General features: G+C 51.5%; 46 protein-coding genes (1 of these 46 cut by a window edge). 27 read left to right on the forward strand and 19 right to left on the reverse strand.

Translation table 11 applies throughout. The features are described from left to right. Positions 1 to 172 precede the first annotated feature (172 nt). Both NT073_RS30075 and NT073_RS30080 read left to right on the forward strand, forming a co-directional pair. The gene (locus tag NT073_RS30075) at positions 173 to 1,393 is read left to right on the forward strand and encodes a lytic transglycosylase domain-containing protein (RefSeq protein ID WP_297382156.1); all 1,221 of its coding nucleotides are present in this window, start codon (positions 173 to 175) and stop codon (positions 1,391 to 1,393) included. A 129-nt stretch (positions 1,394 to 1,522) separates the two neighbouring features. Further along, positions 1,523 to 2,764 (forward strand): lytic transglycosylase domain-containing protein, encoded by a 1,242-nt coding sequence (locus tag NT073_RS30080; protein ID WP_297381580.1) that lies wholly within the window; start codon positions 1,523 to 1,525, stop codon positions 2,762 to 2,764. Positions 2,765 to 2,767: 3 nt separating this feature from the next. Here the strand turns inward: NT073_RS30080 and NT073_RS30085 are convergent, their stop codons facing one another. The 7 genes from NT073_RS30085 to NT073_RS30115 form a co-directional block, all read right to left on the reverse strand. Then, positions 2,768 to 3,805: a DUF4249 domain-containing protein gene (locus NT073_RS30085; RefSeq protein ID WP_297381582.1), complete on the reverse strand. Its 1,038-nt coding sequence runs from the start codon at positions 3,803 to 3,805 to the stop codon at positions 2,768 to 2,770. A gap of 2 nt (positions 3,806 to 3,807) precedes the next feature. After that, on the reverse strand, positions 3,808 to 6,168 hold the full coding sequence (locus NT073_RS30090; protein WP_297381584.1) for a TonB-dependent receptor plug domain-containing protein: 2,361 nt from the start codon (positions 6,166 to 6,168) through the stop codon (positions 3,808 to 3,810). 216 nt (positions 6,169 to 6,384) lie between these two features. Beyond that, entirely contained in the window at positions 6,385 to 7,701 is a 1,317-nt protein-coding gene (locus tag NT073_RS30095; RefSeq protein WP_297381586.1) for a deoxyribodipyrimidine photo-lyase, read from the reverse strand. Positions 7,702 to 7,823: 122 nt separating this feature from the next. Beyond that, positions 7,824 to 8,171: a hypothetical protein gene (locus NT073_RS30100; RefSeq protein WP_297381588.1), complete on the reverse strand. Its 348-nt coding sequence runs from the start codon at positions 8,169 to 8,171 to the stop codon at positions 7,824 to 7,826. 590 nt (positions 8,172 to 8,761) lie between these two features. Further along, complete coding sequence (locus tag NT073_RS30105) at positions 8,762 to 8,914, reverse strand: hypothetical protein (protein ID WP_297381590.1); 153 nt, start codon at positions 8,912 to 8,914, stop codon at positions 8,762 to 8,764. Positions 8,915 to 8,943: 29 nt separating this feature from the next. Next, positions 8,944 to 9,120 carry a hypothetical protein gene (locus tag NT073_RS30110; RefSeq protein WP_297381592.1) on the reverse strand — a complete coding sequence of 59 codons (177 nt, stop codon included), beginning with the start codon at positions 9,118 to 9,120 and terminating at the stop codon, positions 8,944 to 8,946. 220 nt (positions 9,121 to 9,340) lie between these two features. After that, positions 9,341 to 10,048, reverse strand: coding sequence for a GNAT family N-acetyltransferase (locus NT073_RS30115; RefSeq protein WP_297381593.1), 708 nt, complete (start codon positions 10,046 to 10,048; stop codon positions 9,341 to 9,343). Between the two features lie 369 nt (positions 10,049 to 10,417). Between NT073_RS30115 and NT073_RS30120 the strand changes: the two genes are divergently transcribed. The 3 genes from NT073_RS30120 to NT073_RS30130 all read left to right on the forward strand — a co-directional run bounded on the left by NT073_RS30120 (position 10,418) and on the right by NT073_RS30130 (position 14,686). Next, complete coding sequence (locus NT073_RS30120) at positions 10,418 to 11,761, forward strand: MFS transporter (protein ID WP_297381594.1); 1,344 nt, start codon at positions 10,418 to 10,420, stop codon at positions 11,759 to 11,761. A 77-nt stretch (positions 11,762 to 11,838) separates the two neighbouring features. After that, positions 11,839 to 12,636 carry an ion transporter gene (locus NT073_RS30125; RefSeq protein WP_297381596.1) on the forward strand — a complete coding sequence of 266 codons (798 nt, stop codon included), beginning with the start codon at positions 11,839 to 11,841 and terminating at the stop codon, positions 12,634 to 12,636. A 55-nt stretch (positions 12,637 to 12,691) separates the two neighbouring features. Further along, positions 12,692 to 14,686 carry a DNA polymerase III subunit gamma/tau gene (locus NT073_RS30130; RefSeq protein ID WP_297381597.1) on the forward strand — a complete coding sequence of 665 codons (1,995 nt, stop codon included), beginning with the start codon at positions 12,692 to 12,694 and terminating at the stop codon, positions 14,684 to 14,686. Positions 14,687 to 14,746: 60 nt separating this feature from the next. Here NT073_RS30130 and NT073_RS30135 read toward each other — a convergent pair whose 3' ends face one another. The 3 genes from NT073_RS30135 to NT073_RS30145 form a co-directional block, all read right to left on the reverse strand. After that, on the reverse strand, positions 14,747 to 16,423 hold the full coding sequence (locus NT073_RS30135) for a RagB/SusD family nutrient uptake outer membrane protein (protein ID WP_297381599.1): 1,677 nt from the start codon (positions 16,421 to 16,423) through the stop codon (positions 14,747 to 14,749). Between the two features lie 57 nt (positions 16,424 to 16,480). Then, entirely contained in the window at positions 16,481 to 19,411 is a 2,931-nt protein-coding gene (locus NT073_RS30140) for a TonB-dependent receptor (RefSeq protein ID WP_297381601.1), read from the reverse strand. Between the two features lie 434 nt (positions 19,412 to 19,845). Continuing rightward, entirely contained in the window at positions 19,846 to 20,964 is a 1,119-nt protein-coding gene (locus NT073_RS30145; protein ID WP_297381602.1) for a hypothetical protein, read from the reverse strand. Positions 20,965 to 21,062: 98 nt separating this feature from the next. On the opposite strand from NT073_RS30145, the gene NT073_RS30150 reads away from it, so the two are divergent. The 11 genes from NT073_RS30150 to NT073_RS30200 all read left to right on the forward strand — a co-directional run bounded on the left by NT073_RS30150 (position 21,063) and on the right by NT073_RS30200 (position 30,481). Next, complete coding sequence (locus NT073_RS30150; RefSeq protein ID WP_297381603.1) at positions 21,063 to 22,304, forward strand: pitrilysin family protein; 1,242 nt, start codon at positions 21,063 to 21,065, stop codon at positions 22,302 to 22,304. A 17-nt stretch (positions 22,305 to 22,321) separates the two neighbouring features. Continuing rightward, positions 22,322 to 22,675 (forward strand): nucleotidyltransferase domain-containing protein, encoded by a 354-nt coding sequence (locus tag NT073_RS30155; protein WP_297381604.1) that lies wholly within the window; start codon positions 22,322 to 22,324, stop codon positions 22,673 to 22,675. Further along, positions 22,672 to 23,055, forward strand: a complete 384-nt coding sequence (locus tag NT073_RS30160; protein ID WP_297381606.1) for a HEPN domain-containing protein — start codon at positions 22,672 to 22,674, stop codon at positions 23,053 to 23,055. Before NT073_RS30155 ends, NT073_RS30160 begins: the two co-directional genes overlap by 4 nt. Beyond that, on the forward strand, positions 23,052 to 23,531 hold the full coding sequence (gene ispF / locus NT073_RS30165; RefSeq protein ID WP_297381608.1) for a 2-C-methyl-D-erythritol 2,4-cyclodiphosphate synthase: 480 nt from the start codon (positions 23,052 to 23,054) through the stop codon (positions 23,529 to 23,531). Before NT073_RS30160 ends, ispF begins: the two co-directional genes overlap by 4 nt. A gap of 24 nt (positions 23,532 to 23,555) precedes the next feature. Next, positions 23,556 to 24,680 carry an amidohydrolase family protein gene (locus NT073_RS30170; protein WP_297381610.1) on the forward strand — a complete coding sequence of 375 codons (1,125 nt, stop codon included), beginning with the start codon at positions 23,556 to 23,558 and terminating at the stop codon, positions 24,678 to 24,680. A 106-nt stretch (positions 24,681 to 24,786) separates the two neighbouring features. Beyond that, complete coding sequence (locus NT073_RS30175) at positions 24,787 to 25,887, forward strand: dipeptide epimerase (RefSeq protein ID WP_297381611.1); 1,101 nt, start codon at positions 24,787 to 24,789, stop codon at positions 25,885 to 25,887. 7 nt (positions 25,888 to 25,894) lie between these two features. Beyond that, the gene (locus NT073_RS30180; protein WP_297381613.1) at positions 25,895 to 26,455 is read left to right on the forward strand and encodes a GNAT family N-acetyltransferase; all 561 of its coding nucleotides are present in this window, start codon (positions 25,895 to 25,897) and stop codon (positions 26,453 to 26,455) included. Between the two features lie 220 nt (positions 26,456 to 26,675). After that, positions 26,676 to 27,824 carry a serine hydrolase domain-containing protein gene (locus NT073_RS30185; RefSeq protein ID WP_297381615.1) on the forward strand — a complete coding sequence of 383 codons (1,149 nt, stop codon included), beginning with the start codon at positions 26,676 to 26,678 and terminating at the stop codon, positions 27,822 to 27,824. A gap of 51 nt (positions 27,825 to 27,875) precedes the next feature. Then, on the forward strand, positions 27,876 to 28,517 hold the full coding sequence (locus NT073_RS30190; protein ID WP_297381617.1) for a cysteine hydrolase: 642 nt from the start codon (positions 27,876 to 27,878) through the stop codon (positions 28,515 to 28,517). A gap of 110 nt (positions 28,518 to 28,627) precedes the next feature. Then, the gene (locus NT073_RS30195; protein ID WP_297381619.1) at positions 28,628 to 29,659 is read left to right on the forward strand and encodes an aminopeptidase; all 1,032 of its coding nucleotides are present in this window, start codon (positions 28,628 to 28,630) and stop codon (positions 29,657 to 29,659) included. A 30-nt stretch (positions 29,660 to 29,689) separates the two neighbouring features. Beyond that, on the forward strand, positions 29,690 to 30,481 hold the full coding sequence (locus NT073_RS30200) for a DUF3108 domain-containing protein (RefSeq protein WP_297381621.1): 792 nt from the start codon (positions 29,690 to 29,692) through the stop codon (positions 30,479 to 30,481). Positions 30,482 to 30,604: 123 nt separating this feature from the next. Here the strand turns inward: NT073_RS30200 and NT073_RS30205 are convergent, their stop codons facing one another. From NT073_RS30205 to NT073_RS30215, 3 genes are all read right to left on the reverse strand, one after another. Next, positions 30,605 to 30,766 (reverse strand): hypothetical protein, encoded by a 162-nt coding sequence (locus NT073_RS30205; RefSeq protein WP_297381622.1) that lies wholly within the window; start codon positions 30,764 to 30,766, stop codon positions 30,605 to 30,607. Between the two features lie 36 nt (positions 30,767 to 30,802). Continuing rightward, a complete protein-coding gene (locus NT073_RS30210) occupies positions 30,803 to 31,015 on the reverse strand; it encodes a hypothetical protein (RefSeq protein ID WP_297381624.1) in 213 nt (70 codons plus the stop codon). A gap of 63 nt (positions 31,016 to 31,078) precedes the next feature. Further along, positions 31,079 to 32,041 (reverse strand): choice-of-anchor Q domain-containing protein, encoded by a 963-nt coding sequence (locus NT073_RS30215; protein ID WP_297381626.1) that lies wholly within the window; start codon positions 32,039 to 32,041, stop codon positions 31,079 to 31,081. A 224-nt stretch (positions 32,042 to 32,265) separates the two neighbouring features. On the opposite strand from NT073_RS30215, the gene NT073_RS30220 reads away from it, so the two are divergent. Together NT073_RS30220 and NT073_RS30225 are read left to right on the forward strand one after the other, a co-directional pair. Further along, positions 32,266 to 32,826: a hypothetical protein gene (locus tag NT073_RS30220; protein WP_297381628.1), complete on the forward strand. Its 561-nt coding sequence runs from the start codon at positions 32,266 to 32,268 to the stop codon at positions 32,824 to 32,826. A gap of 95 nt (positions 32,827 to 32,921) precedes the next feature. After that, a complete protein-coding gene (locus tag NT073_RS30225) occupies positions 32,922 to 33,788 on the forward strand; it encodes a DUF5694 domain-containing protein (protein ID WP_297381630.1) in 867 nt (288 codons plus the stop codon). Between the two features lie 26 nt (positions 33,789 to 33,814). Here the strand turns inward: NT073_RS30225 and NT073_RS30230 are convergent, their stop codons facing one another. After that, complete coding sequence (locus NT073_RS30230) at positions 33,815 to 34,807, reverse strand: GNAT family N-acetyltransferase (protein WP_297381632.1); 993 nt, start codon at positions 34,805 to 34,807, stop codon at positions 33,815 to 33,817. Between the two features lie 74 nt (positions 34,808 to 34,881). Then, on the reverse strand, positions 34,882 to 36,291 hold the full coding sequence (dnaA, locus tag NT073_RS30235; RefSeq protein ID WP_297382158.1) for a chromosomal replication initiator protein DnaA: 1,410 nt from the start codon (positions 36,289 to 36,291) through the stop codon (positions 34,882 to 34,884). Positions 36,292 to 36,645: 354 nt separating this feature from the next. Between dnaA and NT073_RS30240 the strand changes: the two genes are divergently transcribed. The 3 genes from NT073_RS30240 (at position 36,646) to NT073_RS30250 (ending at position 42,477) form a co-directional block, all read left to right on the forward strand. Further along, positions 36,646 to 37,941 (forward strand): methylmalonyl-CoA mutase family protein, encoded by a 1,296-nt coding sequence (locus NT073_RS30240; protein ID WP_297381634.1) that lies wholly within the window; start codon positions 36,646 to 36,648, stop codon positions 37,939 to 37,941. Positions 37,942 to 37,962: 21 nt separating this feature from the next. Further along, entirely contained in the window at positions 37,963 to 40,137 is a 2,175-nt protein-coding gene (gene scpA, locus NT073_RS30245) for a methylmalonyl-CoA mutase (protein ID WP_297381636.1), read from the forward strand. A 108-nt stretch (positions 40,138 to 40,245) separates the two neighbouring features. Beyond that, on the forward strand, positions 40,246 to 42,477 hold the full coding sequence (locus NT073_RS30250; protein ID WP_297381637.1) for a S41 family peptidase: 2,232 nt from the start codon (positions 40,246 to 40,248) through the stop codon (positions 42,475 to 42,477). Positions 42,478 to 42,521: 44 nt separating this feature from the next. On the opposite strand, the gene NT073_RS30255 is transcribed toward NT073_RS30250, so the two are convergent. Further along, on the reverse strand, positions 42,522 to 43,535 hold the full coding sequence (locus NT073_RS30255) for a LacI family DNA-binding transcriptional regulator (protein WP_297381638.1): 1,014 nt from the start codon (positions 43,533 to 43,535) through the stop codon (positions 42,522 to 42,524). Positions 43,536 to 43,782: 247 nt separating this feature from the next. On the opposite strand from NT073_RS30255, the gene NT073_RS30260 reads away from it, so the two are divergent. The 4 genes from NT073_RS30260 (at position 43,783) to NT073_RS30275 (ending at position 51,025) form a co-directional block, all read left to right on the forward strand. Continuing rightward, positions 43,783 to 45,156 carry a Gfo/Idh/MocA family oxidoreductase gene (locus NT073_RS30260; protein WP_297381640.1) on the forward strand — a complete coding sequence of 458 codons (1,374 nt, stop codon included), beginning with the start codon at positions 43,783 to 43,785 and terminating at the stop codon, positions 45,154 to 45,156. A 48-nt stretch (positions 45,157 to 45,204) separates the two neighbouring features. Continuing rightward, positions 45,205 to 48,183: a TonB-dependent receptor gene (locus NT073_RS30265; protein ID WP_297381642.1), complete on the forward strand. Its 2,979-nt coding sequence runs from the start codon at positions 45,205 to 45,207 to the stop codon at positions 48,181 to 48,183. 12 nt (positions 48,184 to 48,195) lie between these two features. Beyond that, a complete protein-coding gene (locus tag NT073_RS30270) occupies positions 48,196 to 49,647 on the forward strand; it encodes a RagB/SusD family nutrient uptake outer membrane protein (RefSeq protein WP_297381643.1) in 1,452 nt (483 codons plus the stop codon). 73 nt (positions 49,648 to 49,720) lie between these two features. After that, positions 49,721 to 51,025, forward strand: coding sequence for a DUF3472 domain-containing protein (locus NT073_RS30275; RefSeq protein ID WP_297381645.1), 1,305 nt, complete (start codon positions 49,721 to 49,723; stop codon positions 51,023 to 51,025). A gap of 74 nt (positions 51,026 to 51,099) precedes the next feature. On the opposite strand, the gene NT073_RS30280 is transcribed toward NT073_RS30275, so the two are convergent. Next, positions 51,100 to 53,121 carry a tetratricopeptide repeat protein gene (locus NT073_RS30280; RefSeq protein ID WP_297381646.1) on the reverse strand — a complete coding sequence of 674 codons (2,022 nt, stop codon included), beginning with the start codon at positions 53,119 to 53,121 and terminating at the stop codon, positions 51,100 to 51,102. Between the two features lie 125 nt (positions 53,122 to 53,246). On the opposite strand from NT073_RS30280, the gene NT073_RS30285 reads away from it, so the two are divergent. Beyond that, positions 53,247 to 54,116 carry a DNA/RNA non-specific endonuclease gene (locus NT073_RS30285; RefSeq protein ID WP_297381647.1) on the forward strand — a complete coding sequence of 290 codons (870 nt, stop codon included), beginning with the start codon at positions 53,247 to 53,249 and terminating at the stop codon, positions 54,114 to 54,116. 99 nt (positions 54,117 to 54,215) lie between these two features. Here NT073_RS30285 and NT073_RS30290 read toward each other — a convergent pair whose 3' ends face one another. Continuing rightward, complete coding sequence (locus tag NT073_RS30290; protein WP_297381648.1) at positions 54,216 to 55,301, reverse strand: fatty acid desaturase; 1,086 nt, start codon at positions 55,299 to 55,301, stop codon at positions 54,216 to 54,218. A 159-nt stretch (positions 55,302 to 55,460) separates the two neighbouring features. Then, complete coding sequence (gene gnd / locus NT073_RS30295; RefSeq protein ID WP_297381649.1) at positions 55,461 to 56,357, reverse strand: phosphogluconate dehydrogenase (NAD(+)-dependent, decarboxylating); 897 nt, start codon at positions 56,355 to 56,357, stop codon at positions 55,461 to 55,463. Positions 56,358 to 56,665: 308 nt separating this feature from the next. Here gnd and NT073_RS30300 point away from each other — a divergent pair, with 308 nt between their 5' ends. After that, positions 56,666 to 57,671, forward strand: the 5' portion of a protein-coding gene (locus tag NT073_RS30300; RefSeq protein WP_297381650.1) for a tetratricopeptide repeat protein. Its footprint extends 371 nt past the window's final position; only the first 1,006 of its 1,377 coding nucleotides appear in the window; the start codon lies at positions 56,666 to 56,668; its stop codon lies off the right edge, out of view.

Genomic DNA, 57,671 nt, shown 5'->3' on the forward strand with positions numbered 1-57,671 from the left:
ACAAAATTGTACCAAAAAAGGTGGCTCGATAACCGATATTAAATCTACCCTTGGCATAATTATTGATTGTTACCAAAATAATTCAATTGGTATAATATGTAAAGGGATCACGTTACAAGTGATCATTTAATCGGTAAAGATTCGAATCTGCTAAACTTGTACATGACCGTTGATAAACTTATTAGCTTCACTTGTACTGGCGACTGTACTGGTCCTGGCAAGTGTTTCATCACCTTATACGCTCAATACCCTGCCTAGCCCAGCTACCCCGACAATCGACCCGGTTCTTAAAACAATGCTGCCGCCCGTCTATTTCTGCGGTGAGTCAGTACCTGTTCATGAAGAAGTGGTAGCTCGTCGGCTAGTCTCAGCATTGGTGCGCAACACGTCGCAGAACCAGGCCTTTTTACGCATACGCCAGCGGGCCGCGGTTTTCTTCCCGGTTATTGAGCCAATCCTGCTGTCGCACAGTATTCCCTTGGATTTCAAATACCTACCGCTCGTTGAGAGCGCACTACAAGGGTTTGCGGTGTCGCCGAAAGGGGCTGCGGGGTATTGGCAATTTATGCCCGCCACCGCCCGCGAACTGGGATTGAACATAGAACGTGGTGTCGACGAACGACAGCATCTGATAAAATCAACGCATGCCGCCTGCCGGTATTTGCGGTATCTGCACAATCGACTAGGCTCCTGGACACTAGCCGCAGCCGCTTACAATAATGGTATAGGTGCTCTTTTGAGCAATATCCGTCGACAGCAGCAGCGCGATTACTACTACCTGCACTTGAATGCCGAAACGGGCAAATACCTGTACCGCATTCTGGCGTTTAAAGAACTGTTTACCAACTATCGCTCCTACCAGCACCTTATTCCGGAGCGAATGATGGCCAACTTAACCAGTCCGCTGAATACACTAACCGACGACGCAGCAGCGGAGGATGAAATACTGATTCCCGAAGTTATTCTGAATGAAGCAACACAGGAAGCAATTAATACGCCCATCAACGATCCGCTGAGACCGGCAAAAGGGCAATCTATGGATATTCCCCTACCCAATGCCGCCGATGTGTTTCGGGGTGGCATCAAGGCCAAGCTGGTTGAGCCATCTGGTTTAGAACGTGGTCAGATATGGGTGTTTCACCTCACGCGAGATGGAATAGCGGGTGGTCATGACGTTGAGGAAGGCGATATTTTGTATGCTGTTATTGAAGACATCGACACCAAAACCAACAAGGTTTACCTTCGCTCTGACAAACTCTATTCAACCAGCGAGCGACAAACCTATTCACTTGCTTTATCGGCCGTAGATGCCTCTACCGGGCGCATTGGCATTAACCTGTCTGATCTTAGTCAGCTAAAGTCAGGCTGGATATTAACCTGGAAGTCGCTTTAGCACCCTGGAAAGCCCGCCGGTTTTCTAACAACCGGTAGCTCATAGTCTTGTCTCCGACGAACTAAACGACAGTGGCGCACCGTTATTTAGGCGTTCAACAACTGGTCGTTTGTTTTGACACTATCCACTATGCGCATTGTTGTACTGATGTTAAGTGGTTTACTACTGAACATCCCTATCTCGGCGCAAAAAAAGGCGAGTACGGCAAAGAACAGGCCCAATCTTTCTTCTGCTCATAAACGTTCCTTAAGCGGACCGGGGCGTCTTCACTTCTGCGGTGAAGTCGTACCAACTGAACAGGGTAACGTTTCGGCCAAGCTGGCCTTCGCTATGGCGAGTAGTTCGGGATATGCCCGTCGGCTGAATGCACTAAAGACCCGTTCGGCTCCTTTCTTCTCCGTTATCGAGCCTATTCTTGAGCGGTACGGTATCCCTGACGATTTTAAGTACCTGCCCCTGATCGAGAGTGCCTGGCAGGCAAATGCCGTATCCTCGGCCGGAGCGGTTGGTTACTGGCAGTTTATGGACGATACGGCACAGGATATGGGGCTATCGATAGCCCCCGGCCACGATGAACGCACAAACCTCCTTAAATCAACCGAAGCCGCCTGTAAGTACATCAATTTCCTGTACCGAAAATTAGGTTCATGGACGCTTGTGGCTGCGGCCTATAATGGGGGCGTGGGCATGGTTCAACGGAAGATCACCAAAGTAGGCCATCGCGATTATTACACCATGGCGATGAATCCCGAAACCGGCTATTATCTCTACCGGATTCTGGCCATGAAACAGCTATTTACGAATCCGTCCTATGGGATCGACGCCGTGGGCCTGATGCTGGCATCGGGAGGTAACGCCTACGAACAGGAGCGCGAACAGGCCCGGCGAATGGGCTGGCTTCAGGACCAGGAACCGGCAGTGAGCGGGATTCCGGTTGAGTCACTGTCGGGTCCGGATGCTTTGCTAAACGATCAGATACCAACGGGCCGTCACGAAGTGGTCGTCATGGACAGTTTGTTAAGCAAACTGCTTAAAAACACGCCGAGTAGTCCGTCTGCCGTTGTGGGCGATGTAGCTGCGCGTCTGGTACAGGCGGGTCAGGTAAAAGTAGGCCAAAGCTGGTCATTTGCGCTCACCGAAACGGTCCAGATTGACGAAAGTACCCTTAAGGCGGGCGATATGCTTTACGCTATTATCGATGATATTGATACCTACGGCAATCTTTTCTTCCGGGCGACCAAAGCCATCTCGGCACAAACCAAAACGACCATTCCGCTTACACTCATTGCGCTGAACCCGGCAACCGGTTTGGCCGGTATTCCGCGCCCCAAAGTGGTGAAGCCCGGCTGGGTAGTGCAGTGGAAACTCTAAGGATCACCAGCCAGTTGGCTCCAATAAGGGGGTATTTCGACCGTATGTATCCCTACAATCGCCGGGCGGAATTATCTGACTACTGATAAAACTGGTTAGTGCAGGATAAAAAGAAACCCTTGGATATTCCTGTAGACGGAGCCGACGGCGGGTAATAGACGTAACGGCAAAATACCCTCTTGCCAAATCGGTTGGATCGCTGGCATTCACGAGGTTGCCCGTAACGGGTGCCGGTAAGGGATCAAAAATACTTCCGGTACGGGCGTTCTGCTGCTGATAAAGTTTCCAGAACTGGTAATTCGCTTGCGTAATGGCGTACTGCTGCATCTCAACCAGTTGGGGAGCTACCGTATAAATCGGTATCTGTAAGACAAACCGATTCCGCAATGGATTACCGTTGATAGCTTCATCACTGAATATATTCACCACATTGGTAGATACCATTGTCCAGCAGCGATTGTTGCATAAGTTAGGGCTTCCCAAGCTGCAGGGTACGCCTATTGACAGCCGGTTTGTATAGCCATAGGCCGTCCAGCGGTAATAATTTTGCTCATTGCCTGGATCACTCATATTGGCTCCATAGGCAAACGCGTAAGGAATGGCCAGATTTCCGGTTTTAACCAGTCTGGCCGAGATACTATCAAGTTGTGGTACGGCGGGCATCCGTTCCTCTTTGGTCATGTAGCGTCTGCCGTCGGTCAATGTCACCGTTAGGCTATACGCCCGGCCAACCTGCCCGCGAAAGGTGGCATCGGTTGTTTGGTACATGCCCGAACCAGTTGACATAAAGCGAGCGGAACGGCCCTGATCATCGCCAAGTGTAACCTGGGCACCGGTTACGTATTGATCATTAACATTTTGCCCACCCTCGCCACCATAGTTACCGGTATACGTCAGCCGGACGATATATGGGGGCGCTTCGTTGGTAATCTGACCTTCTACCACCAAACGCGGGGTTTCCGTCCGGATGGGCAGTTGAACCTGATCGATGCAGGCCGCCAGAACAGTCAGAAGAAGTAGAGAACTGATAAACTGACGCATGGCTAAAAGAAGAAGTTGTAAGCGATGGATGGGATCATCGTACCAAATACCGAAAGACGGTACGATTCGGTTCGCTGGTTAAACCGGGTGAAATAAATGGAGTACGGATTCTTGTGTGCGTACAGGTTGTAGATACCCAGTGTCCAGATACCATACCGCTTTTGTGCTTTATTGAAGCGGGTATCTTTGGAAAAGGCAACGTCCAGCCGGTGATAGTCAGGAATCCGGTCAGCATTTCGGCGGGAATAGTCCTGTACTGGCTCACCGTTATACGTATACTGCCCATCTGGATACGTAGCCGGAACACCGGTGTAATAAACAAAATTGCTCGAAAAAGACCAGTTGTGCGACATTGACCAGCGGGCCTGCACATTGACCGTATGGGGCCGGTCGATGTAGGCCGGATAATACGCACCGCCATTGATCCGGAGGGCATCGAACGCCGTTTGCACCGCAATCAGCGAGCGGGCATACGTATAATTAAGCTGCCCGGTCAGTCGTCCACTAGTTTTGCTCAGTCCCAATTCAACTCCGTAAGCTTTTCCGGCAGCCTGCACCAGTGCTGTTTCGAGTTTCGGATTTAGGATAAGGTTTGCTCCGTAGCGGTACTCGATCTGGTTCTGTAGGCGTTTGTAATACCCTTCCACACTTAGTTCGAGCCCATTATCCAGAAAGTTCTGAAATACGCCCAGCGATACCTGGTCGGCAATCTGAGGGTGCTGGTAGCGGTCGCTCAGTTTCCAGAAATCGAGGGGTGTAATGGCGGTTGTATTGGAGATAAGGTTCAGGTACTGGCGCGTTCGACCCGCACTGGCTTTGATGGCCGTATGTTTACCCAGTTGCACGCGCAGAGCTAGCCGGGGCTCAAAACCACCATACGCCTGCGCCACCTGACCCGAACGGTAAAGCACCGAGTCGGTTACGGTTTCCGGGGAGACTGGCGCATTCTCCGCATAACCGTAAACCGTTTGTGGTCCCAGCAACGCAAAGGCTGAATAGCGAAGCCCGGCCATCAGGGTAACGGTGGGTATCAACTCCCACTCGGTATTCACATAAGCCCCCAGTTCACGCCCTCGTTCGGGGCTGACTTGTTTGGGGTTAATGCTGGACTGATTGTCCGCTGGCTGAATAGCTCCCGTCTGGATACCGTACAGAATGCCATTGACACCAACCTGAACTTTATGCTTCTTTGCAATGGTATAAAAGACATCCGCTTTTCCTTCCCGCTGTTCAATATGCGATGTAAAGCGGAAACCCAAATTGGGCGTTACGCCATCAACATTGAGGTAGTAACCGCTGTACAAAGCGGCCAGATTGAGCTGCATGTTGGGTCGAATCAAGTAACTCCAGCGGCCCGCCAGTACATTCGATTGCCAGCCGTATAGGGTGTCGCCCGGAAACCGGAAATTATCCTGACTTCGATAAGCCGAGAGCGAAATTGTATTGCGTTCGTCGGGTGTATACGTTAGTTTAAGATTGCCATCGTAAAAGAAGGCCCGGCTGTTTTTGACGCTTGTCGTTGGAAATAGCTGTAGCAGGTAGTTCGGGAAAGCAATGCGCCCACCAGCGAGTAAGGTTAGCTTTTTTGTAATTGGCCCATCAACCACCGCCCGCACACTCACCGGACTCACCCCACCCGACACCCGCCAGCCATCTTTATTGCCATTTCGGGTACTCATGAGCAGTAACGACGATACCCGACCACCATACTGCGCCGAAAAAGCCCCTTTGCTGAGGCTCACGTCCTGCACCATATCGGGGTTAATGTTTGTGTAGAAGCCCAGCAGGTGCGATGTGTTGAACAGGGGCGCTCCATCAACCAGTACCAAATTCTGATCGGCCCGGCCGCCCCGGACATTAAAGCCCCCCGCCCCTTCGCCCGCCGTTGTGACACCAGCCTGTAAAGACAGTGCTTTCAGAATATCCGGTTCGCCCAGAACAACCGGCATCCGTTTCAACTCGGGCATACTGAGCTGGATTTGCCCCATCTGCACATCCTTAATGTTTTTGTCCTTGCGAATGGCGCGTACATCAACTTCATCCAGATCCGTTGAGCGGGGTTGCAGGTAATACTCGACTCGCTTGTTAAAATCGAGAACGACCGTTTCGCGACCGCGAAAATAGCCTACTGCCGACACGTAGGCCGTGAGCACCCCCGGTGGATGGGTAATTGAAATAACCCCGGCACTATCAGCACGTCCGCCCAGTTTTGTTTCAGCAATAAATAAGCTGGCCCCGGAAATTGGCTTTCGGGTAATACCGTCCCGAACAATAATACTCAGCCGAAGTCGCTGCTGGGCCATTACAGACGAGTGAAAACTGTAAAGACAAACGAAACAAATCAGCAGTAGCCGTAACTTCATAACGCCGGATGATGGAATAGTCTATAAAAAGAGCCGTAATCTACAAAAACCTGTGCATACGAACATTCGCAGGCGCGGGTATTTACCGCAAAGGCGGCTCTCCCGTGCCTGTCATTGAGCAAGCCGGTCCGGCTTCCCGCTTCGCTTGCATCAGAGAATACACACTTTATGAACAGACAGAGGTAATACCCGCGCCAGCAAACGCCCCAGCCTGCCCTACTTCACTTTGGCCAATGCTTTTCGGTAGGTATCGATGGCGCGTTGCCGGGCCATGGCATGGTCGACCATTGGTTTGGGGTAGGCTGGCTGATCGACTTCGGGCACCCACTGGCGGATGTAAACGCTTTTGGGGTCGAACCGCTGTGCCTGGGCCGTTGGGTTAAAGACCCGAAAATAAGGTGCGGCATCGGTACCTGAACCAGCCGCCCATTGCCAGCCGCCGTTGTTGGCAGAGAGGTCGTAATCGCGGAGTTTTTTACCGAAGTAGGCTTCACCCCAACGCCAGTCAATGAGCAGATGTTTGCATAGGAAACTGGCAGTAATCATACGGACGCGGTTGTGCATCCACCCAATGGTATTTAACTGCCGCATTCCGGCATCGACAATCGGGTAGCCTGTTTCGCCCCGGCACCATTTGTCAAACTCCTCTTCGTTATTGCGCCACTCAATCTGGTCGTACTCCCGCCGAAAAGAGTATTGTTCCACGTGCGGGAAGTGGTCGAGTACCTGGAAGTAAAAATCACGCCAGCAGAGTTCATTCAGAAACGTTTGATCGTCGGCTGCCTTCGCCTGCCGGACCAGTTCACGAACGCTGATGGTGCCGAAGCGCAGGTGAATACTTAATTGACTGGTGCTATGCGGTAGTGCTGGGAAATCACGGGTCCTGTTATACGAGTCAAGCAATTTATCAGCTACCGTCCGATCAGGGAAAGGCTCCCCCACCGGTTGGAAACCCATTTCCTTCAGCGTGGGTAGGGGTTCGGGGTTAGTTTGCCAGAATTGCTTTTTGTACTTTTCGGTTGGGTACGACTTCAGATAGAAATCAGTCAACGTGTCTTTCCACTTGCGGCTATAGGGTGTAAAAACCGTGTAGGGTGTCTTTTTGCCGCTGAGCACCTCGTCGCGCTCAAAGATAGTCTGGTCTTTACTGGTATGAAACCCAATGCCATGTCCGGCCAGCAACTCGTCAATAGTCTTGTCACGTTCTTTGGCGTACCTTTCGTAATCATGGTTGGTAAACACATCACCAATTGTATACGTTTCGATCAACTCTTTCCATACGTCAACCGGCTTGCCATAGCGCACGATGATGGTCGACCCCAGTTTTGCCAGCTCATCATGCAGGCGATTAACTTCCTGAACCAGAAACTCAACCCGACGGTCGAGCCGGTCGTCCAGCGCATCGAGAATGACACGGTCAAAAATAAATACAGGAATAACGGGGCGGCCACTTTTGAGGGCGTAGTATAAAGCGGCATTATCGTGCAGACGCAAATCGCGCCGAAGCCAGACCAGCGAGAGCGGTTCAGACATGTTTTGGTTGGTTTGTTTATCGGCTAACCCGTCGTGAACCAAAAAAGTTGGGCAAGAAAAAGCCGGAAACTGTTAGGTGAATGAATACCACGACAGCTTCCGGCTACTGATAACGTAATTTTTTATTCTGGCTGGAAACGAAGCCGAACGGTGTGTAACTCGCCCGCATCGCTGCCATATCCATTTATTTTTTTGCCCGTTAACTGGCGAATCAATGTATTGTTAAGCTGTTCGTTTTTACTGAATACTTCCAGTTGGCAAAGCTCATTGGCGGCATTTACCTTGAACTGAATCACGACAACACCCGCCTGTTGCGTTGGCTTGAGAGCATCGGGGTACGAAACATATTTCGATAACTGGTTTTCCAGGGTAGCCTTAGCAGCCTTGGGTTTACTTGTTGTTATCGGCGCAGCGTAGGCTTGCGTTGCCAGGAAGCCTACCAGCATGATAAGAGCAAAATTCTTTTTCATGACTTCAATGTGATTAAATGATTAAACAACTACCCTTGTCGCAAGCCAACCAAATGCTATCGGCGACTAATGTTACCTTAATGTTACGTCAATATTAAGGTAATATTATCTAATCACAAAGAAAATCAATGTTATCATTTTAAGCCCGTTTTATCAATGTGAGTATAAACAATATATTGTATTGATAAGTATCACATATATGAACTACTTCCTTATAATATTTTGTCATTATTAACTATGTCCTAATTTTCCCCAAATAGCCAATATTAACTTAATGTTAAGCACTAGCAATATTCTTGTTAATAAAGGAAATATAGCACACATTTTACAGCTTTTGTCAGGTATAGAGACTGGCGCGTTTAACCAACAAAGGGTTACCTCTGACCAATGCGGGTTATGCAGAATCTGCGTCTGCGCTCCCTTTCACTTAGTTACGCATCATCAAACTTTTTTTGATGATAACGACCCAACGTTTATACCCAGCTTCGTTCAGATGCAGCGTATCGGCATCGTATAACAACGGAATGGGTTTCCCATCCGGGCTAAGAAACGTATAAGCAGTTTCAATAGAATGAAGAGTAGGCGTATGCTCACAATACTGTCGAACTAGCTCGTTGGCGGCACTGGTCTGGTCCCAAACGGCCCAGCGTTCGGGGGTCCGGGGATACCTGAATCCAGAAAATCGGCAGATCAGGGTGAATGGCCTGCACCTGGCGGGTAACGTTTTTAACTAAATTCAGCACCTGCAACGGCGTTTTGTCGACGGGAACATCTACGATGTACGGGTCAGGTCTATAGCCTGTCCGTAACTAACGTTGTTCACGGTATCGAAGCGCGGGGAAACCTCGTCGGCAAACCGATGAACCGGTCTTTCCAATTGAGCTGATACCGGATTGGTCAGCCCTGAACCAGCTAGCGAAAGCAAAGTAAGAAGAACGTCCCTAATCATTTTTGGTCCTGTCGAAGAAACAGATGAGTTGAAACCAGTTTTCAATACGTGGCTTCGTTGAGTAGCAACAGGGGGAAACCTTAAACTGGCATTCAGATTCCAATAAGACAAAATCGGCACCAGATTGCTCCGGTGCCGATTTTTATAAACCTCATTGGCCATTGCCAACGCTTGTCCAACAACGAATAGCCTACCTCAAAATTCAGGCTGGTTCTGTTTCTTATGCCGTTTCTAACTCACGATTGCGCTGGGCTCGTGAACGCTCTGTCGGGCTGATGCGCATCAGGATGCGGTTTTTGATACGCATCCAGCGTTCGTATAATTTCGATTCTTTCAGAAAGTTCCAGTTTTCGTCTTTCTGCTCCTTCTTATGTTCTTCCGGATCATACTGCATACCAGTACACAAACAGTGTTTGCGGTTGGTACGCGTCAGGATATCAAAATTAGTGCAGGTCTGGCACCCTTTCCAGAAGGCATCGTCGGCGGGCAGTTCGCTGAGCGTTACCGGCTGATAGCCAAGGTCAGAGTTAATTTTCATGACTGCCAGACTCGTTGTGATACCAATGATCTTAGCCGTTGGGAACATCGTCCGTGATAGTTCAAAAGCTTTGGCTTTGATCCGTGTGGCAATACCACTTTTTCGGTAGTCGGGATGGACAATCAGCCCGGAGTTAGCTACGAACTTGCCGTGCTCCCACGTTTCGATGTAGCAAAAGCCAACCCATTCGCCGGAGAGGGTCATGGCTACAATGGCTTTCCCTTCCAGCATTTTCTCCATCACATAAATAGGTGAGCGCTTGGCAATACCGGTTCCCCGGGCTTTGGCACTCTCTTCCATTTGATGGCAGATGGTTTCGGCTAACCGCAAATGATTTTCATTCGCAACCTGGACGATATAAAGATCGTTAACTATTTCGGGTGTGATCATTGTCGTTTATTGGGCGGTTGTAAAGCCGCAAAACGGAGACAGCGTAATCCGTGCTGATTTGTTAGATGAATAAAACGAGAAAAAAGGCGGAAATAGTTTACCACATAGGCAAACAAAATGATATAGTCCTTTCGGACCTAAACCGAAATAGCGTAGTATGGAAGAAAGTCGGTAGATAAACGAGCTTTGCCATTGGTTCTGCGCTGAAAACGCGGACAATGTTAGAGAGATTATCCGGGTCTTGCAATAGAAATAACGGATTTTTTACAGGATAGTTCGAGAATTGGTAAAACATATTTATTAATCGTTCAGTCGTACATGTTTGGTTATTGATATTTTAATCTGTCAACGAATAGATTAACCAGACTTGTGCTAACGGCCTTCCCTGCTTCTTCTTATCCGCCCACACTAAGCCGAAGTCGGTGGCTGCGTTATACTGTATTTTTTTACCTGTATGTGATGCAGGGAATTCCGGCTGGTTTTTCGCTGACAGCCCTGGCCAACTACCTCACTGCTGAAGGCGTGAAACCGTCGGTTGTTGGTTCATTTGCTGCTATTGTCGGACTGCCCTGGGCCTTCCAGTTTGTGTGGGGGCCGCTAATCGACCGCTATCAGGGTTCTCCGATGGGTCGCCGAAAACCCTGGGTTGTGGGCGCACAATTTCTGGCGTTTCTAGCCTCGCTGAGCCTTTTGTTTGTTCATAATCCCGTTACACAGATTACCACGCTAGCCTGGCTTTTTTTCGCCCACAGCATCTTTGCCGCAGTCCAGGATGCCAGTGTGGATGCAATGGCGATTACGGTGATTGCCGAAGATGAGCGGGGGCGCGTTAATGCCTTCATGCGAGCGGGCTTCCTGATTGGTACCGGCGTTGGAGCCGCCATATTTTCGCAGCTACTGCGTAAGTATGGTTTCTTTAACGCAGCCCTTAGTCAATCCCTTTGCCTGCTGACGTTAACAGTCATTACTTTTTTTATCCGCGAACAACCCGGCGACCAGTTATTACCCTCCTTTACACGATCATCTGCTACCGCTAAGCCTAACTCAGTAAAGCGGGCAACGTTGCCTGAGCACAACTTCAAATGGCTGTTTACGGAGTTATTCAAAGGTCTTTTCGCCACGCGAAGCTTGCTCTTGTTTGGAGCTATTGTTGCCGCCTACGTGAGCATAAGCCTGTTTTCAAGAGCCTACAGCTACCAACTGATTCGCGTTTTAGGCTGGGCCGATACGTCCGTATCTGTGCTAACCGGTACGTACGGCATGCTCGTAGCCACGGGGGCCGCACTGATGGGTGGCTACATTGCCGACCGAATCAGTCCCCGTCGGCTCCTTGTCGTGGTACTAACCGTAGTAGCCGTTTATCTGATCTGTTTTAATAGTCTGGCAACGTACTGGACGCAACGGCCGGTGGCTCAAACGGGTCTTGTCACGTTGTATTTTATGGACCCCTGCATCAGCGTTGCGGCCATGCCTGTGTTGATGGCTATCTGCCGAAAAGGGGTGGAAGGGTCACAGTTTACTACGTATATGGCCTTCGTTAACCTGTCCGACATTCTTGGCTCCTACGTATCAGGCCACGCCCTGGACTATATCTCAGCCCCAACAATAGGTCTTCTTGCGGGAGGGCTGGCCACCGTGGCAGCGATTACTATCTTCCTCACCGTACGGCATTACAGACCGCGAGATGCTACCGACGGGCAACCTTTGCGCTAGGCTAATGGCTTCGCTCCGAACTCCATACAAGTTCGGCGTTTGCTTAGTAGCTTGCAGAACGACCGACCGTTCTTATCATGTCACACCTCCGTAAATCGTTATACCGGGTTCTTGAGACCTCGGCGGGAAAGCGTCGGGGCATAAGCCTCGCGTTCAACCTTCTCCTAATCACTATTATTACCCTGAATGCCATTGCCATTGTACTGCACACAGTACCCGAGTACGACCGGCAATTTGCCGTTCTTTTCACGGATTTTGAAGTGTTCTCCGTCGTCTTTTTTACCATCGAGTACATCATGCGCATCTGGGTTTGTGTCGAGAATGAAAAGTATGGCCACTGGTTTTGGGGGCGGTTACGTTATATTTTCTCGACCAGCGCCATTATCGACTTCCTGGCTATCTTTCCGTTCTATTTCACGCTCTTCGCCACCGATCTGGCCATTGTTCGCATTCTGCGGCTGTTTCGTATTTTCCGGCTCTTCCGTATCTCCCGTTATTCCCACGCATTCCGCATGATTCAGACTGTGGTGACGGAGAAAAAAGAAGAACTGATACTAAGCACCATGCTCGTCATTTTCATGCTGATCATTGTATCGAGCGTGATGTATTACGTGGAGCACCCGGCCCAACCCGATAAGTTTTCGAGTATTCCGGCCACCATGTGGTGGGGCGTTACGGCCATGACAACCGTTGGTTATGGTGATATTCACCCCATAACGCCGTTAGGAAAGCTGCTTGGTGGCGTTACGGCCATTATTGGTATTGGTCTATTCGCGCTACCGACGGGTATTTTAGTTTCGGGTTTTAACGAGCACATCCGCGACCGTAAAGCTCCCCAGCGAAAAGTATGCCCTCATTGCGGGAAGGAGATTTGACCCACTCCACTAACATCCAATTTGCCTTTCACCCCCACCGTTGCTAACTTTGAGTATGGAAAATTTCGTGGTCTCGGCCCGCAAGTATCGCCCCGCTACGTTCGACACCGTGGTAGGACAGGAACACATTACCACCACGCTTAAGAACGCGATCAAGACCAATCACTTGGCGTCGGCGTTTCTATTTTGTGGCCCGCGGGGTGTCGGCAAAACCACCTGCGCCCGGATCCTGGCCAAGACAATCAATTGCCAGAACCTGACCGCCGACGGGGAAGCCTGCGATGCCTGTGAATCGTGCGTGAGCTTTAACCAAAATGCATCCTTTAATATTCACGAGCTGGATGCCGCTTCCAACAACTCCGTTGAAGATATCCGTAACCTGATCGATCAGGTGCGCTACCCGCCCCAGTCGGGTAAATACAAGATTTATATTATTGACGAGGTGCACATGCTCTCGTCGGCGGCTTTCAACGCCTTTCTGAAAACGCTGGAAGAGCCACCCACCTACGCCATTTTTATCCTGGCAACGACCGAAAAACATAAAATTCTGCCAACGATCCTGTCGCGCTGTCAGATTTTTGATTTTAACCGGATTCAGCCACAGCACATTGCCAACCACCTTGCTGGCATTGCCCAAAAAGAAGGTATTACCGCCGAAACGGAAGCCCTCGACCTGATCGCCCAGAAGGCCGATGGTGGCCTGCGCGATGCGCTATCCATGTTCGACCTGAACGTGACCTTTGCCGCCGACCGAATTATTCGGTACAAGGAAGTACTGGACAACCTGCATATTCTCGACTACGATTACTATTTCAAACTAACCGATCTGCTGCTGGCCGGAAAGCTCCCGCAAAGCCTGCTGACAGTCGACGAAATTCTACGGAAGGGATTCGACGGACACCAGTTTATCGTTGGTCTGTGCCGCCATTTCCGGGATTTGCTGGTTTGTAAGGATGCCGCTACAGTGCAGCTGTTGCAGGTAACGGAAAACGTTCGCAAGCAATACCTCGATCAGGCCATGCGGGCTCCAATGTCGTTTCTTCTATCGGCGCTCAGTCTGGGCGGCCAGTGCGACATGAATTACAAGCAGGCCAAAGATCAGCGGCTACATACCGAACTCTGGCTCATGAAGCTGGCCAATCTGCGTAACCTGCTGAATTGGGACGCCATGCCCGAGTTACCGCTGCCACAGAACGGTGCCCACTCGACCGAACGCTTTACTACACCGGAACCGGTAGACGAAAAAAAAAACGGCGAACACCAGCCCAGCCAGTCCCGGCAAGCGCCAACTAGCCCTCAACTAGTCGAAAGTCACCCCATTACGAGTGAACCCGTAAACGGCTACCAACCGGCAAACGGAGCAGCTGAGGCCAGTCAGCCCCGGTCAAACGGGTACGCTGTTGCGTCGATGGGTACGCTGGCGTCACCGCCCGATGTCGCTCCACCCAGCGCCGTTACGGCTCCGGTCACGACACCTGCCCGCCCGGCTCTCGTAGCCGATACGGTCATGACTCAACCCGAAACGACAGGTAGGCCGGAGGTTCGGCCAAAACCAGTAATAGCCCCACCCCAGCGCCCTGCCACGAGCCGTCTGCGATCGACAGTTCCGCTAACAACGGGGCCGGTTCAGCCAGCGAACGAAGCCGTTGCGGATGTCACTTCAACAGCCCCGACCCGGCCTGATAAGCCGTTTACATCTGAGGACTTGCAGGCCGTATGGCGCGCCTTCTCGAAAATAAGGCAGCAACAGAATGATTCGGCGTCGGAGCAGCTTATCCTTAATCGGGATATTGTTCTGAAAGGAACAACCATCCATATCACGCTCGACAACACCCTGCAAGTGGGGTACCTGACCGAAGTAAAGCCGGAGTTACTGGGCTATCTACGCGCCGAACTTCAGAACAGCCAGATTCAGTTGGAGCATACGGTCACGGTGCAGGAGGTTAAGAAGATGATTTATAGCTCGCAGGATAAATACAATTACCTCGCCGAAAAGAACCCGGCCCTGCATGAGTTAAGAAAAGTACTGAATCTGGAAGTTGACTATTAGCTTAAATTGTGAAGGGCGGCCACTTGTGGCCGCCCTTCACAATTTAAGCTAATAGTCAACTTAATAGCTATCGTTCTGCTTCAGGTACCCTGGCAGGTTCGACGCTCCATCGATAGCGGTTTGCGGAATGGGGAATACCCGTTTAAACCTGTCGGTGTTGGTCTTTTCGGTCCAGAGACCTTCATACTTACCGAACCGAACCAGGTCGGTACGGCGTACCATTTCCCAGTATAATTCGAAGCCCCGTTCGCGAAGCAGTAGATCGAGGGTCATGGCTGTCAGGGCTGGCGCTGGCGTAGAGGCCGTACGAGCCGCCCGCACCAGATTTACATCCGCCAGGGCACTGGCCACATCATTGCTTTTACGGAGTTTGGCCTCGGCCCGCATCAGATACACATCGGCCAGACGCACGATGGAAATATCGGCATCACCAAAATTCCGACCCGACTGCGATTTTTTACTGAACTCATATTTCAACACCCGGTAGCCCGTGTTGTAATTGCTACCAGCAACCGAGAAGTCAACCTGCTCGGTGAAGTCAACGGGTAGCGTGGGGCGGTTACGGGTTACGTTGAAGAGCTTACCAATTTTGTAGTTGTTGCCACACCGCGTAAAGGCACCGTTCACACGAAGCAGGCCATACTGCTGGCCCCGTAAAATACCCCGGTTGAAATTGAAGTTGGCATCACTGATGCACGAATCGGCGGGGATGGTCCAGTTTTGTTTAAAAAAGCGGGGATCGGTACCGGCCGGATCACTTGGTGCGTAAGCTGCTGTCCAGCTGCGGTAAAAATCAGGCGTGATGGCCGGACCATCGGTACCGTTGGCAGCGGGGTAAGCAGGCAGCGGAAACTGGTCGCCCGATAGCGAGAAATAAGCCAGACGATTATGGCCATTCAGTTCAGCGCGCTGGTCGACGGCAAAGATCAACTCCTTATTATCGTGGTTATCGGAGTTAAAGATTGAGAAATAATCTCTCGCCAACTGATACTGACCGGAGTTGATCACCTTGTCGCAGTACTCCACCACCTTGTCCATATCGTCCGATTTAAAGGAAAAACTGGCAGCGTACCGGTCGCGGTATACGGCAGCATTCAGATACAGACGCGCCAGCAGGCCCCATACGGCTCCTTTAGTAAGGCGGCCGGGCCCAACCGTTGTTAGTAGGCTTGGTTCAACGGCCAAAAACTCGTTTTTCACGTACTCATACGCTGGTTCACCCCGTAAGACCTGAGAAATACCCTGTGGGTCTTCTTTTACGAACACCACGCCGAATAAATCCAGCAGAACCATGTTGTAATACGCCCGCATACCCCGCGCTTCGGCCAGATACGTTTTGGCGTTGGGGTCATTCACGGTAGGCAGTGCACTCATAGCCGAAACGGCCCGGGATACTTCCTGCGTCAATAACAACCAGGTGCTGCGCAGATTAGGATCTGTGCTCGTATGCGTGTGCTGATGCATAGCGATATAGATACCGTTATCGCCCCAATCAGTACCACCCCGATACGGCAGGATGGCTTCGTCGGTGGAAATCTCCTGAATGGTGAAGTAGTTCGTATGGTTGAAAATGTCCACCAGACGGGCGTATACCGGCGCAATGTTTCCATCAGCCAGTTGCTTGTCGGTCTGCCCCGTTACTGACGATTCGTCGAGCACTTGCTCAACCAGGTTCGTACAGCTATTCATGAAAAGCAGGCTGAGGATGGTCAGCGTGCTAAAAAATGTCTTTTTCATAGTATAAGTCATTGTTTATCAGACGGCTTATTAGCTTCTACTGATCAATGATGCCTGTTAGAAGGTAAGATTTAAGCCAAATACAAACGAACGCGCTTTAGGATAGCTGAGGTAGTCAATCCCATAAGACGAGATACCATTAACCGTACGGTCGATGTTTACTTCAGGATCATACCCCTTGTATTTGGTTATAACAAACAGGTTCTGGCCCGTTGCAGATAGCCGGATGTTCGAAATCCAGCGATTCATACCAAGGGCACGCGGATTCAGATTGTAGCCCAGCGACAGGTTATTGAGCCGGAAGAAAGCGCCGTCTCTCAGGAAGCGGGTCGACACAGGAGCCGGGTTATTAATTGACTCGGTTGGCTCACCAATCGATTCAACGGGTCCATTCAGCCCTTTTACCAGACGCGCTTTGTAAAATAAGGCGTTGGTCGTGTTGTCGTAAAGCTTGTTGCCCGACACACCGTTGAAATTGGCCGTCAGGTCAAACCCTTTGTAAGCCGTGCTGAAATTGAGGTTGAACTGTCGGGTTGGCAAGGCACTGCCCGCAGCAATCCGGTCTTTGTCCGTCCCGCCGATTCCATCGCCGTCGATGTCGCTGAACCGGTTAACCCCTTTATCATCAACGCCCAGGTATTCCCGCAGGAAGAAGGTGCCGATGGGCTGGCCATTCACATAGCCGTTTACCGTAGCCGACGTGAGGCCGGGGCCCGACGCTGACCCTGACGTGATTACCGTGTAAGGGGAGTTATTCACTACGTTTTTAATAAACGTAATATTACCGCCTATGTCGAACCGGAAGCCACTTGTAGCAGCATACCGGTAGTTCAGGTCGAGTTCGAGTCCCTGATTGGTGATGGTCATATTCGGCACGTTGGTCCAGTAAGTGGAAGCAGGCTGAATAGGATCGGAAGGAATCACTTCGAGCAGAATCTTACCCGATGTCTTATGGAAATAATCGACGGAACCCGTCAACGCTCCCCGGAACAGACCGAAATCGAGGCCCAGGTCGGTTTGGGTCGATACTTCCCACTGAATGTCAGGGTTGGCCAGACGAGTATACGTGGTACCCGCCGGATAGTTGGTCGATGCGTCGAGCGGGTAGCTGGTTGAGGCCGACACGTTCGAGGTGAACAGGGCCTGCGTGATTTTGGACGGAATCTCCTGATTACCGGTCTGTCCCCATCCGGCCCGCAGTTTCAAATCCGAGAATGGCCCTGACTTAAGGAACCCTTCTTCCGACAGCCGCCACCCACCCGAGAACGAAGGGAATACGCCATACTTGTTGTTTGCGCCGAACTTGCTCGATCCATCGGCACGAACCGTAGCAGTAAACAGGTAGCGATCTTTATAGGCGTAATTAACCCGTGAGAAGAACGACTGCAACTCGTTGATGATGGCATAGCCGCCGGGGCGGTTGTTAGCCAGAGTAAGGTCCTGCCCCAGGCCAGGGTTATTGGCGGGCTCGATGGGCGATACCGGGAATTTATTGATACTCCAGTTACGCCCCTGAATGGTGAATTTCTGATACGAATGCCCCAGCAAAGCGGTCAGGTTATGATCGCCCGAAGTTTTGGTGTAGGTGAAATAATTTTCGATCAGCACGTTCCGATTGTTCAGGTAGGTAGCATCCAGACGACCGTCCTGTTGGGGTACCGTACTGGCGTAAGACTGCTGATCGCGCGTGGAACTTGAATTATCAACGCCCAGATTCAACTTGTAAACCAAATCTTTGGTAATGCTGAACGATGGTGATACCGACGCCACAACCCGGTTAATGGTTGTCAGATCCTTATTCAGATCCAGCGCCAGTAGTGGGTTGGTGAAGGCCTGATACCGGGCCGGATTACCATTGGCATCGCGTGCCGGATACGTTGGATTGGCCGACAGAGCCGCCCCGATTATGCCCTCAATTGGCGGACGTTCATTGACCGTTTGCGAGGCTGTCATGTTGACATCCAGCAGCAGCCGATTTTCCAGGAATTTTTGTGAAGCGTTGAAACGACCCGTGTACCGTTTCAGATTACTGTTCTTCAGAATACCCTGTTGGTCCTGCACACCAACAGAACCATAGTAGGTGAGCCGGTCAGTACCCCCGCCAAACGACAGGTTGTGGTTTTGGGTAATGGCCGTCCGGCTGATTTCACGCTGCCAGTCTGTCGAGGCTTTCTGATCGTCGACTACACCACCAATGGCCGCTACCTGCTGCTTGTACTCATCCGCCGAAAACAGGCCAATGGGACGGGCCATCGTTGAGATGCCTACATTGGAAGAAATAGTCAGGTTGGTTGCACCAGCCTTGCCTTTCTTGGTGGTAATCAGAACCACGCCATTGGCACCCCGCGCTCCGTAAATAGCCGTTGCGGAGGCATCTTTCAATACGTCGATGGATTCGATGTCCTGTGGATTCAGGAAGTTTAATGGATTGGTCGCCCCACCCGTACTGGAGTTGTCCAGGGCAATACCGTCCAGCACGAAGAGGGGCGTACTCCCCGTCCGAACGCCACCCGGCCCACGTATCGTAATGTTCTGTGTACCGCCGGGTTCACCACTGGCAGACGTGACGTTTACACCCGCTACTTTACCCTGTAAAAGCTGTTCCGGCGAGTTCATGATACCCCGGTTAAAGTCGGTGCTTTTGATTGTTTTGAGCGATCCGGTTACGTCTTTCTTCGTGGTGGTTCCGTAACCAATGACAACGACCTGGTCTAATTCGGACGCCGACGATTTCAACGATACATTAACAATAGTTCGGTTTCCTACGGGTACTTCCTGCGACACAAAGCCGATAAACCCGAACACCAGTGTGGCCTTGCCATCGGGCACTACAATTTTGTAATCGCCGTTGGCATCCGTCGTCGTTCCCTTCTGTGAACCTTTCAGCACAACAGAACACCCTGCGAGAGCTTCGTTGGTGGTGGCATCCGTAACCCGGCCGCTGATGGTTATGTCGGCCGCTGGCTTTTCATCCGAACGATGAACCACCGGCAAAGCTGACGTCAGGGAATTCGTTCCATAAACAGATAAAGAACTGACAGTCAACAGTAAGAAGCACAAGAACCGCCATCTGTAGGTACATGGCGGTGGAGAGGGGTAAAAAAACGTCATAGTGTTGGTGATTAATGTGTGAGCGCAAAAATCCTTCTATTAATTATTTTTTTTCAATTGGGCGAATAAGCATAAAAAAAATTTAAAATACTCATTCCGAATTATCTGCCCTTTTCATTTGAGTACATATACGCTATAAACTATTCCTGATGAGCTGGAATAGCACTTTTTAGTAGGAAAGTCTACCTATAGAAGCTCGCTAAACAGACAGGTCCATCAGAGCAGCGAAAGCCTGATGGACCTGTTATATTATGGTAATGTTATGTTCTGCTGATTCCAGACCAATCCGAGGTAAATACAGGCTGCTAAAGCTAACCCTTATACGCTTTGGCCTCGCGGATCAGTGCTTTGTACTGACCCGCGGCAAGTGCTTTTTTGTAGAAAATACGAGCCCGGTTTGTATCATTGGCGCGGGCAGCAATTCGAGCTAAACCGGCGTAGGCAAACGCGTGGTACTCTTTGGTATATGGTTCATTGAACGGCAGACGGAGGGCTGTTTCATAGGATTCAGCCGCTGCCGTATCGTTTTTATCGGCATACTCAGCCAGCATCCCGCTAAACGTATGCACGGCCACAGGCACCAGTTTATTGGACATGTGTTTTAGCCGTTGTACGTACGGGCGGGCTTCATTGTATCGGCCTGCCAGCAGGAGTGATTCGGCCCCTAGCATGCCAAACAATGGATTATTGGGATACTTGTCGGCCAGCGATTTAGCGTAAACAACCGCCCGGCCGGGACTCATTTCATGCTTCACTAAAATATGCGCCAGATAATAGTTGGCCACCGGACGCAGGAAAACGGCTTTTTGGGCGGCTACGTCCATTTGCTTTAGCCCTTTCGCCATGTCGCCACGCTCAAAGAAAACCAGAAACGGCTTAACAATGGAATGATCCATTGGGTAGCGTTCTATATAGTAATTATAGAGTCCGGTTGTGAAATAGAAATCCGGCGTTTTATTCATCAGCACAAAGCCATCCCGAAGGTAGTTGTACGCCTTTTTAGATTCACCAACGGCTTTCAGTGATTCATTTTTGTTATTGTAAAAGGAAGCCAGATAGCTATGCGCCGTCAGCGCAAAGAACACACCTTCCGGGTCGCTCTCGTCCTTGTCAAGCATTTTCTTCGCTAGGGCCAATCCCTGCTCTACGGCCTGTATGAACTGCGCAGATGCCGCCTGGTTCTCATGCACCGGCAGGTACTGAAGTTCCAGCTCGGTAGCCCGCAAAATAGGCCCGATCGGGTGCTGGGGAAACCGGCTTTGAATCTGTCGAATCTGTACATCAGATTCGGCAAAGTCAAGGTTATAAATATTATCCAGTATTTTCTGAACCGTTTGCTGAACCGTCGGATCGGTCAGCACCTGCGCCGGAGCCGTCAGGGAAAGCACAAGACCGCTTAGAATGAGAAGCGTATTTTTTAGAATGGACAAAGCTTTTGCTGAAATTACGTCGTTTGATTCTATACGACCAGAACCTTACTTTTGTTCAATGCGTAGTACATAGATAAGACTACAAGGAACCACTTTCGATGATTCATTACGAAAAATTTGTGTTAGATAATGGCCTTCAGGTATTCGTCCACGAAGATGAATCGACCCCCATGGCGGCCGTTAATATACTATATAATGTAGGCTCACGCGATGAAGACCCGGCTAAAACAGGGTTTGCTCACTTGTTTGAACACCTGATGTTCGGCGGATCGCAGCACATTCCCAGCTACGATGAGCCGCTGCAAAAAGTAGGTGGCGAGAACAATGCCTTCACCAGCCCTGATATTACCAACTATTACATTACGCTCCCGGCGGCTAATCTGGAAACAGCCTTCTGGCTCGAATCGGACAGGATGCTGAGCCTTTCTTTCGACCCGCAGGTGCTGGACATTCAGCAAAAAGTTGTGATCGAAGAGTTCAAGCAGCGCTATCTGAATCAGCCCTATGGCGATGTGTGGCTGAAACTCCGCCCGCTGGCCTACCAGCAGCACCCCTATCGCTGGGCCACCATCGGCAAGGACATCAGCCATATCGAAAATGCCACGATGGACGATGTAAAGGCCTTTTTCTTCAAGTATTACCTGCCCAACAATGCCATTCTGGTCGTAGCCGGCAACGTTACCGTTGAGCAGGTGAAGCAGCTGTGCGCCAAGTGGTTTGCACCCATTCAGGCAGGAGCCTCCTACGTTAGGCAACTTCCGGCAGAGCCAACTCAGACGGAAGCCCGTAAGCTGGAAACATCGGCCAAAGTACCGCTCAACGGCCTGTACAAAGCCTACCACATGCCCGGCCGATTCGACACCGATTTTTACGCTGCCGACCTGCTGGGCGACCTCCTGGGCCGCAGCAAGTCGTCGCGCCTGTACCAGCAGCTGTTACGGAACAACCCGCTGTTCAGCAGCGTCAATGCGTACATTACAGGTTCCGTCGATCCCGGTTTGCTGGTGATTCAGGGTAATCTCAACAAAGGTGTTTCGCTGGAAGAAGCCGATGCGGCCGTGGAATCGGTGGTGCAGGCGTTTATCGATGAGGTTGTACCGGACGATGAACTGGCGAAGGTAAAAAATCAGGCAGAAGCCACGCTGGCGTTCTCGGAAGTCGAACTGCTGAACCGCGCCATGAACCTGGCCTACGCAGCCAACGCAGGCAACCCCGATTTCGTCAATCAGGAAGCCGAACAGATACAGGCTGTCACGCCGGACTCGATTCAGAAGATGGCCCGTCAGGTACTCCGGAAAGATAACTGCTCGACCCTCTACTACCGACAGGCAGAAGCCTAGCCCAACCCAATCGCGTCATGGAAACCACCTATCAACCCAGGGCCTTATCTGCCGAGCAACTTCAGGCGTTATCGCAGGAGGTGAAGCAGGCACTTACCCGGCTATACGGCGACCGCCTGGCCCAGGTAGTCCTGTATGGGTCGTATGCCCGTGGTGATTTCCATGCCGAGTCGGATGTCGACTACCTGGTGGTGCTGAATGACGACGAGGTGAAAGCGGGGAAAGAGATTTGGTTCTTTGGCGAAACTGCTAGTGAATTGATTGACAAATTCGATATTCATGTCTCTTTCAAACCAGCATCATTAAATAAATACCTCTTCTCAGATCTCCTTTTTTACAAGAACGTACGCAGAGAGGGTAAAAGGCTATGAGTACACCAGGAAACTACATGCTGATTGCAGAGGACTGTCTGGAAGAAGCAGCTATTCTCTTTCAAAACAAAAAATTCCGGGGAGCGTGCGGACGAGCCTACTATGCCTATTTTGATGCTATTCTGTTAGCTACTAAAGAAATTACAACGAAATCGCATGCTGCCGCCCGTGGACTATTTAGTGCCAACTTTGTTAAAGCAGGCCCTTTTGAAAAGAAAGATTCGACCTATCTAAACGAACTGTTCGAATTACGCCAAGCCGGAGAGTATGATCCGGACGAAGATATATCAGAAGAAGACACCCGTCGAGCTATTGATCTTGCATCCGAATTTCTCCTTCAGGTTGAAGCTTACCTCCGTGAAAACGGATTTACCTCATGAAAATACGAGTAGGACAGGGATATGATGTACACCGACTGGAAGAAGGCCGCGCCTTCTGGCTGGGTGGCATCCAGATTCCGAGTACGTTTGGACCGGTGGGCCATTCCGATGCTGATGTGGTGTGTCATGTGCTCTGCGATGCCCTGCTGGGTGCCGCCAACATGCGCAACATCGGCTACCATTTTTCGGACAAAGACCCGCGCTGGAAGGGCGTCGACAGCAAACTGCTGCTGGCCGAAGTACTCCGGATGGTGCGCGAAGCAGGCTACGAAGTCTCCAACGTCGACGTGACGGTGGTGTTGCAGGAGCCAAAGCTCAACCCGCACATTCCGGCCATGAAAACCTGTCTGGCCGAGGTCATGGCCATTCCGGAGGGCGATATTTCCATTAAAGCCACCACCTCCGAGCACATTGGCTTTGTTGGTCGGGGCGAGGGCATTGCGGCCCATTGTGTGGCGCTTATCTTTAAGGATTAGTTTTAACGACCCATTGACCTGTTTATGAAAATCCTTTACCTGTCTACCTTTTTACTAACAGGCCTGCTCGCTTGTGGCCAGTCCAAACCAAGTCAACCTGATATGCCGTTGGGTTTCGAGGAGTATGATCCTGTCTCGACGCTGAAAGTGCCAGAGCACAAGCTGACGCGCTCGAAGTTTCCGTTCATCGACGTTCATAACCACCAGTGGGATATGGACAAGGCGAACCTCAAACCGCTTCTGGCCCAGATGGACAGCCTGAATATGGGTATTATGATCAACCTCAGCGGCCGGGGCTGGGGCAGCGTGGCTCAGGGAACCCAGTTTTTCGACAATGCAATGGCCAATGCGGCCAAAGCAGCGCCCAAGCGACTGGCGATGTTCACTAACCTCAACTTCGATGAGATTGGCCGGAAAGGTTGGACGGACGATGCTGTTAAACTGCTCGAAGAAGACGTAAAAAAAGGCGCCCATGGACTCAAGATTTTCAAGAACCTCGGCCTGAATAGCAAAGACGAATCTGGCCAACGCGTTCGGGTAGACGATCCACGCCTTGACCCCATCTGGGCCAAATGTGGCGAACTGGGTATTCCGGTACTCATTCATACCGCCGACCCCAAGCCGTTCTGGGACCCGATGGACCGCTACAATGAGCGCTGGCTCGAACTAAAACTACACGGCGGTCGCAAACGCTCGCCCAACGACCCTGTTCCCTGGGATAAGCTCATTGCTGAGCAGCATAATGTATTCCGGAAACACCCGAAAACAACATTTATTGCCGCTCACATGGGATGGTACCCCAACGACCTCAACAAACTTGATAGTTTGATGACGATCTTCCCGAACATGAACGTCGAGATTGGGGCCGTCATCGCTGAACTGGGCCGCCAGCCACGCGCCAGCCGGAAGTTCTTCGAGAAATATCAGGACCGGATTCTGTTCGGAAAAGACAGCTGGGTACCGTCTGAGTACGCCACCTATTTCCGCGTGCTTGAAACAGAGGATGAATACTTCCCGTATCACAAAAAATACCACGCTTTCTGGCGCATGTACGGCATGGGCTTACCCGATGAGATTCTGAAAAAAGTCTATTACAAAAACGCCCTCAGGCTCGTGCCGGGTTTGGATAAGAGCCAGTTCCCAAAGTGATTCTTAACCGCAAAAGGTTAACGCAAAGTTCGCAAAGAAACTACGTGTGTTATTTAACCTTTACGACCTTTGCGTTAACCCTTTGCGCCTTTGCGGTTAGATACCAATGAAAATCACCCAGATTTCCCTCTACCAGTACGACATTCCGCTCAAAGCGCCCATTGCCATTTCGCTCGGTACGATCGAGAACGCCCGGAACATTCTGGTTGAGATACAAACCGACGAGCGCATTACGGGCTGGGGCGAAGGCTCTCCGTTCTGGATGATCGTAGGCGAAACCCAAGCTTCAGCCCTGGCTGCTGCCGACGATATGGCCAAGCTCCTGATCGGGCGCGACCCACTCGACATTGAGGGTTGCCTGACGGCTATTACCCGCTATTTGCCCGGCCATCCCACCACCCGCTCGGCTTTCGACATGGCTTTGTACGACCTGGCCTCTAAAACCGCCCGGATGCCGCTCTACCAGTTTCTGGGGGGAACGAAAAAGACGCTCGTTACCGACGAAACGATTTATATCAACACGCCGGAACGTATGGTAGACGATGCGTTGCGTATTCAGGAAAAAGGTGCCGAAGCCATCAAAGTTAAACTCGGCACCAACCTCCACGACGATGTTGCCCGCATAAAAGCCATCCGTAACGCCATTGGCGACACGACGCCTATCCGTACCGACGCCAATCAGGGCTGGGATGTGGTGACGGCGACCGGCGTCTTACGGGCCATCGGCGACTGGAACGTTCAGTATTGCGAGCAACCCATCAAACGGCACGACATTGCCGGATTACGGCAGATTCGGCAGAAAACGACCGTGCCTATTATGGCCGATGAGAGCCTGTTCGACTCGGTCGATGCCATCCGGCTGGTCCGCGAAGAAGCGGTCGATTATTTCAACATCAAACTCTCCAAAAGCGGGGGTATTTTCGACGCGCTTAAGATAAACGCTATTGGCGAAGCCGCCGGGATTCCCTGTATGATCGGCTGCATGTCGGAGTCGAGGCTGGCGCTAACGGCCAATGCCCATTTTGCGACGGCTCGTCAAAATATTCGATTCTACGACCTGGATGCCTGCTTTGAACATGCCGATGATCCCGTATACGGCGGCATTACCTATACCGGTTACCAGATTGAACTGCCCGATGCACCGGGAATCGGTGCCGAGATAGACTCCGCCTTTCTGGCTAAATTGCCGCATAAAACCATCTCCTGACGTTTATATGCTTGCCATCACCACCGTTCAGTCAGCCGCCGATGTGCAGGGTATTCTTGACCTGCAACAGGCCAATCTTCGCAAAAACGTACCACTCGACGTGCAGCTCGCTCAAGGCTTTGTAACGGTTGAGCACGACCCCGGCGTACTGACCCGCATGAACCGGGCGGCACCCAGCATCATTGCTAAAGATGGTGATAAAGTTGTTGGGTATGCCCTAACCATGCTGCCCGAATTTGGCACCGACATCCCAGAATTACTGCCCCTTTTTGCCCTCATAAACTCGATTACTTACCAGGACAAACCCCTTGGGGAGTATCCGTACTACGTCATGGGTCAGGTTTGCGTAGCCAACGGCTACCGAGGTCAGCGGGTGTTCGACCGGATGTACCAGCACCACCAGGAGGTCTATGGCAACCGCTTTCAATTGCTGATTACCGACATTTCGGCTAATAATGCCCGCTCCCTAAAAGCACATGCCCGTGTTGGATTCCAATCCATTCATGAGTTCCACGATTCGACCATTGGCGAAACCTGGGTAGTGGTAGTATGGGATTGGCATAAGTAACGTACCCACGGGCTTCAGCCCGTGTTTCATCTCAACATAAACACGGGCTGAAGCCCGTGGGTACATTATAAAAATAACCCGATATACAAATGCGCTTACTCCTACCCCTGCTCCTGCTTACAACTTCGCTCCTTGCGCAGCCGCGCAACGTTTTACCCCAGTCAAATCGCCCGCTGAGGCCGGTTTCTCGCCCGAACGGCTGAAACGGCTGGACATCTGGTTGCAGGGGTTAATCGACAAAGACATTGCTCCCAATGCCGTAACGTTTGTGGCACACAAAGGAAAAATCGTCCATTACAAAGCCTTCGGGTATAGCAACCTGGCGAAGAAAACGCCCCTCAAACGCGACGATATTTACCGGATTGCCTCGCAGTCAAAGGCCATAACGACAGTCACGCTGATGACCTTGTTTGAAGAAGAGAAGTTTTTGCTCGACGACCCCATCTCCAAATACATTCCAGCCTTTAAGAACCCTAAAGTGCTGGTCAGCTACGATAAAAAAGACCCTGTTGGCGGCAGTTACGATACCCGTCCGGCCAAAGGCGAAATCACGATCCGCCAGCTGCTGAGCCATAACGCGGGCATTCCCTACGAACACCCTCTCGACCAGCGTCCCGAGTTTAAGGTACCATTCTTTAACTCGACGGCCCCCGATAAGCTCGAAGATGTGATCAATAAACTGGCGAAGCGCCCCCTGCTGCGCGACCCCGGAACGGACTCTACCGGCGCGGGTTTCACCTACGGCCTCAACATCGACATTATCGGGCGACTCATCGAAGTGCTGTCCGGCAAACCGTTCGACGTTGCCATGCGCGAACGGGTGCTGGAACCGCTCGGCATGACCGACACCTATTTCTACCTGCCCGACAGCAAAGCCAGCCGACTGGTGGAACTGTACGAAAAACCGAGCATGGACAAGCCGCTGGCCCTCCACCCGAATGAAGCTTACCGAAACTTTGCTACCTCGGGAGCCAAAACGCTCTTTTTGGGCGGAGCCGGTCTGGTCAGTTCTATCGAAGACTATGCAAAGATTTGTCAAATGCTGCTAAATGGCGGCACCTTCAACAACAAGCGCATCATTGGCCGCAAAACCGTCGAGATGATGCTCCGCAACCAGATCGGAGCCGCCGAAGTATGGGATCGAAAGGACAAATTCGGCCTTGGCTTCCAGCTGATTACCGAGGGTTCTCACTACGGCGATCAGGCCACACCGGGCTCCTACACCTGGGGCGGCATGTACTGTTCCGAATTTACCATCGACCCAAAAGAGGAGCTTATTCTCCTGATTTTCACGAACGTACAGCCTTACGCTTATTACGGCGATTTCGTTAAAAAGTTTAGGATAGCTGTTTATCAGGCGTTGGAGTAAACGATAGTACTGACAAGCTTTTACGGACAATCAACTCAAACCAGAAACGCCATGAATTCGCAAAAAACAGCCGTTGTCCTGATTGAATATCAGAATGATTTTACGTCGCCGGGGGGCAGCCTGCACGATGCCGTGAAAGGGGTGATGGACTCATCGAACATGCTGAACAATACCCTCGATCTCGTTGCCAAAGCCCGGGAGGCCGGTGCTGTCATCATCCACTCGCCAATTAGCTTTCAGGAAGGTTATTTTGAGATCACGAAGCATCCGTATGGCATTTTGAAAGGTGTGGTGGATAGCCAGTCGTTTCGCAAAGGCTCGTGGGGTGTTGAGATCATTGATTCGCTGGCACCGCAATCCGACGATATTGTGCTCGAAGGCAAGCGTGGTTTAGATGCGTTTGCCAGTACTAACCTCGACTTCATTCTCCGCAGTAAAGGCATAGAAACCATTGCATTGGGTGGCTTCCTGACCAACTGCTGCGTCGAATCGACCATGCGGTCGGGTTATGAGAAAGGGTTTGAAGTTATTACCCTAACCGACTGTACGGCCACCCTCAGTGAAGAAGAACAGGCCTTTGCCTGCGCTAAAAACTTCCCGATGTTTTCCAAACCCATGACGCACACGCAGTTTCTGGACGAACTAACGGGCGAGACCGTTCAGAAAGTCGAAACGCGGGGTTATTCGGCTTAAGATTCATCCATTCTGTTTCCCCTAAACCTATAAGGTATCTGAGACCTTATAGGTTTTTTCATATGTCATGGACTCATTTTTTCTATTTTTGTATTGAATTATTCCAACCTATGGTCAAAAAAATTGCTCTTGTCTTTGTAGGGGTTTTGCTGGCGTTAGTTGTCTGGCAATGGGAGTTGGTTAGCTATGGATGGATGCAGGCGAAAGGACAGGTGCGACTTTTATGGAATACAAAACCTGTAGCCGACGTACTGGCCGATCCGGCCTACCCAGATTCGACAAAGCAAAAAATAGAACTAATCCGGGAAATCAAGCGTTTTGCCATCGACTCGCTCGGGTTGGATAAGTCCGGTAGCTACGAATCGTTTTATGACCAGCAGGGCAAGCCGATTTTATGGGTAGTTACAGCCGCACAACCGTACCAACTCGTTGCAAAGCAGTGGCATTTCCCTATAATCGGCACGTTTTCATACAAAGGTTTTTTTGAAAAAGACCGGGCCGACACGACCAAAGCGGAGTTGCAACGGGACGGTCTGGATACGCGTATCGGGGAAGTATCGGCCTGGTCGACATTAGGATTTTTAAACGATCCGATTCTATCCAGCTTTCTGGATAGACCGGTCGGAAGCTTGGCCGAGTTGATTATTCATGAACTGACGCATGGTACATTATTTATCAAAAACAGCCTTGAATACAATGAAAATCTGGCTGATTTTGTAGGCGAATACGGTGCATTACGCTTTATGGCTCAGAAATACGGCAGAAATTCCGTGCCCTATCGTGACTATCTGGCCACAAAAGTGTTTTATGAAAAGTACGATGAGCATATATTGCATGGCACCCGAGTACTCGACAGTTTGTACAAGACGTTTAAACCAACCACGCCTACGATGATCAAAGATTCGTTGAAGTGGCAGACCATCCGGCAAATCGTTGTTTCGTCGGATACCATTAACACCGGCGAACGTTCAATAAAAAAGCGGGCTGCCGGAAAACTAAACTTACCGAATAATGCGTATTTCATTGGTTATCTGACCTATCGAAAACAGCAGAATCGGTTTCGGCAGGAATTTGAAAATCGGTTTGGAGGGGATTTCAACCGGTACCTGACTTACCTGAAACAAACCTATCCATCCTTATAAACGAAGCCCGGTGGCCGGGCGGTTGTTCGTATGAAGAAGTTATTGATTAGCTTGGGTATCCTATCTGCACTGAGCACTGGCTTTGTGGCGATGAATACCTATCGACGCGTTCATAATACCAGTTTTGGTCCGGGCGAGCACCTGGAATATCGGGTACACTATGGGTTTATCAACGCAGCCGAAGCTGTTGTCGATGTAAGTCCTACGCTCTATAAAGTCAATGAGCGTCCCTGTTATCGGGTCAACGTCGACGCCCGGACGCTGGGTGCTTTCGACCTCGTTACGCGCATCCGGGATACCTGGCGGTCGTACATCGACACCTCGGCTATTCTGCCGCAGAAATTTTATACCAACCTTCAGGAAAACAGCTACCGTAAGGAAGAGAACATTACGTTCAACCACGAAGCGAATACGGTGAAAGCTGAAGAGCGCACCGAGAAGGACGTTTTTAAAGTCCCGGATAATGTGCATGACCTGATTAGCGGTTACTACTTCCTGCGCACCATTGATTTCAGTAAATTAAGCAGCGGGCAGGTAATCGAAGTCCCGGCTTTTTACGACGATACTGTCTATAACATGAAGGTGCGCTACCGCGGTAAAGATGTTGTGAAGACAAAGCAGGGCAAGATCAATGTCATTAAGCTGAATCCGGTTCTGCCGCAGAATAAACTCATCAAGGAAGAAGAATCCATCCGAATTTTCGTTTCCGACGATGCGAATAAAGTACCCATCAAGGTAGAAGTCGACTTTTTTGTCGGCTCCATGGAAATGGACCTCAAACGCGATGGGGGGCTGAAACAGCCGCTGCGCTATTATAAGTAGACGAATCAATACGCCTACATAAGGAGATGGGGGCTGCAGCTTTAACCTGTAGCCCCCATCTTCGTAATGAATCTGACAAAAAACGTCTTTTATCGTGTTATCAGCACTTTAACAGACTTACTCTTAAGCGCGGTGTATTGGAAGCAGCATGCCCTCCACCCTAGACTGATTACCGGCATAAAATTGACCATTCAGGGTAACGAGACCGGGGGCGGCAGGTGCCGACAGCACACTAATGCTTTGCGTAGACGTACCGGAACAGCCCTGGTTGGTAACTGAATACATAATCGTATACGGTCCACCCGCCTGAACACGACCGGGCTAGAACATACTTTTCTCTATACCAACCCCCGCGAAGATGCCACCCAGTGTACTGGCAGTGAGATTAACGGGAGTAGACTCCTGACATAGGCTGGCGGGTAGGCCGGTAAACGAAGCATTAGGAAGGCTGTTTATGGTAATGGCCAGGCTCGCGCTACTGGTCGCCCCCGTCGCATCGGTAACTACTACGTTTACCGAAATCACCTGAGCCATGTTCGCCCGAAGTTGAATGGTATTATCAACAGCATTACTTAGAATAGCGTCACCAGTGGAATACTACGAATAGGTGTAAGGCGCTGTGCCTCCGCTGGCCTGTGCTACAGGCTGCGTCTGGCAACCAGCGCATAGACTCAATGTTGTGGCAGTTAATGAACTTACAAGCAAAGTAGCCCCGGCCTGCACGCTGGACTGACTCACTGGCTGCTGGGTGAGGGCAATTGGTGTTGCACTGGTCTGCTGCGATTCGTAGGCACCAGCATCAATCGTGCCACCGGCAGGAAACAGGCGGGAATTACCCGCCAGATCGGTAGCCGGACCATTTGCACTGGTGTACGCTGAGTTCAGCCCTGTATTGACCGCTGGTGAACAAGGAGACAGTTGCAGACTCCCCTCACGGACGAAGGGAGCAATAGTGATAAATTGGTTGGCACTGCCGCTGGTCAGCACAACACCTGCTTCCAGAACACTAATTGTTGACACAGTATGCCCCTGGCCACCACTAGTTACGCCAGATGGCGGGCTGTACGTTTCGTTAACGACAGCATTCGTGCCACCGTTGTTCCAAAGGATACAATTGGTTAGGTTAAGCTGGCTTATGACAAGAACAAACCGGGTGAAAAGTGGCGTTGCAGTATTCAGAAATGCGCCCCCACGGGGGTGGTAGTGTCGCTCAGCGTACGGTTGATCAAGGTAGACAGGGTCTGGAGAGACGTTGTTCCCCGGGCATCGTTGTACATGCCCCTCCGGCTCGTAGCCGTATTCCCGACAAAAGCGATCACTCGTCATTGTAGGTTTATACAGGCCTCCGGCCAGTCGAAATACGGTACCCGCCGATGCGCTGGCCAATTGAGCCTGTAAGGCTGAACCCGGTAACGCATTGGCCCAGTCGGCACCGGTTTGCGGCCCTGCTCCGGCGGGGGTGACGTAAACAGTTTGCCCCCATAGATACACCGGAGTTAGTAGCCATAGACAAGTAACCGGCAGACGGCATAAAAGTGCCTTGTTGAGTAAAGTAGGCATCTTCACCACAAAATAAAAGTAAGAGGATAAGAAAGTTGAACTACAGTAAAATATGATTATTTCATTATAGTAGTTACTTAAAGCCACATTACACTATTTATAGTACAGAGACTATAGGATAATATTATAGTCGACTCAACACCTATTTCATTCATTTATCTGTAACTACCGCTACCTCATGTTCGCGTCATTTCCTACATTCGTCGTTCAGTAAAAAAAACGTTATGAAAAAATCATTCTTTCTACTGTTCTTTCTGGTCATAACAACCAATGTGATTGGGCAATCCTTCTTTACCCCACAAAAGCGAACATCGGGTTACGTCAATATCAGTGAATTTGGGTACGCGCCCAGCATCGACGGGCGTGCCGGGGCCATAACCGTTTCAACGGTCAACGGCTACAAACCAAACGATCACTTCTCGGCAGGCCTGGGCGTTTCTTATGTACGCTTCAGTACGGGCTCTACCAATATCGTCAACTTCATGCCGATCTTCGCTGACGTACGGGCTTATATCGGTGGGCGAACGGCCTTGATGCTGGTAGGCGATATTGGTTACGGTCTACTGCTCGATAACGTCAAAACGACCTACACCAGCAGCAAGGGAGATCTATACATTAACCCGGCCATTGGCATTCGCACTTACGTGTCCGAAAAATCGGCGCTTGTGCTGAGTGTTGGTTATTTGTCACAGTATGTACTTAATCGGGCCGACTACAATGGGGACCGGTACAACAGCTCCGAACATTCTGACAATGTAAGTGTCAAGCTCGGTTTTCTTTTCTAACGCTCTCCCCTGTTCAAACAGTCATTGACAAACAACCATCGCCCTGATGCCTGACCAGTGCGCTATTGCCCTCTGCTCAGGTTTAATTCACCCATATGATTTATTTATACCGCCAGTTTATTGGCCTTTGCCTGGTTGGCCTACTGGCTATTGATGCCAGTGCCCAAAACCAACCTTCCGTTCAGATTATGCTCGCAGGCTTCGACCACCTGAACCAACTCTATAACCAACAGCCCCAGTCGGATGTGTATAGTCCTAAAAAACAGGCAGAAATCAACCAACTCAATACCTGCTTTCAGGCCTACGCCCCCGATATGATTATGGTTGAAGTCGACCCCATCGAACAACCTCGAATCGACAGTTTATTCGCCCTTTATTCAGCGGGGAAGTTGACCCTGGATGACTTGCCTTACGGACGTAGTGAGACCTACCAAATTGGGTTTGCCCTGGCAAAACGCTTAAAGCATAAGCGTGTCTATTGCGTTGATCATTACGAAGCCACATCGCAGTCACTACTGACCGACGGAACCAACATTGATGTGTATCAACGAGCGCTGCAACAGTTGCAGGGACTTGCCCGTCCGTTAAAAAAACAGGTTCAGCAAGACAGTTTATCGGTATACGAATACATACGCAGGCTCAATCAGCCGGAAATGATCGCGCTTACGCATCGCCTGTTTTATAACTTACCGGCTCTAGTGGTAAACGGCGAGTTTTCCAAAACGGCCACGAACACCCTGGATGTGAGCAAAATTGACAAACGGTACATCGGTGCCGAATTTATCAGTCTGTTTTACAATCGAAACCTGAAAATTTACAGCAATGCCCTGATAAGCCAGCGTCAGTATCAGGGCAAGAAACTGCTGTTACTCTTTGGGCAGACTCATGTTGGTGTATTACAAGAACTCGTCAAGGCAAATCCGGACTACAAGCTGGTGTCTCCCCTCACCTATTGCAGGTAAACGGTTTTTCGGTTGGTCTGACGTTATCATCGTAGCTTTCTAAAGTAGCTCCAGCCAGTGCGTAACCAGTTTTCAATTGTACTCAGTCGATTCCAGCGCAGCGCCCAGAATGGTTCTTCAATCGCCCCGAAACTCTGATAAAAGCTACGAATTGAAGGCTTTTCGGGGCTCTCGAAGTCAAAGACTACCGGCTGGCCCGCTTTTTCCTGAATCAACTGGTCGATAAGCATCGTGCGGGCATTCGCTTTTCGACCTAATGGAGAGGCCGCGTTGAACAGATACGTAATACGGGTCTCCTCGCAGACAAACAAAGCACCTGCTTCAATTTGGCCATCATAAACGGCGTATCGCAGCACAGATAAACCACGTTTATGCAGCGACTGAGCCAGCATCCTTAACAGTTCATAGGCCCAGTCGGCAACGCCCCCATCAATGGTATCGGCATGGTTTTCCCGGAATAATATCAGCAACGGACCAATATCTGCTGACTCAATGAAAGCCCAGCGAGCGTTAACCCCAAATTCATGGCAAGCACGGCGCAGGTTCTGTTTACGGTCGCGTGTGTAAGCAGCGTAAACACGATCGTAACCGACCGACAGGTCGATGGTATGGGTAGTCCGTGAATGACAGGCGACGGAAGAAAGATCGATGCCGGGTTGTTGCTGTATACAAAACAGCGAACCATACCGATACTGCTCGAGCAGTTGTTCAAAGAATGGGGCCGTATTCAGCCATACGCCAGCGCTAAAGATGGACAGGAAGGGGCAGAAAAACGGCTGGTGTACAACCCACCGGTACGCAATCCCGGCAACCCGTTTCCGACGTAATGGAACCGGCATCACCGCCTGGTACGCTCCAGACTTATCTACCTTCACGATGCCCATCCACTGCCACTCGGGTGCGGGCAGTATGGCATCCAAATACCATGAATAGCCGTATACCCTTACCTGACGGGAGCTTGCTACACAGGTATCCCAGGCATCGGTATTAAGTTCAGAGCGGGTGATAGTTTTCAGCATGATAAACATGCTGACGAATAAACCGGGGTAAAGTCTCTTTCCGAGAGTATCCCGATTCAGTTGGCCGGTTCCATTTATTTGAACTGGCCCTTTAGCTTCTCAATAATATCACGGGTTTCGGCATGTTTGGCGACCAGATCACTTACCGTTTGTACGGCATGGATGACGGTGCTGTGGTCACGCCCGCCAAAATGGTAGCCAATGGATTTCAGCGACAGGTCGGTTTTCTCTTTGGCCAGATACATAGCAATCTGCCGGGGATGAACCAGTTCGCGTTTTCGGCTTTTCGCTTTCAGGTCGGCAATGGTTACGTTGAAAAAGCTGGCAACGGCTTCCTGAACCGAGTCGATCGTAACTTCCCGATCGGAGTCGACAACGATGTTGCGCAGGGTTTGCTTGGCCAGCTCAAGGTCGATTTCCCGCCGGTTGAGTGATGCCTGCGCCATCAGCGACACAATGACGCCCTCCAGTTCCCGAACGTTTGTATTGACACTATGCGCCAGGTACTCGATCACATTGTCGTCAATATAAATCCCTTCGGCCTGAAGTTTTTTCTGAATGATGGCGATACGGGTTTCGAGGTCGGGCGTCTGCAAATCGGCCGATAACCCCCACTTAAAACGCGACAATAGCCGATCTTCCAGCCCGTCCAGTGCCCTCGGTGCCCGGTCGGAGGTCATAATAATCTGCTTACCGGACTGGTGGAGGTGATTAAAGATGTGGAAGAAAATCTCCTGCGTTTTCTCTTTCTTCTGCAAAAACTGCACATCGTCGATCACCAGCACATCGACCTGCATATAAAACGAGGTGAAGTCGCGAATACCATCCGAACGGACGGCATTCAGAAACTGGTTCGTAAACTTCTCCGACGTAACATACAGGACAAACTTGCCCTGGTTGTTATTCTTGATAAAGTTACCGATGGCCTGTACCAAGTGGGTTTTACCCAGCCCCACCCCGCCATAGATCATGAGCGGATTGAACGAGGTTACGCCCGGTCGCTCGGCAACGGCATAACCTGCCGATCGCGCCAGCCGGTTACAATCACCTTCCACATAATTGTCGAAGGTATAGCTTGGATTCAGGTACGAGTCCAGCGTTAGCGAATCGAGGTCTTTGAGCTGGAACGGACTCTTCAGAATATCGGGGTTGACATTGTCCGGCTTGGAGGTGTGCGTCGATTTGGTAGTGGGCACATTAACCGTAAGCGGCCGGTTCTGCTCGTTGCCTTTATCGACAATGATGGAGTATTCGAGCTGGCCATCGCGTCCAATAGCGGTGTCAAGGGCTTTACGCAGGGCGTGTACGAAGTTTTCCTCCAGCCATTCGTAGAAAAACTCACTCGGTACCTGAATGGTCAGGACATGACCATTTAGCCGCAGGGGAACAATTGGCTCGAACCATGTATTAAAACTCTGTTCGGGGACAATCTCCCGTATGACATTCAGACAGCGATTCCACACCGTCGTTACTTCACGCTGCATGCCGGTCTGAGGAGTTACATTCACGGGTTTATACTTCTGTTACGTTGGGGGCCGTCAAAAAAGGGAGACAAATGTATGAAAATATCTGACCGGCCCATACTGCCTAGGTCACGTTTTTCTGACTTATTGGTCATTCTTTTAATGGTATGCTAAAAATACGCTATTCGAACAGAAGGGCAATGCCGGATGAAAATACCTTTGAATAATGCAATCGGGCTTATAGCAAATGCGTGAAATTTTTGCCTTATCTCTGTAAAAAAGAAAAACAGTACTTTTACCGGTATCTCGCACTAAACAAACCTGATGGTGTCTTCTTTTTCAACGATATTCCCTTCCACCAGCAAATCAGACTGGATGGCGCAAGTACTCAAAGAGCTTAAGCCCGCTCAAAATGGCGCTGAGGCCATGGAAAGTCTTCGCTGGCACAGCCCGGAGGGATTTAGCCTTGACCCTTACTTTACCGCCGAGGAACTAACAGGAACGACTTCGGTAAAAACGGTACAAGCGGCCCAAAAGCAGCTGCCGGGATGGCTCAACGCTCCGGAAAGACTGGTTACCGGCGACAAATCAGATAACGAGGGGCTGCGGAACGCCCTTGCTCAGGGTGCCGATGCACTTGTGCTGTCGATGCCCGCGCATATCAACTGGACAACCGAGAATCTTACCCGTTTATTGAACGGCATAAAACTGAGCGACATACCGGTTTTCGTCCGGCTACCTGCCGAGCAGACTGCTCACTTCATACAGGACCTCAAAAGCGTAGCTCCTTATCAGCTTAAAGGTGGCCTGTTGACTGCTATCAGCGAGTCGACCGCAACCATAACCCGCCAGACACTCGACTCACCCCAGTTTCGTACTATCTGCGCCAGTGGTCACGCGTTTCATAATGCCGGAGCCACGGCCACGCAGGAACTGGCCTTTACCCTGGCTTCATTAACTGATACCTACGATCAGCTGACCGATGCCGGACTGGCCCTTGAGCAGCTCATTCCCAAAACGGTAGTGTCGATGTCGATAGGTACCAGTTTTTTTCTTGAAATTGCCAAACTTCGGGCCCTGCGTGTGTTACTAAACCGCCTGATAGCGGCTTATTCCCCATCAATCAGGCAGTCGACTTTCTTTATTCACGGCCAGACATCGACGTTTTACGATGCTGCGGCCACGCCCAATACTAACCTGCTTCGGGCTACTACTGAGGCTATGGCCGCCGTTATAGGTGGGTGCGATGCACTGACCGTACACCCATACGATGCCGTTTTGGGCACTTCGGCCGATTCCGATCTATCTACCCGCATGGCACGGAACATCTCACTTCTGTTGCGGGATGAATGTTATCTGGATAAAGTGGCCGACCCGGCAGCTGGCTCGTACTACATAGAAATCCTGACCGATAAACTGGTCGAATCCGCCTGGACGCTCTTTCTGACAGTCGAAGAAAAGGGCGGGTATGCCAAAGCCATCTCCGCTGGATTCATACAAACTGAACTGGACAAAGCTTATCAGGAAAAGGTTGAGGCAGTACAGGCGGGCAAGGTGCTGGTGGGGGTTACGAAGTTTCGATTCAACGAACCCGGCTCTGCGTCCTATAAGCCGCCGATAGCTCCTGAAACAGCATTGCCATACCGTCGATTAGCTCAACCATTTGAATAAACTTTAGTCACCGTACCTGTCATGAGACCCGACTTTAAGACCATCCAACTCTCCCCGACGGCCGATAATGCCTTACCCGATGATCAACTCTCGTCCGTGCGTTCCGACCGTGCCTTCCCGACTGCCGAGGGCATCAAATTGAAGCCGCATTTCACACGGACCGACCTGCAGGCTGCCGATCACCTGAACTATGCGGCCGGCATTCCGCCGTTTCTGCGGGGGCCATACGCCAGCATGTACGTCCGTCAGCCCTGGACAATCCGCCAGTATGCCGGCTTTTCGACCGCCGAAGCCTCAAACGCTTTTTACCGGCGTAATCTGGCCGCCGGTCAGAAGGGCTTATCCGTGGCCTTTGACCTGGCGACTCATCGGGGTTACGACTCCGATCACCCACGTGTGATAGGCGACGTAGGCAAGGCCGGGGTAGCGATTGATTCGGTCGAAGACATGAAAATCCTGTTCGACCAGATACCCCTCGACCAGATGTCGGTGTCGATGACGATGAATGGGGCCGTACTGCCCATTATGGCCTTTTTTATCGTAGCTGCCGAAGAGCAGGGCGTGCCACCGGAAAAACTGGCGGGTACAATTCAAAATGACATTCTGAAAGAGTTCATGGTCCGGAATACCTATATCTACCCACCGGAGCCATCCATGCGCCTTGTGGGCGATATTTTTTCGTACACGGCCCGGCACATGCCTAAGTTCAACTCCATCAGTATCAGCGGCTATCACATGCATGAAGCGGGCGCACCAGCACAGCTTGAACTAGCCTACACCTTGGCGGATGGACTTGAGTATATCCGAACGGGCCTGCGGGCGGACATGGGTATCGACGATTTTGCTCCACGTCTGTCGTTCTTCTGGGGTATTGGCATGAATCACTTCATGGAGATTGCCAAGCTCCGGGCGGGGCGACTGCTCTGGGCCAAAATTGTAAAGCAGTTCGACCCGAAAAACGCAAAGTCACTCGCCTTACGCACCCACTGCCAGACCTCAGGCTATAGCCTGACTGAGCAGGACCCATTCAATAATGTAGCCCGAACAACCATCGAAGCTCTGGCTGCGGTGCTCGGGGGTACGCAGAGTCTGCATACCAACTCGCTTGACGAAGCCATTGCGCTGCCAACTGATTTTTCGGCTCGCATTGCCCGGAACACCCAGCTTTATCTACAGCATGAAACTGACATCACCCGCGCTGTCGATCCTTGGGGCGGATCGTATTATGTCGAATACCTGACTAAAGAACTGGTCGAAAAAGCATGGGCGCTCATTGAAGAAGTAGAACAACTGGGTGGCATGACAAAAGCCATTGAAACAGGTCTGCCAAAACTTCGGATTGAAGAAGCCGCAGCCCGAAAACAGGCCCGTATCGACTCCGGCAAAGACATAATTGTGGGCGTCAATCGGTACAAGCCTTCTTCGGAAACAGACATAGAATTACTCAATATCGATAATAAAGCGGTACGTGAAAGCCAGCTGAACCGACTCAAAGACGTTCGGGCGAAACGGGATAATCAGAAAGTGGAGCAGGCTCTGAATGCCATAACCGAAGCGGCCATGACTCCGCCCCAACCCTCCCCCGAAACTAATGGGACGGAGAAAAATCTTCTGGCACTCGCTGTAGAAGCAGCCCGGCACCGCGCTACTCTTGGGGAAATTTCTGACGCTATGGAAAAAGCATTTGGTCGCCATAAGGCCACCATCCGGGCCGTATCCGGCATCTACTCAGCCGAAGTATCGGACGATGAAAACTTCCGCATCGCCCGCGAAATGAGCGACAAATTTGCCGAACTCGACGGTCGGCGACCCCGAATTCTGGTGGCCAAGATGGGCCAGGACGGTCACGATCGGGGTGCCAAGATCATCGCTACGAGTTTCGCTGACCTTGGCTTCGACGTCGACATGGGGCCACTTTTCCAGACACCCGACGAGGTAGCCCGGCAGGCGGCAGAAAACGACGTGCATATTGTGGGCGTATCGAGTCTGGCTGCGGGGCACAAAACGCTGGTGCCGCAACTCATCGATGAGCTGAAAAAGATTGGCCGCGACGATATTATGGTCATTGCCGGGGGGGTCATCCCGGCGGGCGATTACCAGTATCTGTACGATGCGGGCGTTAAAGGCGTATTTGGTCCCGGCACGGTCATCTCCGTAGCGGCTCAGAAGATTCTGACGGAGTTGATGGCGGAGTAGAGTTTAACCCATAGCCATCCGTTAATATTTCCTAATTTACTAAACCCAACAGGTAGAGTTTGCCGTATGGTCTCGTTTGTGAGTCAATAGCCAACACCCTCAACCTGTATGGTAAACCCTTATCTCCTTCTGCTCGCCTACCTGACCAGCCTCTCTCTCTACGCACAAACAGATAACTTCGGGTTTGAACAACGTACCGCTACCGGACAGCCCGTTGGCTGGAATAGCCTTAGCAACGATTACCTGTTCACCCTCGATTCGTCGGTAACGCACGGCGGCCGGTATGCGCTTCAGGTTGCCTATAAAAATAGTGGCACGTTCGGGGGTAGTCACTGGCGGATACCGGCCACCTTTGCGGGCAAAAAACTCACACTGAAAGCCTTCATCAAAACCAGCGGTACGGGTACTGAGCCAAACACCTACGCAGGCCTGTGGATGCGAATCGACGATGCGGCCAGCAAGGCGCTGGCATTTGACAACATGGCCAGCCGGGGTATAAAAGGTACAACCGACTGGCAGCAAGTCACCATTACCCTCGCCATGCCCGACGAAGCCGCCAGTATTCATATGGGGGGAATACTGGTCGGCAAAGGAACCGCCTGGTTCGACGATGTTGAACTGACGGTCGATGGAACGCCCGTCGAAAATGCCCCGGTAAAGGTAGTGAAACTCATGAAAGCCCAGACCGATACAGCTTTTGCCAGTGGTTCGGGCATTGAACTTACTTCACTCACCAAACAGCAAATCGACAACCTGGATTTGCTGGGTAAAGTATGGGGGTTTGTCAAATACTACCATCCTGCTGTGGCCGAAGGCAAGCATAATATGGATGCCGAACTATTTCGCGTGATGCCTCCCCTATTGAAAGCAACGTCTACGACCCAGCGAAACGAAGTGTTACTAAACTGGCTGAACACATTTGGCCCAGTAAAAGCGACCGCCAAAGAGCCCGACACGGCGCAGGCGGTTCTACGCCCAGATCTCGCCTGGCTTACAGATGTAGCCCGGCTGGGTGAGCCTTTACAGGCACAACTAGCGGCCATTCGGCAAACCAAACGCCCGAACAAGTCCTATTACATCAGCCTGTTTCCGCAGGTGGGCAATCCCGAATTTAAAAATGAACTGCCTTACCGACGGATGACCACACCGGATGCGGGCTACCGGCTTTTGTCGCTCTATCGCTACTGGAACATCATTCAGTACTTTTTCCCTTACAAGCACCTCATCGGCGAAGACTGGACCAAGGTTCTGCCGACGTCCATTCCGGCCTTTGTCAATGCCCGTGATTCGCTGTCGTATCGACTGGCCGCGCTATCCCTCATCGGACGAATTCACGATACGCACGCCAATGTATGGGGCGACCCAATTATTCGGAAGGAGTATAAAGGAGCCTTCTTTTCGCCCGTTCAGGTCAGGCATATCGAGAATCAGTTCGTGGTTACTAATTTCTTTAACGACTCGCTGGGCAGATTATCGGGGCTAAAGCTGGGCGATGTTGTTACCTCTGTCGACGGGGTTTCGACTAGCTCACTCGTGCAACAGCGCAAGCCTTATTATCCCGCTTCGAATGAACCCACCCAGCTTCGCGATATTGGTCGTGACCTGTTGTCGGGTCATACAAACACGGTTCGGCTGGAAATTGAGCGAGCAGGAAAAACGCAGACAGTCGTTTTAAATCGGTATAAACCAGGGCAGGCGCAGTTCAGCGATCGCATCGATTACAGCAGTTTCCCCAAAGACAGTTGCTATCAGCTCCTCCACCCGGATATTGGGTACCTATTCCTGGGGAACATAAAGGCCAGCAAACTGCCCGACATCATGCGGCTGTTCAACAGCACCAAAGGTCTGATTATTGATCTGCGGTGCTACCCATCGGAATTTGTCGTTTTTTCGCTGGGTAGGTACCTCACTACCCCTAAGCTGTTCGCTAAGTTCACGGCAGGGAGCGTGGAAACGCCCGGCCTTTTCCGATGGCAGTCGCCCATCTTGGTCGGTGAGCGTGGTGTGCGGGAGGCTTACAAGGGTAAAGTCGTTATTCTAGTCAATGAGATGACCCAAAGTTCGGCGGAGTACCATACGATGGCCTTCCGACAAGCACCTGGCGCTATCGTCCTGGGCAGTACAACCGCTGCGGCCGATGGCAACGTCTCTGCTTTCTATTTGCCCGGCGGTCTGTCAACCATGATCAGCGGCATTGGCGTGAACTATCCGGATAGCCGCGAAACCCAGCGCATTGGCGTAGGGGTAGATGTGGAGATGCGTCCCACCCGTCGGGGCATTGAAGCTGGCCGTGACGAACTTCTCGAAAAAGCCATAAGCCTGATCCGGCAAGAGAAGTGACACCACGCCCATCAGCGGTTCGATGCAAATCAATACCCTCTTCGCTACGAAACCGCCCGGACAACCAGTTCCGGTTCGAGCATGATCCGATGAAAGCCTGACTCAACTTCGCCCGAATCAAGAACGGATAGTAAAATATCGACGGCTTTGCGGCCAATCTGATACGGATGCTGTTCCACCGACGCCAGGGGCGAGTGGTCCATGTAGGCCGTTAGGGGAAGGTTGGCGAAGCTGACAAACGAAATGTCAGTATTGATGCACAACCCATTTTTTCGACAAACCTGCATGGCGTCCAGGGCCACATAATCATTGAAAGCCAGTACGGCATCGGGTGGGTGGCTGGCGCTCAGCAGTTGGGTCATTTTCTGGATGGTATCTTCCGGGCTCAGGTCGACCCGTTTCACCAGCGCATTTTCGACTGGCAGGTTCTCGGCTAGCAAGGCCTTGATGTAGCCTCTGTACCGATCTTCGCTGGCTACCAGCGGCTGCGGGCCGTTCAGCAGCGCTATTCGTTTGAACCCACGCCCGGCCAGCCACCGGGTTGCTTCCATCGCGCCTTTCTCCATGTCGCAGCCTACCTGATGCGTATCGATATTGGGCGGAATCCGGTCGAACAGCACCACCGGAATGCCGCGGTCGATCAGATCCTGCACATGATCGAACTGCCGCGACTCTTTAGCCACCGACAGCATCACCCCGTCGACCTGAGTTCGGGTCAGCATGGCCAGTATCTGCTGCTCCCGTTCGAACAGATCGTGCGATTGATACAGGGCTACCGAATACTGGTGCGAAAACGCCAGCTCTTCAACGCCATTGACAACTTCAGAGAAGAAGTTTTCCCGGATTTCAGGCAGCACCATAGCAAACACGCCAGTTTTACCCCGGCGCAGATTACGGGCTGTCTGGCTGGGCGTGTAGCGCAGTTGGGCCGCCAGGTCCTGCACCGCTCTGCGCGTCTTCTGCCCGATGCGCGGACTATCCTGAAGTGCCCGCGACACACTGGACGGGGAGATCTTTAATCGACGGGCAATTTCCTTGATCGTAATCGCTTCTTTCATACGTTGAGCTGATCGCTTGCATAAAATAGCCTTTTCGGCCTTTAACACAAAATTAACGTCAATTTAAGACAAACGTTTGCGCACGGCAGGACAAACGTTTGCGCAGAGTATCGGGCGCATTATTGTCAGCTTCAGCTGTTTCCGGCTATTTAGAATAGAAAGTCTTGCGGCTAACTTCAGTCATTAATCAATTCGGCCTGACGGTAACCTGTTCAGGCTTGATCTTCTGACTAACCCCTCGTTACTTATGTCTCTTCCAACTCGACGCTCTTTCATTCGAACGGCGGCCCTGACCACGGCTGCCGTTCCGCTCATGCCTTCGCTCTATACGACCGCTCAGGCTGGCAGTCGACCACCGGCTTTATCAAAAGTACGGCTGGCCTTCATCGGCGTTGGTCTGCGCGGACGCAACCACCTTCAGCAGGCCCTTTACCGGTCCGATGTCGAAGTGACTGCCCTCTGCGATATTTCGGCCGATGCCATCGCCAAGTCCAACGCCATGATTGAAAAGGCAGGTCGTAAAATTCCGCCCGCCTATACCAAAGGCGACGAAGCGTTTCTGGACATGCTCAAACGGGACGATATCGACGGTGTCGTGATTGCTACCCCCTGGGAATGGCACACGCCCATGGCCGTTGCATCCATGAAAGCGGGTAAATACACCGGACTCGAAGTATCGGCTACGGTTACGCTGAAGGAGTCGTGGGATCTGGTCAATACGTACGAGAAGACTAAGTCGCACTGCATGCTGCTGGAGAATGTCTGCTACCGGCGCGATGTCATGGCCATTCTTAACATGGTACGTCAGGGTATGTTCGGCGAGATGACCTACGCGCACTGCGGCTATGAACACGATCTGCGGAACATCAAATTCAACGACGGTACCGCCCGTGGCGTCGGCGCTGAATTCGGCGAAAAAGGGTTCTCGGAAGCCCATTGGCGCACCCAGCACTCCGTCGACCGGAACGGCGACCTATACCCCACGCACGGCCTGGGGCCGGTGGCCCACTGGCTCAACATCAACCGGGGCAACCAGTTTGTCCGGCTGACGTCCATGGCGACTAAGAGCCGGGGCCTGCACAAGTATGTTGTGGACAAAGGCGGGGCCAATCACCCCAATGCCAAAGTGAACTTCAAACTGGGCGACGTGGTGACCACCATGGTCGAATGTGCCAACGGCGAGAATATCGTCATCATCCACGACACGAACTCGCCCCGCCCCTACTCACTGGGTTTCCGGGCGCAGGGTACGCAGGGAATCTGGATGGACGACGGCGACACCATTTATCTGGAAGGCGTCAGCCCCAAGCCGCACCAATGGGAATCGTTCACCCCGTACCAGGAAAAATACGACCACCCGCTCTGGAAACAGCATGCCGAAACGGCGCAGAATGCCGGACACGGCGGCATCGACTTTTTCGTGCTGCGCGGCTTCATCGAATCCATCAAAAATCAGGTAGCCCCGCCCATCGACGTCTACGATGCCGCGGCCTGGAGTGCCATCAGCCCGCTGTCGGAGCAGAGCATTGCGGGCGGCAGTAAAGCCGTCGACATCCCCGATTTTACCCGTGGCAAATGGAAGACCAACAAGCCCATCTTCGGCCTTACCGATGTGTACTGATTTTCGGTTGATTTCATAAAGACACCAATCCAACTCCATCTTATTCGTATGAACAGCACGTTTATGTATGTACAGACGCTGGTCTGTCCGCCCGCCCGCTGGCTGCTGGCACTAGGGCTCTTTCTGCTTAGTATCACCAACCATGCCCAAACCGCGGGCAATCTCAGCGGTACCGTTGTCGATTCGGAAAACGGACAGGGACTGCCGGGTGTCAATGTAGTGGCCAAGGGGTCAACGCGGGGGACCACTACCGACGGGAACGGCCGCTATCAGTTGACTGGCATTCAGCCCGGCACCGTTCTGGTATTCAGTTCCGTTGGGTACACCTCGCAGGAAGTTGCCGCTGGCAATCAGACGACCATCGACCTGCGCATGGTCAGCGACAACAAGAGCCTGAACGAAGTGGTGGTACTGGGCTACACATCGACCCGCCAGAAAACCCTGACCGGCTCCGCACAGGCCGTTAGTGCGAAGGAGCTAAAAGACGTAACGGCCAACAATGTGGGGCAGTTATTACAGGGAAAAGCCGCCGGTGTGTTCGTGGGCAACAGCTCCGGCGACCCGCGTGTGCCGCCTAAAGTGCTGGTTCGGGGGATTGGTACACTCACGGCCAGTTCCAACCCGCTTTACGTAGTCGACGGCGTAATTGGCGGCATTCCCAACCCCAGCGATATCGAGTCCATCACCGTGCTTAAAGATGCGGCTTCTACGGCTTTGTACGGTGCCCGGGCCTCCAACGGAGTCATTGTGGTGACCACCCGCCGGGGCGCATCGGGCAAAACTCAGGTTACGGCCCGGCTGAACAAAGGCGTTGGTTACCTGAGCCTGGGCAATTTCAGGCTCCTCAACGGTCAGGAGCTGTACACCCTTCAGAAAGGCGTGTACCAGCGCGACCAGCCCAACGGTAACGTCAATGATTACCTGCCCACCCCCGAAGCCAACGCCAATACGAACTGGTTCGACATCGCCTTTCGCCCCGCCACCAACACCCTGGCGGAGGTTAGTGCATCGGGCGGAAGCGATAAAACCCGATTTTTCCTGAGCGGCAACTACTATCAGGAAGAAGGTATCCTGAAAGGAACGGGCCTGAATCGGTTTGGCTTACGGCTAAATTTCAGCCATAACCTCAGCGAGAAGTTCCGGGTGAGCCTCAACAGCGCCGGTACCTACACCCGTGGGTACGACAACAGCAATGGCTCGCTGTACGGCGCCTACACCTACCTGCCCTACGATGACCCGTACGACAACGGACAGCCGTACAACCCGATTACCGGTGCCAAAAAATGGTACGGGCGCGATAACGCTAACTTCGTATACAATCAGCCATTCAACACGTTCAAAGAAAATACCTTTGCGGGAGATGTGCTCTTTAAAGCCGAATACGACCTGCTGCCCTGGCTTTCGCTCTCGACAACCAACCGCGCCCAAACCAACTATTACGGCAGCGAAAGCAGCCAGGATTTGCGGGGTAATGCCGCAGCCGACGTGCTGGGCCGGTTAACGGACTACACCAGCCGCGACTACAACCTGCTCACCTCCAATCTGCTTCGGTTCCGGCACAGCTTTGGCGACGGGCACAGCCTGGACGGACTGGCTGGTTATGAATACCAGACCTATTATTTCGAATCGCTGGGCGCAACGGGAAAGGGCATTTTCTCGGGACTGAACATTCTGGACGCAACCTCCCAGCCAGAAAGCATCAACGGCACCAAAACCGATAATGCTTTTGCGTCTTACCTGTTCCAGGCCAACTACGGCTATAAGGAAAAATATCTGGTGACAACCTCGTTCAGGCGGGATGGCTCCTCGAAGTTCGGGCGCGACCGTAAATACGGCAACTTCTACGCCGTGGGTCTGAGCTGGATTGCCTCCAACGAAGCCTTCCTGAACAACAACCCGACGCTGAACAACCTTAAATTCCGGCTCAGCTACGGTACTACGGGCAATGCCGACGGTATCAATGATTATGCTTCGCAGGGGCTGTATAACCTCACGGGTCAGTATGCGGGGGTGCCCTCGGCCTATCCTACCCGTATCGAGAACCCCAACCTGTCGTGGGAAGTATCCAACAACGCTAACTTCGGTGTGGACGCTACCCTCTGGAACCGGCTGAACGTTACCGTCGACCTCTATAACCGGCTGACCAACAACCTGCTGTTCAACCGACCGTTGCAGGGAACCAGCGGCTACGCGTTCATTACGGAAAACATCGGAGCCGTACGCAATCAGGGACTTGAGGTGGTGTTATCGGCAGATATCCTGCAAAAAACCGCCCTCAAATGGCGCACCGAAGTGAACGTCGGCATGAACCGCAACGAACTGACGGCCCTCTACGGCGACCGTACCTTCGTGGCCAACGGGCAGCGTCCGTTTGCGCTCGACAAGCCGCTGAACAGCTGGTACATGCGTCGGTGGATGGGCGTCGATGCACCCACCGGCGACCCGCTCTGGCAAAAGGTCAATGCTGACGGCACGACCGCCACGACCAACAATTACAACGAAGCCACGCTTCAGTTCATCGGCAGCAATGCTAACCCAAAACTGTTTGGCGGTATTCGTCAGGTGCTCAACTGGAAGAACTTCGAGCTGAACGCTTTCTTTACCTATGCAGCCGGGGTAACGCTCTACAACGGCGACCGGAACCTGTTCGACAACGACGGGGCCTATGACCGGTACAACCTGATGGCCCTGCAGGACGGCTGGAGCCGCTGGGAAAAACCGGGCGACATCGCCACTCACCCAAAATACGTGATCGGCGGCAATAAAAACGCCCAGCGCCCGTCGTCGCGTTTCCTCGAAAACGGCAATTACCTCCGGCTTCGCAACGTCAGCCTAAACTACGACCTGCCCAAAGCCCTGGTCAGCAAAGCCCACCTCGGCAGCGTCCGGCTGACGGCATCGGGCGATAACCTGTTTACAGTCACGAAATTTTCGGGTATCGACCCGGACGTGGCAGAAACGGGTGAAGTCGGGACGAAATACCCCTTCAGCAAGAAATTTGTCTTTGGCGTTCAACTCAGCTTTTAAGCAACCGCATTTATGAAATCTTATTTTTCCCGTTTTACGCTGCTGGGCCTGCTCGTTCTGGCGGGGGCCTGCAGCATCGAAAAAAAGCCCTACAACGGTCTGGCGGAGGATGCCATTCTACAAAATGCACAAGGACTTCGGGCCGCTACAGATGGCAATTACACGTTCATAAAAGATTCGGATTACACCCGTAATCTGTACATCATGAACGAATATCCGGGCGATAACATCACCCTGAGCGGCACCACCACCGATCCCCTGTTCCTGACGTACACCTACCGTCACACCTCCGACCAGGCCAACGCGCTGGCCATTTACCGGAAGGGCTATCAGGTCATTGTGGGCTGTAATAAAGTGATTGTCGCCATCAAGGAAGGCACTTCGCCGGAGCTTGATCAGATTCTGGGTGAGAACCTGTTTCTGCGCGCTATGGTGCATTTCGACCTGGTTCGGCTGTTTGGCCGCCCGTACACCCAAAGCCCGGAAACGAACCTCGGCATCATCATTAAAACCGACGCCAAAGCCGACGACAACGCCAGCCGCAACACGGTCAAAGAGGTGTATACCTTCGTGCTCAGTGAGCTTCAGCGGGCCGCCAAACTCATGACCTCTTTTCGCACAAGCAGCTACGCCAGTCCGGCATCGGCCAATGCACTGCTTTCGCGGGTGTACCTGTACATGAACGACAATGCCAACGCCATCAAATATGCCGATCTGGTTATTGCTGATAGCCGGTTTGCGCTGGCAACACCCACGCAGGTGCCGGATTTTTACACGCTGGAAAACGAGCAGAACCGCGAGGTTATTTTCGCGATCAAGCATACACTGAAAGATGACCGCACCTGGAGCGCCATTGGCTCCATGTATTACACATCGCCGGGGGGCGTTGGCTGGGGCGAAGTGTATGCCTCGCAGGAATACCAGGATCTGGTCAACAAATACCCGAACGATAAACGCCGGTCGTTTCTGGTCAGGAAACTGACGAGTCAGGGGCTTCAGGAAAAGCGCAACGGTATTGATAAAGTGTACATTACCAAATTTTCCAACCAGGGCGGTATCCCTACGCTAAGTTCGCCCGTTGTGCTGCGGCTATCGGAGATGTACCTGAACCGGGCCGAAGCGTACGCCAAACAGGGCGATGCTGCCAAAGCCCTCAGTGATGTCAATCTGATTCGCCAGCGGGCGGGGCTGACTGGTACCGAACTCTATACTGCGGCAGATCTGAAAGGCTTACCTTCGGTGCTCGACGTGGTGCTTCAGGAACGTCGGCTGGAGCTGGCTTTCGAGGGGCATCGCCCCTACGATCTGTTCCGCAACAACCGGAGCCTCACTCGCAGCTATCCAGGCTTTCACAACACCCAGAACGGGCAGCAGACCGTTTTGCCGGACGACAAGCAAGTGGTTAACCTGATTCCGGAATCGGAGATCGTACTGAACAAAAACCTTCGGCAAAATCCGCTTTAAGTCAGCATTTATCGAATGAGGGAGCTACCTTGCCCACGGTTCCCTCATTCACCGTTTTCGTCCTGTCTTATCCATGATCGCACTCCACTGGCTGCAACTGGGCTGTCTGCTCCTGACAACGGTTGGCCCCGCCACCACCCGCCCCCATCATGAACCGAACGAAGTACGGGTTCCGCTTGGCGGCAATAGCTGGGTGACCAATGCACCATCGTTGGCGGCTACTGTCTCGAAAGAGGGCCTGACAAACTGGTCGAGCCCGGCCAGTACGGTCGATACGTACGTGCGGGTTGCCCAAACGGGCACGCTGCATCTGTCCATCAACCTGCGCGTTCCCACCGGTAAGAGCCGATTGCGGATCACTTTGCTGGGAAAGTCGAAGGACATCGATGTGCAGGGTAGCACATTTATAGATTACCCGCTCGGCCAGTGGACGATTTCGAAAGCGGGTTATGTGAAACTGACGTTGCAGGGAATCAGCAAGACTGGCGCAACCTACGCCGACGTAACCAATTTTGGTATCAGTGGCCCAGTCGTCGATGAGCAAACGGCTTTTGTCCGCAACAACGACGGCAATTTTTTCTACTGGGGTCGGCGCGGGCCGTCGGTGCATCTGCGCTACGCCGTTCCCGAGGGTATCGACGCCGAATGGTTCTATAATGAGATAACCGTTCCCAAAGGGAATGACATCATCGGGTCATATTACATGGCCAATGGCTTTGGCGAAGGGTATTTCGGGATGCAGGTCAACTCACCCACCGAACGCCGAATCTTGTTTTCTGTTTGGAGTCCGTTTCAGACCGATAACCCCAGCCAGATTCCGGCCGACCAGAAAATTCTGCTTGATCGCAAGGGCGAGCAGGTTGTCACGAATGAGTTTGGCAACGAGGGTTCAGGCGGGCAGAGCTACCTGCGCTACAACTGGGTAGCCGGACAAACTTACCGATTTCTGCTGCATGGCAAACCCGATGCAGGCGGGTACACAGCCTATACTGCCTATTTTATGCCAGCGGATGGCGCTCGCTGGCAACTGATCGCCAGTTTTAAACGCCCCAAAACCACAACCTATCTTAAGTCACTTTATTCCTTTCTGGAAAATTTCACACCCGAAACGGGCAATGTGCAGCGGGAAGTCGAATTCTCAAACCAATGGGTCAGGAGCAAAGACGGAAACTGGCTGGAGTTAACCCAGGCGCAGTTCACGGGCGACAACACCGCGAAGAAAGCGTACCGGATGGACTTTGCCGGTGGGCTTGCTCAGAATCAGCGTTTCTTTCTGCGTAACTGCGGTTTCTTCGATATGTACACGCCCCTTAAATCTGATTATACGAGACCGGCTCAACATCAGGCACCGACGATAGCGCTGGACCAGCTTCCCTGAATGCATACTGGTTTATTTACAAGAAGCCCGATTCTGATCAGAATCGGGCTTCTTGTAAATAAACCAGTATGCCGTTAATACTTATTGATAATTGAATCGGGCAGCGCTTGTACGTCGATTCCCGTGGCCTTCATCAGATTCATGCGGTTGTTCTGCCCATCGACGTAGGCGGGGTTCACCACCATCGAGCGATTGTAGTAATACGATGCCAGTTCCAGTTTCTGCCGGTTATTCTGCGCGATTCCTTCCCCTTGATAAATTACACCCAGATTGTTGTATGCGGGGGCATAAGCGTTGGCCGCCCGGATCGTCTGCTTGTAATAATATTTGGCCGAGTCGACATTAGGCGTAATTTTCTGAAACACGTACGCCATCGAGAAGTACGCTTCACCGAAGCTTGGGTAGATCCGGGTCGATTCCTGAAGATGGTCGAGTGCCCAGCGCCCGTGTTTGTTGGCATGAGCAATGTTTGTATCAATAAGCACCTGTGCTTTTTTGATTTGCTCAGGCGTTGGCCTGGGCTTAATAGCGTTCGTTGCGTTGGCAATGGAATCGGCTTTGGCGCGGTCTTTCAACCCTTTTTCAATCCACTCATTAGCTACGTGCCGCTGTACCTGACAGCTGTTGGGTGCATATGGGAGTGCTGAGTTGAAAAGAACGAAGTTATTTTCCCAGTCGCGGTTGCGCTCAACGGTTTTGAACGAGTACAACCCCGTTACAACCGCCATCAGCCCCAGCAATGGCATGTAGCGAACCAGACGTAACTGGGTTGGGGATTCATTCGCGTCGACCGGATTGCGTACCAGTAACTTCTGCAATGCCCAGACCAGTACAAAGGCAAAACCCATGACGGCGGCATACGTAAAGCGTTCAGCGAAAATACCTCCTCGAATCCAGATGAAGCCAAGTCCCGGCGCCATGGTAACAAAGAACCAGAAAATACCGAATCCCCAAAGTGTGCGTTTAACAAACCCTTTCCAGGTGAGCCAGATTAACCCCACAAAGGTGAAGAAACCCGCCCAGGTCAGCAAATCGCCCTTACCCCCCGATGGAATCACGTTGTACGAATAATCATACACCAGCGGATGCGGAACAATCAGCAGTCGGATGTAGTATTCCAGAAACTTGAACATGGTCGACTTTTGGGTCTTCTCAATAGCATACGGATAATTGGCCCAGTCGACGGGGGGCGTACCGCTGAGGGTACCGATCATTTTCTGTTTCTGGTAAAAGAACAGAGCCGCCACAATCAGGAATGGCCATAGGCTAATGAGCGAATTCCAGAGATTACGGCGGGCAAACCAGTACTGCATGGCCGGAATCAGTGCCAGGCTAACGATGGACGATTCTTTGGAGAGAAAAGCCAGATACAGGGAGGCACAAGCCCCGATTATCCAACCCTGCTGATTCGTTTCCAGATACCGCCAGTAGGACAGCAGCATGAGCGCAATAAACAGAAAGCTCAGTATTTCGTCGCGTCCTTTAATATTGGCAACAATTTCGGTGTGCAGCGGGTGCGCCACGAAAACCAGCCCGATCAGGAATGCCGTAATGGTTTGATTGGTAAGCCATTTCTGCAGCAGTATACCCACTACCAGACCCGTAAGGCCGTACAGGCCCGCATTGATCATGTGGCTGATATTCGGATTATCCTTAAAATACTCCTGCTCCAACGCAAACGTAATCAAGGATAAAGGCCGGTAGTAACCCAGCGAAATATTACTAAAGTGCCAGAACTCGGTGCGAAGCAGGTCTGGAATACCGGCAATACCTTTTTTCACGAACAGATTCTGCCCCACAGCGGCTATATCGTCTAGTGCATACTGATGCCCAAAAGTATTGATATACAGGGCAACACCCAGCAAAGCCAGTACAACGGGAGGCCACCATTTAACGTACCGTTCCTCAATGGGCAAGTCAGTCTTCGGGTCAGTTGATTTTGGTGGCTGGGTACGTACCGATGGGCGCTGGCCGGGTTCGGTGGTGTGGGGCCGACCGGTACTGCCAGCATTCGTCAAAGCAGGTTTAGGAGTAACCGCTCTTTCCTGGGGCGGCCGAGGGTTCTCGTAGCCCTGTGATTGCTTCTTTTTAGCCATAACAGCAGGTATTCGTCAATTGGGTTAATGCTGATTCTTTCCTTTCACAGGCCGGGCAGCTGAAGTAGAGAATCAGTACATTTATGGATTATTTGTAAAGTTCCGCAAGAATGTCAGTAAAATCAATGAAAGGTTTCGATCAACTTAAAACTATAAGCTGGGCGCTGGGTCTGGGTCTGCTGCTCAACGGTTGTCTCAGCGTTCGTCCGTCGTTACCGGGAACAACCACATCCGCCGTTCTAAGCCGAACCGATAACCTCGCCCTGGGCAACCCAAGTAACGCAACTGCCGGTGACCCGGATAATTACCTCATCAGCCGACCCCAGTATACGCTCTCCTACAGCCGCAGCCGTGGCATTGCCAACTGGGTGAGCTGGCACCTCAGTACGGCCTGGAAAGGCGATGCCAAACGAGTAGACCTTTTCCGTCCTGACCCGGCTTTGCCAACAGGCTGGTCCACGGCCCGAACGTCCGATTATACCAACTCCGGCTTCGACCGGGGTCACCTTTGCCCTTCCGACGACCGGGATGCCACGTCCGAAGATAATGCCGCTACCTTTCTCCTTACCAACATCGTGCCACAAGCGCCCCGTCATAATCGTGAAGTCTGGAAGAATCTGGAAGAGTATGAACGGCAGCTTATCAGCAACGGCAACGATGTGTACATTCTGGCCGGTACAAGTGGTACCGGTGGCACGGGTCTTAATGGGTTTGCCACTTCTATAGGCAATGGAAAACTAACCGTTCCAGCCATACTCTGGAAAATACTGATTGTGGTTCCACCCAGTGGTGACAACACATTTCAACTCACCGAAAACACCCGCGTCATTGCGGTATCCATTCCGAATACGCAGGCGGCTGCCGATAAGCCCTGGCGTGCTTATTTAACCAGTATTGATGCCATCGAATCCATGACCGGCTACGATTTCCTTTCAACAGTATCCGTCGATGTTCAACGCATCATTGAAAAGCGAATTGACGGCAGCAACAGCTGACAAGTACAAATAAACAGAGGCCCGAAAAACACAGACAATCAGGAGTTCCTTTTATCGCTGTGTTTTTCGGGCCTCTGTAACCAGCTATGTCACAAACCCTTAGGCCGTAGCAACGCTCACCTGGCTCATAGCCGGAACGTCCATTTTTACCGGTATCCGCTGCGTCCGGCGACGCAGTAACGCAATCGCATCTGCATCGTCGGTAAAGGTATTGTTGATATTGACCATATGCTGAGCCAATACGTCGTACTTACCGCGCATGAGCAGGAAAAACACCTGTCCAAAATCCAGACCGTCGAAGATGATGGCTCGATTCTGCGCGTATTTATCGATTGTTTTCAGGAAAAAAGTCGGGTGTTCAGTCCAGTGCATAGCAGGGCGAACATGGTGGCTGATGTGATACCCGTCATTCCAGCATTTTTTGTTGTACTTTACATTTATGCAGGTGATGCTGTTTTTGTAAGCATTTCCGGGATCTTCACCATCAACAAATGCGTGCTGCGTCCAGTTGCCGAGCATGGCAATCAGGCGGTAGATGACGAGCGGCAACAGAAACACCAACACCGTAGCAGGCCAGTTTATGAAACATAGTCCCACACAAATGACAGCAAAGATAATCTCGCCCGTCAGGGCGCGGGTAGCTAACTTAGCCCGGTTTTTCAGCCGCAGGTAATCCAGCAGGTTCCGCACGCCAACCACGAAGAACCGACCAAAATAAGCCAGGAAGCTCCGGTAGCTGTCACGTTGAAACGTCATTGTGCTGCTGTCATCATCTTCAAGGTTATTTTCGGGATGATGCATGCCAATGTGGTGGCTGTAATACGTTTCGGGGGTGTGTCCAAAAAAGGGTGCCAGTATCCAGGGCAGGTAGTTATTCATCCAGCCATACTCAGGCTTGAAAAACGGACGGTGACTGGTGCAGTGGAGCATCAGACCGAAGGGGCCTTTGAACCTGAAGTTGCTGATAAAAAAATGAACAGCCGCTACAGTCCACCAAATCCAGCCGGTTACGAACGGCATAAATAGAAGAATACTCAGCGGAATAAGGGTTAGACTAATGCGAAGCGTGAGGTAGATAAAGGGCAGATCCCGTTCGTCTTTGATATAGTGAAGAAAAAAACGATCTAATCGGCTGTAATCGCGCCCCTGAAAAGTAGGGTCCTGTAGGGTGCTTAATACCTTCATGTATAAGTACGCTGAGTTGAATTAAGATGTCTAGTAGTTATAAAAAAGGTTCAGGCCTTTCGATTCTCGTTCCTGGCGAACTCGAAGTGACCTGAACCTCTTCCTTTTACCAACGAAATTACGTGAATTTAATTGGATAGTACTTTAGTAAGATAAATTTTATTTTTTCTCAACGGCGTGTCCGCCGAACTCGTTCCGCAGAGCCGCCACGACTTTACCCGTAAAGGTATCGTCCTGCAAAGAACGATAGCGTGTCAGTAAAGACAGTGCAATAACGGGTGTCGGTACGCCCAGATCCAGCGCTGTTTCGAGTGTCCACCGGCCTTCGCCCGACGAGAACATGCGCCCTTTTATGGAATCGAGCTTGGGATCTTTGCTAAAGGCATTCTCGGTCAGTTCCATTAGCCAGCCACGAATAACCGAGCCATGTCCCCACATTTTAGCAACGGCTTCGAAATCGAAGGGAAACTGACTCTTCTCTAATACCTCGAATCCTTCGGCAATAGATTGCATCATACCGTATTCAATACCATTGTGCACCATTTTGGTGAAGTGGCCACTACCAGCCGGGCCGGTATACAGATAGCCGTCCTCCACTGAAATGTCACGAAAAATGCTGTGCAGCGGTTCAATCACGTCCGGGTCGCCCCCAACCATAGTACAGGCACCGTTTAAGGCTCCACTAATTCCGCCACTGGTTCCGCAATCGAGGAAACCAATGCCCTTCTCTTTAAGGTAAGCATGCCGCCGGAGTGAGTCTTTGTAATGTGAGTTACCACCATCAATGATCACATCGCCCGACTGCATAACCGCTAATAACTGGTCAATCACATTATCAATCAACGGACCGGCCGGAATCATCAGCCATAATACCCGTTTTTCCGGCAGCGCATTATATAGTTCCTGCAATGTATTTGCGCCCTGGGCTCCCTCGCCTTTGACAGCATCCACTAACGTTTCGTTAATATCGTAGCCAACAACAGTATGGCCATGATTTACCAAGTTACTAACGAGGTTAAACCCCATCTTGCCTAAACCAATAAATCCAATATTCATAGCAATCAATAATTTGAGCGGTTAAGTTGGCGATTTTCCGGTAATGCCCTGCCCGTATTCCACTGGGAGTCACGGCAGCAGCCGTCTTTGCAGTACGGCCAGTCGCTCAAACATTTGTTGATTGACCTGCGGGCTGTGGGCTGTAGCTATACATGTATATACAACAAGCATATACCCCATTTGTTACCCAAATCAACATAGAAGACATATTTTATATTTAGTATACATATATGTGCCTGTTTATGCATTACTTGTATCAAAAATAGATTCAGGCCGGTATTCTCCATAAATCAACTCATATAATAAACATGAGAACGTTGCACGTATCCCTTCTTTTTCTGTACCTGACTGCGCAGATGCATTCGTCCTTTGCTCAGCCAGCGCAAACGCAAACAGCTACTGATTACTTTAACGAAGGCATTCAGAAAAGTGCCGCAAAAGATTACCCCGGTGCCTTGCAGGCCTTTACAATGTCGATTATCCAGAATCCAGAAAATGGACCGAGTTATTATAATCAGGCACTCACCAAAATCAGTTTGAATGACATTCAGGGGGCTAATCTCGATCTCGATTTAGCCATTGAATTTACCCCCGGCGATGCGAATGCGTACTTATACCGGGGCATAAACCGAACCCGCCAGGAAGACTTCCGGGGCGCTATGCAGGATTTCAACAGAGCTATTGAACTGAGCCCGAACGATGCACTATTTTATTACAACCGGGGCCTCTGCCGACTTCAGATCAACTACACAACCACGGCACTGGCCGACTTTACCAAAGCGGTGACACTGGCACCTAGCGATGTTATGATGCTGATCGCCAGAGGAAACTGCAAAATGCAGTTGACCGATTACAAAGGGGCGCTGGCCGACTATAATCTGAGTCTCGAAAAATCGCCCAACAAACCACTGGCACTGGCAGGCCGTGGGTATGCTCGTTTTAAACTTGAAGATTACAAAAACGCAATTCTCGATTTTAACCGGGCCGTCGAATTAAGCAAAGACGATCCTGAACTGTATTACCGGCGAGGGCTGGTTAAATCCAGGCTAGGTGAATTTGAAAATGCACTTACCGATTTCGATAAAACAGTGCAACTAAATCCCAATCATTTCAGGGCGCTGTTCAGCCGTGGTTTCTGCAAGAGCCGGTTAGGCAATGTGAAACAGGCCGTCGCCGATATCGACAAGTCCATCGAGATGGGTACGGCCAACAAAACCAACAAAGCTTATTACAGTGATTTCATTACGGCCAGTACGCTACAGTTATTCGGCTCGGTTGTTCAGGACCGCTACAAGGCCACGGAATTAGCCGACG

The organism is Spirosoma sp. (assembly GCF_026391055.1).
In the GTDB taxonomy this organism is placed as follows: Bacteria; Bacteroidota; Bacteroidia; order Cytophagales; family Spirosomataceae; genus Spirosoma.

Bases quoted from the DNA above. Each gene is read 5' to 3' on its own strand.
- NT073_RS30080 (WP_297381580.1), top strand. From the start codon at position 1,523: ATGCGCATTGTTGTACTGATGTTAAGTGGTTTACTACTGAACATCCCT.
- NT073_RS30085 (WP_297381582.1), bottom strand. From the start codon at position 3,805: ATGCGTCAGTTTATCAGTTCTCTACTTCTTCTGACTGTTCTGGCGGCC.
- NT073_RS30090 (WP_297381584.1), bottom strand. From the start codon at position 6,168: ATGAAGTTACGGCTACTGCTGATTTGTTTCGTTTGTCTTTACAGTTTT.
- NT073_RS30095 (WP_297381586.1), bottom strand. From the start codon at position 7,701: ATGTCTGAACCGCTCTCGCTGGTCTGGCTTCGGCGCGATTTGCGTCTG.
- NT073_RS30100 (WP_297381588.1), bottom strand. From the start codon at position 8,171: ATGAAAAAGAATTTTGCTCTTATCATGCTGGTAGGCTTCCTGGCAACG.
- NT073_RS30110 (WP_297381592.1), bottom strand. From the start codon at position 9,120: ATGATTAGGGACGTTCTTCTTACTTTGCTTTCGCTAGCTGGTTCAGGG.
- NT073_RS30115 (WP_297381593.1), bottom strand. From the start codon at position 10,048: ATGATCACACCCGAAATAGTTAACGATCTTTATATCGTCCAGGTTGCG.
- NT073_RS30125 (WP_297381596.1), top strand. From the start codon at position 11,839: ATGTCACACCTCCGTAAATCGTTATACCGGGTTCTTGAGACCTCGGCG.
- NT073_RS30130 (WP_297381597.1), top strand. From the start codon at position 12,692: ATGGAAAATTTCGTGGTCTCGGCCCGCAAGTATCGCCCCGCTACGTTC.
- NT073_RS30135 (WP_297381599.1), bottom strand. From the start codon at position 16,423: ATGAAAAAGACATTTTTTAGCACGCTGACCATCCTCAGCCTGCTTTTC.
- NT073_RS30150 (WP_297381603.1), top strand. From the start codon at position 21,063: ATGATTCATTACGAAAAATTTGTGTTAGATAATGGCCTTCAGGTATTC.
- NT073_RS30155 (WP_297381604.1), top strand. From the start codon at position 22,322: ATGGAAACCACCTATCAACCCAGGGCCTTATCTGCCGAGCAACTTCAG.
- NT073_RS30160 (WP_297381606.1), top strand. From the start codon at position 22,672: ATGAGTACACCAGGAAACTACATGCTGATTGCAGAGGACTGTCTGGAA.
- ispF (WP_297381608.1), top strand. From the start codon at position 23,052: ATGAAAATACGAGTAGGACAGGGATATGATGTACACCGACTGGAAGAA.
- NT073_RS30170 (WP_297381610.1), top strand. From the start codon at position 23,556: ATGAAAATCCTTTACCTGTCTACCTTTTTACTAACAGGCCTGCTCGCT.
- NT073_RS30175 (WP_297381611.1), top strand. From the start codon at position 24,787: ATGAAAATCACCCAGATTTCCCTCTACCAGTACGACATTCCGCTCAAA.
- NT073_RS30180 (WP_297381613.1), top strand. From the start codon at position 25,895: ATGCTTGCCATCACCACCGTTCAGTCAGCCGCCGATGTGCAGGGTATT.
- NT073_RS30190 (WP_297381617.1), top strand. From the start codon at position 27,876: ATGAATTCGCAAAAAACAGCCGTTGTCCTGATTGAATATCAGAATGAT.
- NT073_RS30195 (WP_297381619.1), top strand. From the start codon at position 28,628: ATGGTCAAAAAAATTGCTCTTGTCTTTGTAGGGGTTTTGCTGGCGTTA.
- NT073_RS30200 (WP_297381621.1), top strand. From the start codon at position 29,690: ATGAAGAAGTTATTGATTAGCTTGGGTATCCTATCTGCACTGAGCACT.
- NT073_RS30205 (WP_297381622.1), bottom strand. From the start codon at position 30,766: ATGTATTCAGTTACCAACCAGGGCTGTTCCGGTACGTCTACGCAAAGC.
- NT073_RS30210 (WP_297381624.1), bottom strand. From the start codon at position 31,015: ATGGCTCAGGTGATTTCGGTAAACGTAGTAGTTACCGATGCGACGGGG.
- NT073_RS30215 (WP_297381626.1), bottom strand. From the start codon at position 32,041: ATGCCTACTTTACTCAACAAGGCACTTTTATGCCGTCTGCCGGTTACT.
- NT073_RS30220 (WP_297381628.1), top strand. From the start codon at position 32,266: ATGAAAAAATCATTCTTTCTACTGTTCTTTCTGGTCATAACAACCAAT.
- NT073_RS30225 (WP_297381630.1), top strand. From the start codon at position 32,922: ATGATTTATTTATACCGCCAGTTTATTGGCCTTTGCCTGGTTGGCCTA.
- NT073_RS30230 (WP_297381632.1), bottom strand. From the start codon at position 34,807: ATGCTGAAAACTATCACCCGCTCTGAACTTAATACCGATGCCTGGGAT.
- dnaA (WP_297382158.1), bottom strand. From the start codon at position 36,291: ATGCAGCGTGAAGTAACGACGGTGTGGAATCGCTGTCTGAATGTCATA.
- NT073_RS30240 (WP_297381634.1), top strand. From the start codon at position 36,646: ATGGCGCAAGTACTCAAAGAGCTTAAGCCCGCTCAAAATGGCGCTGAG.
- scpA (WP_297381636.1), top strand. From the start codon at position 37,963: ATGAGACCCGACTTTAAGACCATCCAACTCTCCCCGACGGCCGATAAT.
- NT073_RS30250 (WP_297381637.1), top strand. From the start codon at position 40,246: ATGGTAAACCCTTATCTCCTTCTGCTCGCCTACCTGACCAGCCTCTCT.
- NT073_RS30255 (WP_297381638.1), bottom strand. From the start codon at position 43,535: ATGAAAGAAGCGATTACGATCAAGGAAATTGCCCGTCGATTAAAGATC.
- NT073_RS30260 (WP_297381640.1), top strand. From the start codon at position 43,783: ATGTCTCTTCCAACTCGACGCTCTTTCATTCGAACGGCGGCCCTGACC.
- NT073_RS30265 (WP_297381642.1), top strand. From the start codon at position 45,205: ATGAACAGCACGTTTATGTATGTACAGACGCTGGTCTGTCCGCCCGCC.
- NT073_RS30270 (WP_297381643.1), top strand. From the start codon at position 48,196: ATGAAATCTTATTTTTCCCGTTTTACGCTGCTGGGCCTGCTCGTTCTG.
- NT073_RS30275 (WP_297381645.1), top strand. From the start codon at position 49,721: ATGATCGCACTCCACTGGCTGCAACTGGGCTGTCTGCTCCTGACAACG.
- NT073_RS30280 (WP_297381646.1), bottom strand. From the start codon at position 53,121: ATGGCTAAAAAGAAGCAATCACAGGGCTACGAGAACCCTCGGCCGCCC.
- NT073_RS30285 (WP_297381647.1), top strand. From the start codon at position 53,247: ATGAAAGGTTTCGATCAACTTAAAACTATAAGCTGGGCGCTGGGTCTG.
- NT073_RS30290 (WP_297381648.1), bottom strand. From the start codon at position 55,301: ATGAAGGTATTAAGCACCCTACAGGACCCTACTTTTCAGGGGCGCGAT.
- gnd (WP_297381649.1), bottom strand. From the start codon at position 56,357: ATGAATATTGGATTTATTGGTTTAGGCAAGATGGGGTTTAACCTCGTT.